This window comes from Microbacterium sp. PRF11, from assembly GCF_031844085.1.
In the GTDB taxonomy this organism is placed as follows: Bacteria; Actinomycetota; Actinomycetes; order Actinomycetales; family Microbacteriaceae; genus Microbacterium.
Genome location: NZ_JAUZUP010000003.1, coordinates 1 through 57,671, shown reverse-complemented (window position 1 = coordinate 57,671; position 57,671 = coordinate 1). Strand labels below are relative to the sequence as shown.

The 57,671-nt window shown below is 72.4% G+C and carries 42 protein-coding genes (1 of these 42 running past the window's edge); 11 read left to right on the top strand and 31 right to left on the bottom strand.

Features of this window, described 5'->3' with window-relative positions:
- The 8 genes from Q9R20_RS09030 to Q9R20_RS08995 all read right to left on the bottom strand — a co-directional run.
- Window positions 1-231, bottom strand: partial view of an alpha/beta hydrolase gene (locus Q9R20_RS09030; protein ID WP_311249035.1) — the start only. The gene continues 906 nt to the left of window position 1, outside the view; only the first 231 of its 1,137 coding nucleotides appear in the window; its start codon is at window positions 229-231; the stop codon falls past the left edge of the window.
- A complete protein-coding gene (locus tag Q9R20_RS09025; protein ID WP_311249034.1) occupies window positions 228-1,154 on the bottom strand; it encodes a hypothetical protein in 927 nt (308 codons plus the stop codon). The genes Q9R20_RS09030 and Q9R20_RS09025 overlap by 4 nt, the downstream gene beginning before the upstream one ends.
- Entirely contained in the window at window positions 1,148-1,609 is a 462-nt protein-coding gene (locus Q9R20_RS09020) for a hypothetical protein (protein ID WP_311249033.1), read from the bottom strand. The genes Q9R20_RS09025 and Q9R20_RS09020 overlap by 7 nt, the downstream gene beginning before the upstream one ends.
- Window positions 1,610-1,631: 22 nt before the next feature.
- Complete coding sequence (locus Q9R20_RS09015; RefSeq protein ID WP_311249032.1) at window positions 1,632-2,159, bottom strand: hypothetical protein; 528 nt, start codon at window positions 2,157-2,159, stop codon at window positions 1,632-1,634.
- A 319-nt stretch (window positions 2,160-2,478) separates the two neighbouring features.
- Complete coding sequence (locus tag Q9R20_RS09010) at window positions 2,479-4,131, bottom strand: alpha-amylase family protein (RefSeq protein WP_311249031.1); 1,653 nt, start codon at window positions 4,129-4,131, stop codon at window positions 2,479-2,481.
- A gap of 326 nt (window positions 4,132-4,457) precedes the next feature.
- The gene (locus Q9R20_RS09005; RefSeq protein WP_311249446.1) at window positions 4,458-5,429 is read right to left on the bottom strand and encodes a LacI family DNA-binding transcriptional regulator; all 972 of its coding nucleotides are present in this window, start codon (window positions 5,427-5,429) and stop codon (window positions 4,458-4,460) included.
- Between the two features lie 156 nt (window positions 5,430-5,585).
- Window positions 5,586-6,473, bottom strand: a complete 888-nt coding sequence (locus tag Q9R20_RS09000; protein WP_311249030.1) for a hypothetical protein — start codon at window positions 6,471-6,473, stop codon at window positions 5,586-5,588.
- A 50-nt stretch (window positions 6,474-6,523) separates the two neighbouring features.
- On the bottom strand, window positions 6,524-7,894 hold the full coding sequence (locus tag Q9R20_RS08995) for an FGGY family carbohydrate kinase (protein ID WP_311249029.1): 1,371 nt from the start codon (window positions 7,892-7,894) through the stop codon (window positions 6,524-6,526).
- 102 nt (window positions 7,895-7,996) lie between these two features.
- Between Q9R20_RS08995 and Q9R20_RS08990 the strand changes: the two genes are divergently transcribed.
- Window positions 7,997-9,193: an HAD-IA family hydrolase gene (locus tag Q9R20_RS08990; RefSeq protein ID WP_311249028.1), complete on the top strand. Its 1,197-nt coding sequence runs from the start codon at window positions 7,997-7,999 to the stop codon at window positions 9,191-9,193.
- Between the two features lie 361 nt (window positions 9,194-9,554).
- Here Q9R20_RS08990 and Q9R20_RS08985 read toward each other — a convergent pair whose 3' ends face one another.
- On the bottom strand, window positions 9,555-13,778 hold the full coding sequence (locus tag Q9R20_RS08985; protein WP_311249027.1) for a LamG-like jellyroll fold domain-containing protein: 4,224 nt from the start codon (window positions 13,776-13,778) through the stop codon (window positions 9,555-9,557).
- Between the two features lie 355 nt (window positions 13,779-14,133).
- Here Q9R20_RS08985 and Q9R20_RS08980 point away from each other — a divergent pair, with 355 nt between their 5' ends.
- Both Q9R20_RS08980 and Q9R20_RS08975 read left to right on the top strand, forming a co-directional pair.
- Complete coding sequence (locus tag Q9R20_RS08980) at window positions 14,134-18,006, top strand: family 43 glycosylhydrolase (RefSeq protein WP_311249026.1); 3,873 nt, start codon at window positions 14,134-14,136, stop codon at window positions 18,004-18,006.
- A 25-nt stretch (window positions 18,007-18,031) separates the two neighbouring features.
- Complete coding sequence (locus tag Q9R20_RS08975; RefSeq protein WP_311249025.1) at window positions 18,032-21,613, top strand: family 43 glycosylhydrolase; 3,582 nt, start codon at window positions 18,032-18,034, stop codon at window positions 21,611-21,613.
- A 208-nt stretch (window positions 21,614-21,821) separates the two neighbouring features.
- Here the strand turns inward: Q9R20_RS08975 and Q9R20_RS08970 are convergent, their stop codons facing one another.
- The 10 genes from Q9R20_RS08970 to Q9R20_RS08925 all read right to left on the bottom strand — a co-directional run bounded on the left by Q9R20_RS08970 (window position 21,822) and on the right by Q9R20_RS08925 (window position 34,422).
- Entirely contained in the window at window positions 21,822-24,620 is a 2,799-nt protein-coding gene (locus Q9R20_RS08970) for an FAD-binding and (Fe-S)-binding domain-containing protein (protein WP_311249024.1), read from the bottom strand.
- Window positions 24,617-25,615 carry a PfkB family carbohydrate kinase gene (locus Q9R20_RS08965; RefSeq protein ID WP_311249023.1) on the bottom strand — a complete coding sequence of 333 codons (999 nt, stop codon included), beginning with the start codon at window positions 25,613-25,615 and terminating at the stop codon, window positions 24,617-24,619. Before Q9R20_RS08965 ends, Q9R20_RS08970 begins: the two co-directional genes overlap by 4 nt.
- On the bottom strand, window positions 25,612-26,469 hold the full coding sequence (locus Q9R20_RS08960) for a class II fructose-bisphosphate aldolase (RefSeq protein WP_311249022.1): 858 nt from the start codon (window positions 26,467-26,469) through the stop codon (window positions 25,612-25,614). The genes Q9R20_RS08965 and Q9R20_RS08960 overlap by 4 nt, the downstream gene beginning before the upstream one ends.
- Window positions 26,470-26,773: 304 nt before the next feature.
- Window positions 26,774-27,760, bottom strand: coding sequence for an ABC transporter substrate-binding protein (locus tag Q9R20_RS08955; RefSeq protein WP_311249021.1), 987 nt, complete (start codon window positions 27,758-27,760; stop codon window positions 26,774-26,776).
- A 44-nt stretch (window positions 27,761-27,804) separates the two neighbouring features.
- Window positions 27,805-28,887, bottom strand: a complete 1,083-nt coding sequence (locus Q9R20_RS08950; protein ID WP_311249020.1) for an ABC transporter permease — start codon at window positions 28,885-28,887, stop codon at window positions 27,805-27,807.
- A complete protein-coding gene (locus tag Q9R20_RS08945) occupies window positions 28,884-29,663 on the bottom strand; it encodes an ATP-binding cassette domain-containing protein (protein ID WP_311249019.1) in 780 nt (259 codons plus the stop codon). The genes Q9R20_RS08950 and Q9R20_RS08945 overlap by 4 nt, the downstream gene beginning before the upstream one ends.
- A 2-nt stretch (window positions 29,664-29,665) precedes the next feature.
- Complete coding sequence (locus Q9R20_RS08940) at window positions 29,666-31,057, bottom strand: FGGY family carbohydrate kinase (protein WP_311249018.1); 1,392 nt, start codon at window positions 31,055-31,057, stop codon at window positions 29,666-29,668.
- Window positions 31,054-32,091, bottom strand: a complete 1,038-nt coding sequence (locus Q9R20_RS08935; protein ID WP_311249017.1) for a hypothetical protein — start codon at window positions 32,089-32,091, stop codon at window positions 31,054-31,056. Before Q9R20_RS08935 ends, Q9R20_RS08940 begins: the two co-directional genes overlap by 4 nt.
- A complete protein-coding gene (locus tag Q9R20_RS08930) occupies window positions 32,088-33,338 on the bottom strand; it encodes a LacI family DNA-binding transcriptional regulator (RefSeq protein ID WP_311249016.1) in 1,251 nt (416 codons plus the stop codon). The genes Q9R20_RS08935 and Q9R20_RS08930 overlap by 4 nt, the downstream gene beginning before the upstream one ends.
- Window positions 33,339-33,423: 85 nt before the next feature.
- A complete protein-coding gene (locus Q9R20_RS08925; RefSeq protein ID WP_311249015.1) occupies window positions 33,424-34,422 on the bottom strand; it encodes an aldose 1-epimerase family protein in 999 nt (332 codons plus the stop codon).
- Between the two features lie 127 nt (window positions 34,423-34,549).
- Between Q9R20_RS08925 and Q9R20_RS08920 the strand changes: the two genes are divergently transcribed.
- The 7 genes from Q9R20_RS08920 (at window position 34,550) to Q9R20_RS08890 (ending at window position 42,650) form a co-directional block, all read left to right on the top strand.
- The gene (locus tag Q9R20_RS08920; protein ID WP_311249014.1) at window positions 34,550-35,389 is read left to right on the top strand and encodes an aldolase; all 840 of its coding nucleotides are present in this window, start codon (window positions 34,550-34,552) and stop codon (window positions 35,387-35,389) included.
- Window positions 35,386-36,540 (top strand): Gfo/Idh/MocA family oxidoreductase, encoded by a 1,155-nt coding sequence (locus Q9R20_RS08915; RefSeq protein WP_311249013.1) that lies wholly within the window; start codon window positions 35,386-35,388, stop codon window positions 36,538-36,540. Before Q9R20_RS08920 ends, Q9R20_RS08915 begins: the two co-directional genes overlap by 4 nt.
- A 190-nt stretch (window positions 36,541-36,730) precedes the next feature.
- Complete coding sequence (locus Q9R20_RS08910; protein WP_311249012.1) at window positions 36,731-37,726, top strand: LacI family DNA-binding transcriptional regulator; 996 nt, start codon at window positions 36,731-36,733, stop codon at window positions 37,724-37,726.
- A 190-nt stretch (window positions 37,727-37,916) separates the two neighbouring features.
- The gene (locus tag Q9R20_RS08905; protein WP_311249011.1) at window positions 37,917-38,819 is read left to right on the top strand and encodes an SDR family oxidoreductase; all 903 of its coding nucleotides are present in this window, start codon (window positions 37,917-37,919) and stop codon (window positions 38,817-38,819) included.
- 323 nt (window positions 38,820-39,142) lie between these two features.
- Window positions 39,143-40,537: an alpha/beta fold hydrolase gene (locus Q9R20_RS08900; RefSeq protein WP_311249010.1), complete on the top strand. Its 1,395-nt coding sequence runs from the start codon at window positions 39,143-39,145 to the stop codon at window positions 40,535-40,537.
- On the top strand, window positions 40,534-42,087 hold the full coding sequence (locus tag Q9R20_RS08895; RefSeq protein WP_311249009.1) for a GMC family oxidoreductase: 1,554 nt from the start codon (window positions 40,534-40,536) through the stop codon (window positions 42,085-42,087). Before Q9R20_RS08900 ends, Q9R20_RS08895 begins: the two co-directional genes overlap by 4 nt.
- A 218-nt stretch (window positions 42,088-42,305) precedes the next feature.
- Window positions 42,306-42,650, top strand: coding sequence for a LysR family transcriptional regulator (locus Q9R20_RS08890; RefSeq protein ID WP_311249008.1), 345 nt, complete (start codon window positions 42,306-42,308; stop codon window positions 42,648-42,650).
- Between the two features lie 97 nt (window positions 42,651-42,747).
- On the opposite strand, the gene Q9R20_RS08885 is transcribed toward Q9R20_RS08890, so the two are convergent.
- From Q9R20_RS08885 to Q9R20_RS08830, 12 genes are all read right to left on the bottom strand, one after another.
- Entirely contained in the window at window positions 42,748-44,388 is a 1,641-nt protein-coding gene (locus tag Q9R20_RS08885) for an ABC-F family ATP-binding cassette domain-containing protein (RefSeq protein WP_311249007.1), read from the bottom strand.
- Window positions 44,385-44,843: a hypothetical protein gene (locus tag Q9R20_RS08880; RefSeq protein WP_311249006.1), complete on the bottom strand. Its 459-nt coding sequence runs from the start codon at window positions 44,841-44,843 to the stop codon at window positions 44,385-44,387. Before Q9R20_RS08880 ends, Q9R20_RS08885 begins: the two co-directional genes overlap by 4 nt.
- Window positions 44,844-45,103: 260 nt before the next feature.
- On the bottom strand, window positions 45,104-46,033 hold the full coding sequence (gene xerD / locus Q9R20_RS08875) for a site-specific tyrosine recombinase XerD (RefSeq protein ID WP_311249005.1): 930 nt from the start codon (window positions 46,031-46,033) through the stop codon (window positions 45,104-45,106).
- 1 nt (window position 46,034) lies between these two features.
- Window positions 46,035-46,616, bottom strand: coding sequence for an NUDIX hydrolase (locus Q9R20_RS08870; protein WP_311249004.1), 582 nt, complete (start codon window positions 46,614-46,616; stop codon window positions 46,035-46,037).
- A gap of 1 nt (window position 46,617) precedes the next feature.
- Window positions 46,618-48,315, bottom strand: a complete 1,698-nt coding sequence (locus tag Q9R20_RS08865) for a CTP synthase (protein WP_311249445.1) — start codon at window positions 48,313-48,315, stop codon at window positions 46,618-46,620.
- 72 nt (window positions 48,316-48,387) lie between these two features.
- Window positions 48,388-51,282 carry a hypothetical protein gene (locus Q9R20_RS08860; protein WP_311249003.1) on the bottom strand — a complete coding sequence of 965 codons (2,895 nt, stop codon included), beginning with the start codon at window positions 51,280-51,282 and terminating at the stop codon, window positions 48,388-48,390.
- A complete protein-coding gene (gene recN / locus Q9R20_RS08855) occupies window positions 51,279-52,973 on the bottom strand; it encodes a DNA repair protein RecN (RefSeq protein WP_311249002.1) in 1,695 nt (564 codons plus the stop codon). Before recN ends, Q9R20_RS08860 begins: the two co-directional genes overlap by 4 nt.
- Window positions 52,970-53,890 carry an NAD kinase gene (locus Q9R20_RS08850; RefSeq protein WP_311249001.1) on the bottom strand — a complete coding sequence of 307 codons (921 nt, stop codon included), beginning with the start codon at window positions 53,888-53,890 and terminating at the stop codon, window positions 52,970-52,972. Before Q9R20_RS08850 ends, recN begins: the two co-directional genes overlap by 4 nt.
- Entirely contained in the window at window positions 53,887-54,687 is an 801-nt protein-coding gene (locus tag Q9R20_RS08845) for a TlyA family RNA methyltransferase (protein ID WP_311249000.1), read from the bottom strand. The genes Q9R20_RS08850 and Q9R20_RS08845 overlap by 4 nt, the downstream gene beginning before the upstream one ends.
- A complete protein-coding gene (locus Q9R20_RS08840) occupies window positions 54,684-54,848 on the bottom strand; it encodes a hypothetical protein (protein WP_311248999.1) in 165 nt (54 codons plus the stop codon). Before Q9R20_RS08840 ends, Q9R20_RS08845 begins: the two co-directional genes overlap by 4 nt.
- Window positions 54,849-54,867: 19 nt before the next feature.
- Window positions 54,868-55,905: an HAD-IIA family hydrolase gene (locus Q9R20_RS08835; RefSeq protein WP_311248998.1), complete on the bottom strand. Its 1,038-nt coding sequence runs from the start codon at window positions 55,903-55,905 to the stop codon at window positions 54,868-54,870.
- Window positions 55,902-56,654: a hypothetical protein gene (locus tag Q9R20_RS08830; protein WP_311248997.1), complete on the bottom strand. Its 753-nt coding sequence runs from the start codon at window positions 56,652-56,654 to the stop codon at window positions 55,902-55,904. The genes Q9R20_RS08835 and Q9R20_RS08830 overlap by 4 nt, the downstream gene beginning before the upstream one ends.
- Between Q9R20_RS08830 and Q9R20_RS08825 the strand changes: the two genes are divergently transcribed.
- On the top strand, window positions 56,607-57,671 hold a 1,065-nt coding region (locus Q9R20_RS08825), incomplete at its 3' end, for a hypothetical protein (RefSeq protein WP_311248996.1). The genes Q9R20_RS08830 and Q9R20_RS08825 overlap by 48 nt on opposite strands.

The window sequence follows — 57,671 nt, the reverse complement described above, 5'->3', positions numbered from 1 at the left end:
GCCGACGGTCAGGTGCGCACCGTCGTCGAGCCACAGCCCATAGGTGCCGGGCTGGCGGGAGTCGGGGGTGGCCGGCACCATCACGGTCTCGCCGTCGATCGTCACCGGCACATAGGTCTTCGGCGCACGCGGCGCGATCAGCCGACGGGCGACGTACCCGCCGAGCGCGGCGTGGGCGAGTGCGACGGTGGCGACGGCGACGCCGGCCCCGACGATCACCGGACGGATCATGATCGGACTCCCGAGGGTCGGCGGGTGAGATGCGCGTCGACGTCGTCGAGCAGGGTTCGCTCATCGGCGGTCAGAGGCGTGGCGGTGGCGATCGCATCGTCTTCGACCGCCACCCGGAGAGCGTGCAGTCGCGTGTCGGTCGCCGCCTCGTCGCCGACGGGCACGACCCCGTCGACGCCACGCTCGGCCGAGAGCGCCCGCAGCCGCCCGAGCAGGGCGTCGCCGCGGCGGCGGATGCGCGTCGCGGCGGAGGCGGCACGGAAGATCCCGACCACGAAGGCGACGACCCCTAGGTAGAACAGCGGATCGAACAGGGCGCTGACGACGCCGCTCGGCGCGAAGAAGCGCGCGAGGGTGAGGTCGAGGATCTCGCTGAGGCAGCCGAGGACGATCCCGACGGCACCGGCGCGGAAGAACCCGCGGACACCGGGCAGCGACCCTCGCGCCGAGCGGTACAGCAGCACCCCCACGAAGGCGATCCCCGCCATGTGCACCACGCCGTACAGCCAGGCCCCCGTGGAGGTCACGGCCGCGTCCTCGACGAAGCGGAACGACGACGGCCCCCGGTCGGGCAGGGCGACGAAGAACACGGTGGTGAACAGGATGCCGAGCACGAGCGGCATCCGCCACCGCAGGGTGTGCACGCGCGCCGACATCGGCGCGGTTCCCGCCTGGATGCCGAGCCACAACGACACCATCGTGAGGAGGTTCTGCACGAGCTTGAGGATGTTCGTTCCGCCGAGCAGCCCGTCGAGGACGGGGAGGGGGACGATCGTCCCCTGCGTGAGCAGCGCGATCGCGCCCACCAGCGCGGCCAGCCACGCGATGCGCGCCCGCGGCTGGCGCCACGCGGCGCGGGCGCGCAGCACCACGACGAGCAGCAGGCCGACGAGCGCCGCGTCGATGAGGACGACGGTCACCACGACGACTCCGCGACCCGCGGTCCCGCGTAGAGGATTCCCGCGATGCGGTGGGCGACGTGCTCGGCGACGAGCTCGGTCTCGCACGCGGGCGTCGTGAGGGCGGGGTTGTCGAACGGCGGGATCGAGGAGCGCTCCACCGGCACGCCGCTGCAGTGCGCGTCGTCGAGCAGGTGGCCCAGCTCGTGCGAGGCCGCGAACTGCCGGTACAGCAGCGGGTCGGCGGCCCGCACGTGGATGCGACCCTCGCGACGGTCGGCGAAGTACGTGAGGAAGCCGGTGAGGGTGCCCCACCCGGCCGTGTCGCTCTCGGCGATGATCCGCAGCCGCATGTCGAGCGCGCCCTCGACGGCGCGCACGACGTCGTCGAACGTCATGTGGTCCGAAAGTCCCGCTCGCGCGACGGCGCGGTCGGTGCGCGCGCGCACGCGCGTCATCATCTCGTCGGATGCCGTCACGGCCGCCGCCCCCGTCGGCCGTTCATGGGGAGGAGGGTCTCCCCCGTAGGGAATGGGCGATCGCCCGGAGTGCATCGGGCGACATCTCCCCCAGGGCGCGGAATTGGATGCTGCTCGCGCCGGCCTCGCGCATCGCGTCGCGCAGCTCGAGCTGGGCGTCGGTGCGGTCGGTCACGAGTTCGTCGGTGTGGTCGATGAGATAGTCGGCGGGAACGTCGCCCCAGTGGGCGATGAGGCGCAGCACCTCCTCGTCGAGCACGACGGTGTTCGTCGTGGCGCCGAGCAGCGTTCGCGCCGATTCGGCGAGCAGCGGGTCGATGCCGTCGAGGTGGTCGAGCAGGTCGTCGACGTCGGTGTCGCGGCTGGCGATGACCCGGCGCACGCGCCCCGCGATCGGATCGACCGGCACGCGCATCTCGACGCGCGGGGCGCTCTCGGGGCTGGCCACCTCTTCGGGGGTGACCCCCAGGGCGGCGGCGAGCGCCTCGATGTCGTTGGTGTTGTACGGCAGGGAGAAGCCCGCGCGCGACTGGTAGTAGCTCTTGGTCATTCCGGCGCGCTGAAGCAGCTCGCCGACGGTGAGACCTTTCGCTCTCCGTAGGCGGTCCACATTCGCCACCACTCGACGGGAGTACCGCGAGGGCGGTCCGACAGCGCCGCGACCCACGCCCCGATCGTAGACGACAACCGCTTAGCCCGTATATACGACTAGGTGACGGGTGCTATTTACGGGTCACTGTGCTTTTATGGACGCAGACCGCGAGCGGGGCGTACGTGGGGGAAACCCTGCTCGCGCGGGTCGGGGCTCACAGCTCCCCGACCCCTGGTCGGGGGCGGCACCATTGGGGGGTGCCGCCTCTGACCGCTCCTCACGCGATACGCCGCTCCCCCGGACGGATGACGCGCCACCAGCGATATCCGTAGCCGTCGAGCGTCACCTCGAAGCCGTCCCCGTCGAGGCTCTCGGCGCCGCCGGTGTCGTCCAGAAGATTCACGACGCTCCAGCCCTCGGCATCCGCCCCCTCGATGCGCAGACGGAACGTGCGCCCGTCCGGAGCGAAGTTGTGCGCGGCGACGAACATCCCGAGCTCGCTCGTCAACGCGTGCGCGAACACGCAGTCGTGCGGCTGATCCAGGATGCCGAACTCCCCCCACCCGATCTCGGGAGACGCCCGGTAATGGCGCACGAGGTTCTGCACGAACCGCAGCATCGAGTCGGGATCCCGCCGCTGCTGCGCGACGTTGACGTGCTGCGGCGCGAAGCCGCCCGGCACGACGTCGGCGATGAGGTCGTCGGCCGGGGAGAAGCCCGCGTCGGGGGCGCCGGTCCACTGCATGGGCGTGCGCACGGCCGTGCGGCTGCCCTCGATCTGGGGGTTCTCCCCCATCCCGATCTCCTCGCCGTAATAGAGCACGGGCGCGCCCGGCAGCGAGAACATCAGGCTGTAGACCATGCGGATCCGTCGCGGATCGCCCTCCAGCATCGACGGCAGCCGGCGGGTGATGCCCCGGCCGTGGATGCGCTGCCCCGGCTCGGGCGCGAAGGCCGCGAACACCTCATCCCGCTCGTCGGCGCTCAGCTGGTCCAGGGTGAGCTCGTCGTGGTTGCGCACGAAGTTGCCCCACTGGTTCCCGCGGGCGATCGCGGGCCGCGACTCCAACGCCGCACGTAAGGGAGCGGCATCCTGTCGCGCCAGGGCGAGATAGAGCCGCTGGTTGGCGACGAAGTCGAACTGCATCGTCAGCTCGTCGCCGTCGGCGTCGCCGAAGAAGCGCATCTGCTCGTCGTAGGGCAGGTTGACCTCGCCGAGCATCATCGCGTGGCCGCGCCGGCGGGAGACATAACCGCGCAGCTCGCGCAGGAACTCGTGCTCGGGGCCGTCGTCCCCGTCGATGAGGAACGGCACGGCATCCACCCGGAACCCGTCGATGCCGAGCTCGAGCCAGAAGCCGATCGCTTTGGCGATCTCTTCGCGTACCTCGGGGTGGTCCGTGGCGAGGTCGGGCTGGTGACGGTAGAAGGAGTGCCGGTAGTACTGCCCCGCCGTCTCGTCGAAGAACCACACCCCGTCCTCGACGTCGGGGAACATGCTCTCGGGGGCGTCGGCGGGCACGTCGTCGCGCCACTGGTAGAAGTGTCGGTAGCGGCTGTCGGGGCTGCGGCGGGCGTCCTGGAACCAGGGATGCTGGTCGGAGGTGTGGTTCACGACGAGGTCGACGATGACGCGCATCCCGCGGTCGTGCGCGGTGCGCAGCACCTCCACCATGTCGCCGAGCGAGCCGTAGCGGGGATCGACGCCGTAGTAGTCCTCGATGTCGTAGCCGTTGTCGCGCTGCGGCGACGGATAGAACGGCGCGAGCCACAGGCACGTCACGCCCAGCTCGGCGAGGTGGTCGAGGCGCTGCGCGAGGCCGCGGAGATCGCCCACGCCGTCGCCGTCGGCATCCAGGTAGGTCTTGACGTCGAGGTTGTAGAAGACCGCGGTCTTCCACCACAGGTCGCTGGTGTCGGTGAGCCTCATGCCGTCACCCCCGTCCGGGCGTCGGCGCGGAGCGGTCGGTGCGGGGAGGTCGTCATCGGAGCCCTCTTCTCGGGAGCGGTGGCGTTCGTGACTGCCTTTCCTATCGCGCCCGCCTGACCGCGAGCGGGCGCTTGCCCCCGACCCGGTCGTTGTGCGTCGGCGCGTTCGCGCCGGTCGCCGAGCCCGACACACAGTCCGCGCCGACAGCCTCGAGCCCGTCATGGGGAGCGCCCGGTGGCCGCGAACTCCCGGGAGCGAAACCGAAGCCCTGAGCAACGGAACCCGCCCGCGCCGGCGGTTGCGAAGAGCTCGGTCGATCCACGGCGTCAGAGCGCGCAGGACTCCCGCTCGACGAGCGACACGTCGATGACGGTGACCTCGTCGAGGCCGAGACCGGCGTCGGGCTCGAGTCGCGCGAACACCCGCTCGGCGGCGAGCGCGCCGATACGGCGCGGGTCCTGGTCGATGACGGTCACCGACGGCGTGAGGGTGTCGGCCATCGGGAAGTCGCCGAAACCCACGAAGGGCATCGGTTCGTCCCGCAGCACGTGGGCGAGGGCCATCGACGAGCGCGCGTTGGCCGAGAACAGCGCCGTGGGCGGATCCGCGAGGGAGCGCAGACGGTCGAGGGCGGATGCCGCGGACTCGCGGCTCGACACCCCCGAGGCCACGATGTCGTCGTCGACGTCGATCCCCGCCTCGCGCAGCGCGCGGCGCCACCCCTCGACGCGCTTGGTCTCGGTGGACAGGTGCACCATGTCGCCGAGGTAGGCGATCCGGCGGTGCCCGTGCGAGATGAGGTGGGTCGTTGCGAGGTGGGCCCCCGCCTCGTCGTTCTCGGTGAAGGTGTCGGTGATCAGGTCGACCGGCGCGCGGTCGACGAAGACGATCGGGGTGTGCCCGCGCCAGCGTTCGAGCCACGAGTGGTCGGTTCCGACGGGGGCGATGACGAGACCGGTGAGCTGACGCCCGAGCAGCGACTCGAGGGCCGCGCGCTCGTCGGCGGGGTCTTCGCCGAGGCTGGTCACGAGGGTCGAGAGACCGTGCCGACGCGCGGTGTCCTCGACGGAGCGCGCGATGGCGGCGAAGAAGGGGTCGACGACATCAGGCACGGCCACGCCGATGACCGAGGCGCGGCCGGCCCGGAACGTGGTCGCGAGCGCGTTGGGCACGTAGTTCAGCTCGCGCATCGCCGCCTCGACGAGGGCGCGGGTGTCGGGGAGCACGTGCGGGTCGTCGTTGAACACGCGCGACACCGTCTTGGTGCTCACGCCCGCGCGCTGGGCGACGTCGCGCATCGTGGTCACGAGGCACCTCCGGAGTGTGTGCGGGTGGCGGGTCCGACAGGCCACCTTATCCGGCGGCGTCGGCGGACCGCCCGCCCGGGAGCAGGGCGCCCCTCCCCCGCGTGCACCCGCGGTGAGCGCGCCCCATCCCGGGCGGGCGTCGTCATGTCAGCGGCCGTCGACCGCGTCGGCGAGCTCGCGCAGGCGCGGCAGGGCGCGCCCCGAGAGCAGCTCCTCGCGGCGGTCGGCGTCGATCGAGAGGCTGTCCTTCCACAGCGAGCGACCGGCCATCGCTCCCGAGGCGCCGTTGGCCACGGCCGTCCGCACCTGCTCGATGAACGTCTCGTGGTCGACGCCGGCCGACAGCACGGCCCACGGCACGCCCTGCGCGGCCTCGGTCACGCGGGCGCTGGCCTCGGCCGAGCCCGGGTACTGCAGCTTGAGGATCTTCGCCCCGCACGCCACGGCCAGCGCCGCGCCGTCGACGACGAGGTCGGCGAAGGCCGCCCGGTAGTCCTCGTCACTCTCCCCCTCGAGCTGGTACGTCAGCAGCTCGACGATGAGCAGCAGCCCCTCGGCCTCGCAGGCCGCGACGAGGTCGCGGATCTCCCGCGCGACGCGGGAGTCCGCATCCTGCTTGTCGGGGCGCGTGTAGTAGAGCATCTTCGCCACGGTGCCGCCCATGTCGCGGACGGTGCGCGGGGTGACGCCGGGCACGAAGCGGGTGTACTTCAGGCCGTCGACGGTCTCGAAGCCGGACGCGTCGAGACCCACGACCAGGCCCGTCTCGCGGTCCAGCACGCCGTCGTCGACGATCTGCGGCAGGGCGACCTCGGGGTCGAGCAGGATCGCGGGGGCGTGGTTGGCGAGGTGGCGCACGAGGTCGGCCTTCACCTCGGCGAGCTCGTCGCGCGAGATGGCGTCGGAGCCGTTCGGGGCGTCCTTGATCGCGGCCTTCATGCCGTTGCGCTGGTCGGCGGCGACGATGAGCATGTGGCCGTCGGGGGTGCTGATCGACTGGAGCGCCCGGCGCTCGAGCGTGGTGAGTTCGTTCATGATCTCTCTTCTCTGGGGTTCTCGCGCGCGGGTGGGCGCGGGTGGTCTGTTCAGGAGGGGACGGATGCCGAGACGAGGCGCCGCGCCCTGTCGGCGGCTCCCCAGGCGACGTCCTGTTCGCGGGTGGACAGGGACGGGGTGGGGAGCACCTCGGCGCGGGCACGACGGACCGAGGCCATCCCCGCCCAGCCGCCGGTGAGGGTCGAGTGCGTGGCGGGTGCCACCTCGCGATCCATCGCGGCGATGAGCCGGGCCACCTCGTCGTTGCTGTGGCGCAGCGCCGCCGCGAAGATCTCGGCGGGCGAGGCCTCTGTGTGCAGGGTCAGGCGCAGCACGCCGTCGTCGTTGCGCGCACCGGCGATGTCGATGGCCCCCGCGGGCAGCTCGCCCTCGACGGGCAGAGCCATCACCGCGGCGTCGAGGGCGTCACGGCCGGCGCGGTCGCCGATCCCCGCGGCGTGCAGCACGCGGCGCAGCAGCAGCCCGGTCTTGACTCCCGCGACGAGCACGTGCTTGCCGGGGACGACGTGGCGCACCTCGTTGATCAGCGCGTCGGCCAGCCGCTGCCGAGCCGCGAAGCCGAGCGGCGCCTCGAGCACGCGCAGCAGCACCTCGGCCGTGCCGAGCGAGACGTGGTAGCCGTCGGCATCCAGGGTCCCGTTGGCCTGCGCGGCGACGAGGTGGTCGTGGCCGGCGACCGTGAGGGCGGCACCGGCCAGGCGCGGGCCGAAGGCCTCGGATGCCGTGCCCCAGGGCAGCCCGCCCCCGCGCAACGGCGGCAGCAGGTCGGCGGTGACGCCGAGCGCGTCGAGCATCGCGGGCCAGGCGGCGCCCGAGTCCTGGTCGATCAGCCCGGTGCGCGAAGCGAGGGAGAGCTCGAGGGCGACGTCGCCCCCGAGGGCGGCGACGACGAACTCGGGCAGGTCGAGCCACCGCAGCCCCGTGAGGTCGGTGCCCTGATCGCGGAGCCACGCGAGCTTCGCGACGCTCACCTGGGCGCCGAGCGGGAGTCCCGTGCGCCCGGCGAACTCCTCGCGCACGACGGCCGGGAATCCGGCGATCTGCTCGAGACCGCGAGGGTCGAACCACGCGAAGCCGGGGGCGACGGGTTCGCCGTCGGCGTTGAGCAGGATGCCGGTCTCGCCCATGCCGGCGATGGCGAGGGAGGTCAGCGGTTCCGCGGTGAACGGGCTGAGTTCGGCATCCACCAGGTCGACGAGCGTGCGGACCGCGCGGAGCAGGTCGGCCGCGACGATGTCGGTCGTGCCGCCCTCGCCGACGCGCCACGGCGTGGGCACCTGCGCCCCGGCGACCTCGGTGCCGTCGTCGTCGATGACGAGCATCTTGATCGCGGTGCTGCCGAGGTCGAGCCCGCCGTGGAGGCGCGACGGAGCCTCGGTCATGTCACCGGTGTCTCGCATGAGCGGCCGTCCTTTCCGGAACTTCTCGTGAGTCCCGGAAAATCAAGCATGACACCGGTGACTTGCTACGTCTATGGTGGGGGTATGCCGTCGTCGTGTCAAATGCCCGATCCGCTCGCCGTCGTCGTCGCCGGAACCGCCGGAAGCGGCAAGAGCACGCTCGGACGCGCGATCGCGGAGGCACTTCGAGCCCCCCTCGTCGACCTCGACAGCGTCACCACGCCCCTCCTCGACGCGCTGCCCTCCGACGCCCTCGGCGGGCACTGGCTGACCTCGCCGCACGCGTCCGCGATCCGCGCCGGTCGGTACGCCGCACTCCGCACCACCGCGGCCGACGCCCTGTCCACAGCGGGTCGCGTCGTGGTCGTCGCCCCCTTCACCGCGGAGCTCTCCGGCGGCGAGGAGTGGCGGGCGCTGGTCGCCGCTCTCGCCCCCGCCGAGCCGCACGTCGTGTTCGTCGACGGAGACCCCGCGGTGCTGGCATCCCGTCGCTCCGCTCGCGGAGCCGCGCGCGACGCCCACCGCCCCGACACGGCTCCGGTCGCCCCGCGGGTGGCGGCGACGACCGTCGACGCCGAGCTCTCGACCGCGCAGCAGCTCGCCCGGGTGCTGCCGGCGCTGGGGGTGCGCCGACCGGTCGACCCGGGGGCCGGGATCTTCGCGCGCGAGTTCGACGCCGTGCTGTTCGACCTCGACGGGACGCTCGTGGACTCGACGGCCTCCGTCGTGAAGTCATGGCGCCGGTTCGCCGAGCACTTCGACGTCTCCATGGAGGCGCTGCACGCCAACCACGGCCAGCCCGCCCGCACCCTGATCGGTCTGCTGCTGCCGGCCGAGCGCCACGCCGACGCGCTCGCGCACGTCACCGACCTCGAGGTGACGGATGCCGTGGGCCTCGCTCCCGTCCGTGGAGCGTCGGCCTTCTTCGCCTCGGTGCCCGCCGGGCGCCGCGCGATCGTGACCTCGGGCTCGGTGCCCATCGCCTCCGCCCGGCTCGCGGCCGCGGGACTGCCCGTACCCGAGGTGTTCGTCACCGTCGACGACGTCGCGCGCGGCAAGCCCGACCCGGAACCCTTCCTGCTCGCCGCCGAGCGTCTCAGGGTCGACCCCGGGCGCTGCCTCGTCGTCGAGGACGCCCCCGCCGGCATCGCCGCGGCCCGCGCCGCCGGGTGCGCCGTCCTGGCCCTCACCGGCACCACCGCCGAAGAGGAGCTGACCGCGGATCTCGTCGTGGACGGGCTGGATGCCGTGCGCCTCGAGGTCGCGGCATCCGGAGCGCTGCGGCTGCTGCCGGCCTGAGCGGCGGGGCCTGAGCGGCGGGGCCGGGGCGGAGGGGCCGGGGCGGAGGGGCCGGGGCGGAGCGGAGGAGAAACCGCGACGGGAGGACCGCGCCCCGCGACAACGCCCTCCCTCGGCCGAAACCCCTCCCGTCCCGCACCCCAGGGGACCGACCGGCGCACCCGACCGGAGACGCGCCCCGCCCGGCGGTCGCCCGGCACGGAGGAGAATCCGCGAGGGGAGGACCGCACCCCTTGACAGCATCCTCCCCCGGCGGAAACCCCTCCCGTCCCGCACCGCGTCGCATCGGAGCGACGCGCACGGCCGGTGACGCACCGCGGGCCCCCGTCCCGGAGGACGACGGCCCGCGGCGGCGAACCGATCAGCTCAGGCGGGAACGACGACGGCCGATCGCGAGAGCGGCTCCGGCGGCCACCATGAGCAGCGCCCCGATTCCGAGCCCCCACGGAAGGTCGGCACCGGTCGCGGCAAGGGAACCGGCGGCGACCACCTGGACGGGGATCGTCGCGAGCGGACCGCCGTCGGCGCGGACGATGGCCACCGTGTGGGCGCCGAGGGCGAAGTCCGCCGGCACGTTCACCCGGAAGGTCACCTGACCGCGCGCATCGGCCCGCGGGATGCCGGTGATCACGAGCGGCTGGCTGTTCAGGGTCGCCGCGAGCTGCTCACCGGGGGCGACGCCCGTGACCGTCACCGTGAACGACCCGCCGCGCTCGACGCGCGAGGCGCTCGCGGTCGCGGTGACACCGGCCGCGGAGGTCGCCGACGCCGTCGGGTTCGGCGCCGACGTGGGTTGGCCGGTCGGAGCCGTCGTCGGCTCGGGCGACGCCGTCGGCGACGCCGTCGGCTCCGGCGAGGTGGTCGGGGTGACCGTCGGCTCCGGCGAAGACGTCGGCGTCACCGTCGGCTCCGGCGACGACGTCGGGGAGGCCGTCGGCTCCGGAGACGTCGTCGGCGTGGCCGTGGGGGTCGGCGACGACGTCGGCGTCGCGGTCGGGGTCGGCGACGGGGTGACCTCGGTCTCGAGCGTGCCCTTCGTGAACAGGGTCGTCACCTCGGTGGCATCCAGTGCCCGGCCGTAGACGCGCACGTCGTCGAGGTCTCCCCCGAACAGGCGGTCCTGGGCGTACCGCGACTTCGCCAGCAGACCGCCGACGCCGTCCAGCGCCTCGAGGTCGGCGGCGTCGAAGATCGTCGCGACCTCGGCCACCTTCTGACCGTTCACGTAGGTCACCAGCGTCTTCTTACCCGTCAGCACGAGCGTCACCTGCGCCCACTGGCCCGGCTGCAGGCGCGCCGCACCCGACTTGTTCTCGGTGTACCCGGCCTTGATCGCCGCGGCCACGCCGCCGCAATCGGGGCTGGTGAACAGGTAGTTCGTGTTGGTCGACCCCAGCGACAGCGGCCACTCGCACGCGGCGGTGCCGTCCCATTTCACCCAGCTCGATACCGTCAGATCGCGCGTGCCGTCGGGGACGACGCTGCCGCCGATCTCGGCGAACGCCGCGGTCGAACCCGACGCCCCACCCGGGAAGGAGATGGCGGAGTCGCCCGCGACATCGCGCGCGCCGGTCGCCGCTGTCGCACCGGCGCCCCGGATGGTCGCGTCGTGTCCGCGACCCGAGACGTCGGTGATGCGCGAGCCGTCGATCGTGGCGCTCGCCCCGTCGAAGCTGTAGTGCAGCAGCAGGTCGGCCTCGGGCTTGGTCACCGTGATCGTCAGCAGGGCCTTGCGCCCGTCGGACGACGTGGCGGTGATCACTGCGTCTCCGGCCGAGACGGCCGTGACCTCACCCGACGCGTCAACCGAGGCGACGGCCGCGTTGCTCGAGGTCCACGAGACCTTCTGGTCGGCGTTCGCGGGAGCGACCGACGCCGTGAGCGCCGACGTGGAGCCCAGCGCCAGCACACGCGAGTCGTAGCCGATGGTGACCGAGGTGGATGCCACGGGCGTGCCGACCGCGGTGATCGTCGCCACCGCGGGGGTCGCGGAGCCGTCGTTCAGCGCGCCGCGCACCTCGACGGTGTCGCCGGGGGCCTTCAGCGCGGACAGGTCCTGCTCGTCCCACGTGACGCCGACGGCGATCGTCCCGGCCGGGCGGGTGGCATCCACGGTCGCGGGGAGCGAGACCGAGGTGGTGCCGGGAGCGGCCTCCACCGACACCGGGGCGACCGAGGTCACCAGGTCGTTCGGGTTGTAGGTCGCGATCAGGCGGTCGCGCTCCTCACGGGTGATGCCGAAGGCGACGCCGTGGCGCGGGGAGGGCGGGAGCGAGTACTGCGCGGGGACCTTCCAGTCGACCTCGCCGTCCTTCAGCGACTCCGTGTACAGCGGGATGTAGCCGCCGCCGCCGTACCAGTCGACGAGCACGTAGTTGCGGTCGCCGTTGACGTCGCCCGGGTTCGAGCGGAAGGCCGAGGGGCCCTCGGTCTCGGGCAGGCCGGCGTCGGCCGAGAGGCAGGTGTCGAACTTCGTCCACTCGCCCGACGACGACGGGGCGCGCAGGTCGGTGCCCTTCTCCGCCACGATGTCGGGGCGGCAGGCGGTCTCTTCGGTGCCCTTCGTGAAGCGGTAGTAGACGCCGTCGCGCTCCATGATCGTCGTGTCGATCAGGCCCGCGTTGGTCTTGCGCAGCCCCTCGATGTCACCGGACTTGATGTACGGCACGGCGGGCGTGAAGTTCACGAAGTCGCGCGTGGTCGCCATCAGGATCTGCGGGCCGTTGCCGTCTTCCTGCGTGTGCGCGTCGTCGAGGAACAGGCGCGACGACCAGTACACGACGTAGGCGTCGATGGTCGGGTCGTAGTGCGCCTCGGGGGCCCAGGTCATGCCCGCGCTGGGGGGCGAGACCTCGATGTGGCGCTGTTCGCCCCAGTTGACGAGGTCGGTCGACTCCCAGATCTCGAGGTATCGGCTGCCGGTGTCGGTCGGGAAGCCCTTGCGCGCCGCCGAGAGGTCGGTCGCGATGAGGAAGAAGCGGTCGCCCTCCTTCGAGCGCAGCACGAACGGGTCGCGCAGACCCATGTCGCCCTTCGTCGACTCGAGGACCGGGTTGGCGTTGTTCAGCGTGCGCCAGTTGAGCGCGTCATTGCCCTCCGAGACGGCGAAGCGGATCTTCTCGCCGTCGATGGTGTTGTCGCGGAAGTAGACGAACATGTACGCCTCGTCGTCTTCGCGCGTGTGCGAGGCCGCCTTGAGCACCGTGATCGGCAACTGCACCGTGCGGGTGGCCGCGCCGAGGGTCAGGGTGGCGGTCAGCGTGACCTGCTGGTCCTGGGCACCGCGTGTGACGCTGCCCTCGCGGACGACGTTCGGCTCGGTCCCGCGGTCGGCGTCCGAGACGACGGCCGGGTTCGACGACGACCAGGCGATCTTCACCTCACCCGCCTGCGCGGACGAGAACTGCTGGTCGATCTCGGCGCCCGAGGCGGGAAGGGTGATCGAGCCGCGGACGTCGCCCGAGAGGCCGGCCTGCGCGGGCAACGCGTCGGCGACCTGGCGGACCGCCTCGTCCTGCTCGTTCGCCGAGAGCGCGCGCACGGTCACCGTGATCGGAGCGCCGACGCGGGTCTGGCCGCCGAGCGAGAACGTCGGCGTCAGGGTCGCGGTGGCGTCTCCCGCGCTGGCGGAGGGGCGCGTGATCGTCCCATCGGCGGCCACGACTCCGGCGTTGCTCGTGGCCCAGGTGAGGGTGGAGCCGGCCGCGGTCGTGGTCGGCAGCTGCAGGTCGCGATCGACGCTGGAGGTGTCGCCGAGCGACACGGAATCGGATGCCAGCACGGCACGGTAGCCGTCGGCTCCGACGGCGCGCAGGTCGTCGGCGGAGAGCGCGCTGTTCCAGATCCGCACGTCGTCGATGGCGCCGGCGTAGAACGGGTCGTCCCAGAACGAGCGGCCGAGGTATCCGCCGACGCCGTTCTGTCCGAGCGCGGCGTCGATCGTCTGCGCGATGCCGGTCTGGTCGGCGTTGCCGCCGTCGAGCTGACCGTTGACGTAGTAGGTCACGCGCTGACCGGGCTGGAACACGAGGGCGATGTTGGCCCACTGCCCCACCGGCAGTGCCGCCCCGCCGTCGCCGACGCGACGCTCACCCGCACCGTCGGAGACAGCGCCGTACGTGCCGTTGCAGCTGGTGGATGCCAACAGGTTCTTCGTCGTGGAACGACCCAGGCCGAACGCGAGCTGGCACTGGCCGTTGCCCGCGCCCTCCCACTTGGTCCACATGCTGACCGTGACCGCGGTGTCACCGGCGGTCACGACGTTGTTCGGCAGCGAGACGTAGGACGCGACCGCATCGGCGTCGTTGCGTCCGCCGGAGAGACGGATGGCCTTGTCGCCCGCGGCGCCGGTGACGCCGGGGACGACGGTGATCCCGCCGTTGCCGACGACGCCGTCGGTGCGGGTCGCGCGCGAACCGGAGTCGGGGATGGCGGCGCCGGCACCGAGGGTGCCGCTGAGGGTGTCGAAGGTGTAGTGGAGGCCGGGGTCGGGCACCGCGGCGGCGACGGCCGACGGGGTTGTAACCAGGGCCGACACGGCGACCGCGGTGACGGCGGTGGCGGCGAGCAGACGGGGGACGCGCATGGGGGCGGAACGCTCCGTTCGGGTGTGGGGGCGGGCGGGCGGTGCTGGCGGCCACGTCACCGGAAGCGACTCCGGCACAGCTTCGTCCCGGATCCGTCGGCGCTGTGTTAGCGCTCACACTGGAAGGGACGGTATTACCGGTTCGAGGTGGCGTCAAGCAACGATCAGGTCACGACGTGAAGGTTCACATTCGGGTTGCGCTGGACCTTTCGGTCACCCTAAGGTCGGTCACGACCCGAGGCCGTCGAATCCGTTCGACGCATCGGACCGCCACGAAGGGGTGCGGTCCCGGTCGCCACCCCGTACGGCGACCCGGACGAGCCGTCTTCGCCCGTCCGCCCGAAAGGCCCCCCGCATGCGTTCACGCCGACCCGCGGCCCTCGCCCTCGCCGCCGCCCTCGTCGGTGGCGGTCTCGTCACCGGGATCGCCCCCGCCCACGCCGCCGCTCCCGCCGCCGCCCTGCTGTACGACTTCGACGGCCTGTCCACCGGAGCGCTCTCCGCCGGAACGACCGTCGCCGACACCGCCGGGGCGCACCCGGGCACCGTACGCGGCGCGGGCGCGAGCATCGTGGCCGGCCCGCGCGGCGGCTCCGACCACGCGCTGGCGCTTCCCGGCGGCGCGGCCAACTCCGGCGCGGCGTTCGTCGAGATCGCGCCCGGCCTCACCGACACCGGCACCGGCGACGTGACGATCTCGGCGTGGATCAAGTGGGCAGGCAACCAGGAGTGCTCGTGGGCGTACAGCCTCGGCAGCTCCACCGAGCGCTACCTCTTCGCCACCCCTCGATGTGGCGGGAACCTCATCGGTGCCGTGAAGGCCAACGGCGAGCAGCGGGCCACGAACAACGGCCCCGCCTCCTCGACGCGATGGAGCCACGTGGCCGTCGCCCTGCAGTCGGGTCAGCGCGTGACGACCTACGTCGACGGCGTCGCGGTCGCCTCCACCGCGACGAACGCGACCGGCGCCGCGACCGTCGGCACCGCGGCCTTCTCCGGCCTGATCGGCAAGTCGCTCTACGCACCCGACCCCCTCTTCGCCGGGGCGATCGACGACGTGCGCGTGGACCGGGCCGCCCTCACCGCCGAGCAGATCGCCGCCGTCGCCGCCCCGGCCGCCGCGGTCATCGCGAGACAGGACGCCGACGCCGTCGACCTCGGCGACACCTCCGCCGTCACCGCCGACCTCTCCCTGCCGCGCACCGCGGCCGGGGGGTCGACGCTCACCTGGTCCTCCAGCGCCCCCGACGTGGTCTCCGCCGACGGCACCGTCGTGCGCCCCGCACCGGGATCGTCCGACGCCGTCGTGACCCTCACCCCGACGGCATCGTTCGCCGGATCCACCGCCGCCGGCGACCCCGTCCAGGTCACGGTGAAAGCCGACTCGGCCGCGGAACTCGCGGACCGCCTGACCTCGACCCTCGTGGTGCCGCCGGTCGTGGCATCCGGGACCGCCCTTCCGAGCGTCCCCGGCGTCGAGCTGCGCTGGAGCGGCGACGCGGTCGCCGACGGCGCGCTCGTCAACACCGGCGACGCCGCCCGCACGACCTCCGTCACGGCGGCGGCATCGTGGGGCGACATCTCGTTCTCCAAGACCTTCACCGTGTCCGTCCTCGACGCGGCCACCGCCCAGAGCCTCGTGGCCTACACCCGCACGCCCACGAGCGACCGCGACGCCAACCAAGACACGGTCGCCCGCAGCATCCACTTCGCGGTCGGGTCGACGCCCGACCAGGCGCAGCCGCTGCAGAACAACTACGGCGTCGTCTTCGCCCAGGGCGACCACCTCGGCGTCGACAACGTCGACCAGCGCGGCGTGGCCTCGCCCTCGCCGTTCTACTTCGCCGACGGACGCCTCGGATTCATCACCACTCGCGTGACGATGGCGGGGGCTCCGGATGCCACGGCCCGATCGGGGGCGACGGTCTTCCGCGCCGCGGACGACCGGGGCGCGCAGTTCGAGGAGCTCGGCACCATCGACCTCGGCACGACCGCCGGCGTCGTGGCCCCGCGCGCGGTCTGGGACTCGGGCCAGAAGCGCTACCTCGTGTCGTGGACCGACGACAACGGCGCCGCACACCACACGACCGTGGCCGACCTCGCGCGCACCGAGCTGGTCACCGACACCTTCAACCCCGAGAACGACGGTCGCCGCTCGCGCATCGTGGTCGACGGCAACCGCGGTGCGGTCGCCGACGGGGCCCCCGCGACGGTGGCCTCCCCCTCCCTCAGCTCGTTCGGTGGACGCGTCGCCAACGCCGAGCCCGGAGGTTCCCTCCCCGTGAGCGGGTCGCTCGCCGCCGCGTTGTCGCAGCGCTACAACCGGGTCGTCAACACCACCGCCACCGTGGCCCCCGCCACCGTCGAGGCGGGCGAGACCGACGCGCTCGGCGACACCCGAGTCGACCTGTCGTACACCGACGGCTCGACCGCGACCCTGCCCGTGGACTGGGATGCCGACGACCTCGCGGCCGTCGCGGGGGCGAAGAGCGGCACCTTCACCGTGTCGGGCACCGTGCGCCAGAAGGATTACAGCGTCCCCTTCGCCGCGAACCGGGCAGACCCGACCATCTACCGCTACGAGCGCGACGGCAAGACGCAGTACCTGTTCATCGCCACCGACGACACGAACAACAACAACATCGCCTCGGCACACCTGCCGATCCGCGTGTCGGACACCTTCGACGGTCTCTCCGACGCCGCCGGCGGCGCTCAGCGCGAGGTCGATCTGCTGAACCGCTTCACCAAGCGCGACACCACGACCGACGGCCGCACGATCGCGGGATGCTACTGGGCCCCGGAGATCCACGAGATCGGCGGCAAGCTGTCGATCCTGTTCTCGCCCTGCTTCAACTCGGGCAACCCGCAGTCCAACGACGGCGCCGACTGGCAGACCGTGCAGTCGCACATCATGCAGCTGCGCGACGGCGGCGATCCCGCGAACCCGGCCGACTGGTCGAAGCCGGCCGCCGTGCTGAAGGCCGACGGCAGCGCGCTCGGCCGCGACGGCTACCGCAACATCAGCCTCGACATGACCTACTTCGAGGCGAACGGCCAGGCCTACTACACGTGGTCGCAGCGCTACACCTCGCCCGGCTTCGGCGACCCGCTCACCTGGATCGCCAGGGTCGACCCGAAGGACCCCACCCGCATCGTCGGTGAGGCCAAGCCCGTCATCTCGCCCGCCCTGTCGTGGGAGCTGCGGCTCGCCGAGGGATCGTTCGCCCTGGAGCGCGACGGCAGGATCTACCTCATCTACTCGAGCGACGGCGTGAGCCCCCGCTACGTGGTGGGCGGGGTCTGGGCCGACCTCGACAGCGATCTCATGGACATCGACAGTTGGCACAAGTACACCACCCCGCTGATGAAGAGCGTTCCGATGCCCGCCGGCGTCACGGACTACCTGACCTACCAGCAGGGTCCCGGTCACGGCGCGGTGACGACGGACGACGACGGCAACGAGCTGTACGTCTACCACACGTGGGGTGACGGTGTGGGCGGCAACGGCCGCGACACCCGCATCGGGCGCATCCACTGGGCGGCGGGAGACCGTCCCGTCCTCGACATGAGCAAGGACGAGCAGGTGCTGCCCGCCCTGCGCACGGTCACCATGACCGTGTCGGTGACCCCGGCCGGCGGCGTCACCCCGACGCCGACACCGACGCCGACCGCGACACCGGAGCCGACCTCGACGCCGGAGCCGACCTCGACGCCGGAGCCGACGGCGACCGCTCAGCCGACCTCGACGCCCGAGCCCACGGTCGCCCCGACCGGACAGCCCACCGCGCAGCCCACCGCCTCGGCCCAGCCGACGCCGGGCGCGACCGGCTCCCCCGCCACGACCGCCACCGCCACCGCCAGCGCCACCCGCGTCGCCCAGGGCGGCTCCTACACCGTCACCGTCACCGGACTCACCCCCGGCGAACAGATCTCGGCAATCCTGCGCAGCACCCCGCTCACCATCACCGGCATCCCCGCCGCCGACGCCGCCGGAAAGGTGACCTTCCGGGTCACCGTCCCCGCCGACTTCGCCACCGGAGCCCACACCCTCACCATCACCCGCGCCGACGGCACCACCCTCACCCCCCTCACCCTCGAGGTGGTGTCCCCGAACGGCCTCGCGACCACCGGGGCCGGAATCCCCTTCGCGGCGGTCTTCCTCGGATTCGGCGCCCTGGTCGCCGGTGCGGCCGTCCTCCTCCACCGCCGCCGCCGCGCCGGCGTCTGACGCCCCGCCGACAAGGAACGAACCGATGACCCGCACCCGTGCCCTCGTCGCCCTCGGCGTCGTCGGGGTCCTCGCCGCCACCGCGGCCGGGACCCCGGCGGTCGCCGCACCCGCCCGCATGACGGCCGTGGCTCCCGAGATTCCTCAGCCCGTGGCATCCTTCGACTTCGACACGGCCCCCGTCGACGGCGCCTTCTCCTCCGGCGACGCCCGCGCCGCCGTGCGCGGCACGGCCGACCTCGTCGCCGGGCGCGAGGGCCGAGGCACCGCGGCGCGTCTGTCGTCGGCGTTCTGGCTCGATGTGCGCACCGCCGACGGCGGCGGCCTGCTCGCGGGCGACGACGAGGTCACGATCTCCTACGACAGCCGTCCCGCAGCTCAGGGCAACGTCGGGTGGACGGTGTTCGCCGCCGCCGACGCGGGAGCCCCGACCTTTGGGAACGAGCGGTATCTCGGCATCCTGGATCGCACGACCGGTCTCACCGTCGAGCGCTACCGGAACGCCGGCGGACGCGACACCTCGGGCAACCTCACCACCGGCGGCACGACCGACTGGAAGCACGTCGACCTCGTGCTGTCGGGGGACACCGCCCGCCTGTACGTCGACCAGAAGCTCGTCAGCGCCGCGCTCGACGGTCCCACGCTCGAGGAGATCCTCGGCGCGAACGGCGGAGTGCTGCAGGTCGGTAAGGCCAACTGGGGCGGGGGCGAGTACTTCTCCGGCCTGATCGACGACCTCAAGATCTACGATCGCGCGCTCACCCCCGACCAGCTCGGCGTCGCCGGTGCCGCCTCCGACGATCGCGCCGCCCTCGGCATCCCCTCCGTCGTGCTCGGCGACCTGCCCACGCAGGTGCGCGGGCAGGCGGTTTCGTGGTCGGCCACCGGTCCCGGTGCCGCACGCATCTCCGCGGACGGCGCGGTCGACACCCGCGGCCTCGGCGCCGACGGGGTCGCGGTGCGCCTCTCGGCCCAGGTGGCCGGCGACGCGGAGCCCCTCACGTGGGACGTCGTCCTCCAGGCTCCCGGCGGCGAGATTGCGACCTACGTCAAGACCGTCACCACCGTCGGCGGGGTGAAGGACGACCCGCTCGCCTACGACGACGACCGCCGCGCCGACTCGCTGTACGTCGCCTCGCGGGCCGCGGGCGAACAGCAGTGGCAACCGCTCAACCGCGGTCAGGCCATCCTCTCGGTGCTCTGGGACGACACGCAGGCCGCGAAGCCGTGGGCGCAGATGGGCTCGCCGAGTCTCTTCCGCGATGCCGACGGGCACCTGGGCGTCGTCGCCTCGCAGAACGACTCCACGAGCCGCATCTACGTCTGGCGGTCCACCGACGACCGCACCTTCACCGACCAGCAGGTGATCGACCTCGGCTCGGGCATCGTCTCGGCGCCCCGGATCATCGCCCTCCCCGGCGGTGGCTACCAGGCGCTGTGGACCGACCTGTCCAGCGGCGAGGGACGCGCGGCCGCGCTCTCCGCGCTCGACTCCTCGGCGACGGTCAGCACCCCGACCCGCGCCGACGCCCGCACCCCCGACCTCGCCGGAGACGGCCTGCCCGCCTGGGCGAGCGACGCGACCGCCACCGCGGTGACCCCCGCCCAGTTCGGCGCGTTCGTCGACACCTACGTCGATCTGCAGAACACGGGAGTGGATGCCATCGCCGCCGACGTCGCGGCGGGCGCCGACGCCGCAGCGGTGCGCGGGGCCCTCCCCCGCACCGCGACGCTGCGCTACAACGACGGCAGCGCGAAGGACCTCCCCGTCCGGTGGGACTCCCAGCAGGCGGCCGCGGCCGCCGCGGCCGGTCCGGGGATGTACGAGATCCAGGGCGTCGTGCAGCAGCACGCGCAGCAGATGGTCTCGGACGCGCGGGCCGATCCGCACGTGTTCTACAACGAGGACGACGGGTACTACTACCTGACCGGATCGCACTACGGCGAGCCGAGCGATGGGCGCATCGACGAGGCGAGCAGCTACCGCAAGATCGGTCTGAAGCGCGCGACGACCCTCGACGGTCTCGCCTCGGCCCCCGAGCAGATCGCCATCGACCCCGATGACGGCACCGTCGGACGCGAAGGTCAGTACCCGAACACGTTCTTCGGGTGGGGTGGGTTCATCTGGGCCCAGGAGTTCCACAAGATCAACGGCCGCTGGTGGATCGTCGCGGGCATGAACCGCGGCTTCGCCCAGACCGGCGGCTGGTGCGACAACACCGTGCTCATCCCGTACACCGGGGACGCGGCATCCATCGCCGCCGGCGGCTTCTTCGACGAGAAGAACTGGGGCGAGCCGGTGGTCCTGGACGGGGCGGCCTTCGACGTGTCGTACTTCGAGCGGGAGGAGAACGGCGTCTCCCAGGGGTACTGGATCATGCCGAACGGGGGTCGTCTGCTCGTGGGCAAGGCGCGCGGGGGCGACGGCGTCGTGCCGCTGCTGGACGGACCGCTGTCGACCATCTACGAGACCAGCCAGGTCTGGGAGCGCGGCAAGCAGGCGCCGACGCCGACAGACACGAACGAAGGCCAGGACCAGGCCGTCGTCGAGGCGCCGTTCATGATCTCGCACGACGGGCGGGTCTACATCACCTACTCCGGCGGCACCGTCGACAAGTACTACGACCTGGGTCTGCTGACGGCCGACGCCGATGCCGATCTGACCGACCCCGCGAGTTGGACGCAGACCGCGTTCCCGGTGCTCGACACGAACGACACCTATCGGGGCCGGCTCGGCGCCGACGAGAAGACGGCCACGACGCAGACCGCGGGAACCGGCCACAACTCCTTCATCGAGGATGCGGACGGCAACCTCCTGCTCGCGTACCACGCGCGCCCCTACCCCGACCCGCACACCCTCACCGACCCGAACGGCGCCGGCGGTCTGTTCGACCCCGACCGGAACACCTGGTTCCAGTCGGTGAACGTGCGTGCCGACGGGCGACTCGACCTGACGCTGACGAAGGAGCAGGAGGTCGCGCCGCAGTTCCGCACCGTGACCGCGCGCCTCACGATCGCCGGCGGTTCGGACCCGACGCCTACGCCGACGGCGACCGCGGAGCCCAGCGCGACGCCCGAGCCGACCGCGACGCCCGAGCCGACCGCGACCGCTCAGCCGACCGCGACGCCCGAGCCGACGGTCGCCCCGACCGGACAGCCCACCGCGCAGCCCACCGCTTCGGCCCAGCCGACGCCGGGTGCGTCCGTCTCCCCCGCCACGACCGCGACCGCGACCGCCAGCGCGACCCGCGTCGCCCAGGGCGGCTCGTACACCGTCACCGTCACCGGACTCACCCCCGGCGAACGGATCTCGGCGATCCTGCGCAGCACCCCGCTCACCATCACCGGCATCCCCGCAGCCGACGCCGCCGGAAAGGTGACCTTCCGGGTCACCGTCCCCGCCGACTTCGCCACCGGAGCCCACACCCTCACCATCACCCGCGCCGACGGCACCACCCTCACCCCCCTCACCCTCGAGGTGGTCGCGGCGAGCGCCCTGGCCACGACGGGAGGCGCGGTCTCGTTCGCCGCGCTCCTCGCCGGGGCGGGCGCGGTGCTGGCCGGAGCCGTGGTGCTGGTGATGCGTCGCCGCCGCGAGCGCGCCTGACCCCGAGCGGAGGACATCCCGGCGGCGGAGGACCACTCGGCCGGGGTGGTCCTCCGCTCGCGGTTTCTCCTCCGCCGCGGCACCGCTCCGCGCCGCCGTCACGCGCCGCACGATGACGCGACAAACGCTCCCCCGAGTCAGACACGCCCGGCCAGAGCGTTTCTCCCGCGCCGGAGCGTTTATCCGCACCCCGCCCCGACGCCGAGCGCTACCGCGTCGCCCGCTCCAACAGCTCCAGCACATGCACGTACGACTCCCCCGTCGCCTTCGTCATGCCCAGCTCGCACGTGCGGTTGCACGACGCGTGCGCGTCGGCTCCCCACGCGGCGACCTCGGCCGCCTCGGGCGCGGTCGCCGCCTCGGTCAGCTCCGGGTGCAGCATGCCCCGATCCCCCGCGTACGCGCAGCACCCCCATGCATCCGGCACCCGCACCTCGGACGCCACGGCCGCACCGATCGCGCGCAGCGCCGGGTCGATGCCCAACTGCGTCGACGAGCAGGTGGGATGCAGCGCCAGCAGCTCGGCCACCGGCGTCGGCGCGAGACGGGGAAGGAGAGCGGATGCCGTGTAGGCCACGGCATCCAGCACCTCCACGCCCTCATCGCGAAGCGTCGCGGCGAACCCCTCGGTGCAGCTCGACGCATCGCACACCACCGGCAGGGCGCCCTCCCGGGAGGCGGAGCGTACGGCCGCGCGCACGCGCGCCGACATCGTCGCGTGGCCCCTCGCGTAGCCCTTCGACGACCACGGGGTTCCGCAGCAGAGCGCGTCGATCCCCTCCGGCACGAGGGCGGAGACTCCCGCGCGTTCCAGCAGGCGGGTGAACGCCGCGGTCGCACCGATGCCGTCGGCCGGGCCGAACATGCTGCCGACGCAGGCCGGGAGGAACACCGCGGAGGGCTCGACACCCGGGGCGCCGACCACCGACCCCAGCGATCGGCGCGACGATCCCCCCGCCGGCAGCTCCGCCGAGTACCGGGGCACCGTATCGGTGCCGAGCACCGCGCGGGCGGCATCCGTCACCGTCCGCACCACCGGCGTCGGGACCTTGGAGGCCACGGACAACGCCGCCGACCCGGCCCGCGTCACCGCGCCCCACCCGGTCGCCGCCGCCGACCACCCGGCGGCCAGCACCGGGTTGGCGTCGTCGCGACGGAAGCGCTTCATGAGCGTGCCGGTGTTGATGAGCACGGGACACGCGGTCTGGCACATGCCGTCGACCGCGCAGGTCTGCACGCCGTCGTAGTCGTAGTCCTTCTCGAGCTCCGCCACGAGCGCCCCGTCGCCGCGCTCTCGAGCCGCGGTCGACGCGCGCCGCACGACGATCCGCTGACGCGGGGTGAGCGTGAGCGAGCGACTCGGGCACACCGGCTCGCAGTACCCGCACTCCACGCACCGGTCGACCTCGGGCTCGATCGACACGGGCGTCTTGAGATTCCGCATGTGCGCGGTCGGGTCGTCGTCGATGATCACGCCCGGATTCAGGATGCCGCTCGGGTCGAGAAGCCGCTTCAGCTCGACCATCACCGCGTACAGCTCGTCGCCGTACTGGCGGCGCACGTACGGGGCCATGGCTCTGCCCGTGCCGTGCTCCGCCTTCAGGTTGCCGCCGGCGTCGAGCACGAGGTCGACCATCGCGTCGGTGAAGCCCTCGAACCGGCCGAGCGCTCTCGCACCCTCGAAGCGGTCGGTGAGCATGAAGTGGATGTTGCCGTCCTTGGCGTGACCGAAGATCACGCTGTCGTCGTACCCGAAGCGCTCGAACAGCTCCTGCAGCCCTTCGCAGGTGTCGGCGAGACGCTCGACCGGCACGACCACGTCTTCGAGCAGCGCGGTGGTGCCGCTCGGGCGGGCCCCCGCGACCGAGGCGTAGAGGCCCTTGCGGAAGGTCCACGCGGCAGCGCGCTGGGCCGGATCGCTCGAGAAGACCGCGAGATCGAGCAGCGGCTGCTCCCCCAGCACGCGAGCTCCGGCAGCGGCGAGGTCGCGCAGCGCGTCGGTGTCGTCGGCGTGGTACTCCACGAGTAGGGCCGCCTGGGTCGTCGCCTCGAAACCGTGGATGGCGGCGGGGGTACCCGCCAGGCGCTGCCCGACGCGGAGGGATGTGGCATCCATCAGCTCCAGCGTCGCCGCCCCCGTCGCCACCAGCGCCGGCAGCGACCGGGTCGCCGCGTCGAGCGTGGGGAAGACCGCGAGCGTCGTCGCGATGGCGGGGCGGATCGGCACGGTGCGGAAGGTCGCCTCGGCGACGAACGCGAGGGTTCCCTCCGACCCCACGACGAGGTGGGCGAGCAGGGCCGCGGGCGTGTCGAAATCGATGAAGGCGTTGAGCGCGTAGCCCATCGTGTTCTTCATCGCGAACTGCCGCTCGATGAGCGCGACGCTCGCCTCGTTCGCGACGACGCGTTCGCGCAGCCGCATCAGTCCCTCGACGAGCGCGGGCTCGCGGTCGCGCAGCAGCGCGTCGGCATCAGGCGCTCCCGTGTCCACGACGGTCCCGGATGCCAGCACCAGCACGAGCCCCTCGAGGGTGCGGTACGAGTTCTCCACCGTCCCGCAGGCCATCCCGCTGGAGTTGTTGGCGACGACCCCGCCGATCGTGCACGCAGCCTCGCTCGCGGGGTCGGGACCGAGGCGGTGACCGTGCCGCACCAGCCGCGCATTGACCTGGCGCACCGTGGCCCCGGGCTGCGACCGCACGCGGCGACCTCCGTCGAGCACGTCGATGCGTCCGAACCCCTGCCGTACGTCGACGAGCAGTCCGGCGCCCGACGACTGCCCCGACAGGCTCGTGCCGCCGGACCGGAAGGTCACGGGCGTTCGGGATGCCGTGGCCCCGCGCAGGATCGCGCCGACCTCGGCCGCGTCCGCGGCGACGACGACGGCGTCGGGTGTGAGCAGATAGTGCGAGGCGTCGTTGGCGTAGGCGACGCGGTCGATCGCCCGCGTGCGGATGCGCGAGACGTCGGCGACGGCCGCGGCGATCTCGGGGGCGACCGGGGTCATGCCTCGCCCTCCGGAGTGAGGGCCCGCTCGAGGTCGGGGTCGGTCTCGACGAGGGCCCGGATGCCGTGCGGCGGCCCGGCGACCAGGGTCGAGGCGTGCGCGACGGCGTGCGCGCCCCACTCGGCGGCCGAGGCGGCGGCGAGGGCGAGGGGGTCGGCGCCGGCCGCGGCGGCGGCGGGTTCGCGCGTGAGGCCGAGGAGGAAACCCGCGAGAGCGGCGTCGCCCGCCCCCGCGGTGTTGGCAACGTACGGGGCGTCGGCGCGCGCGAAGACCGCGCGATCCACCGTCACGGCGACGAGCCCGTCGGACCCCAGACTCGCCAGCACCGTCCCGACGCCGCGTCCGACGATCTCGCGGGCGGCGGTGACGACCTCGCCGAGCGTGCCGAGGGGACGCCCCACCGCCGCGGACAGCTCCTCGGCGTTCGGGGTGAGCAGGTCGATCCCGGTCGGATCGGCGAGCAGCGCGTCGAGCGCCGCCCCGCTCGTGTCCACCGCGAGGCGCGCACCGTGTTCGCGCGCCACCGCGCGGACGGCCGCGAGGTCGACGAGGGCTCCGGCACCGGCGAGTTCGGGGAGACTTCCCGAGATGACGAGCCACGGAGCCGTCCGAGCGGCGAGCTCGTCGCGCAGTGCCGCGATCGTGGCATCCCATGCCTCCGGCGACAGGGGCGGGGTGGGGGCGTTGACCTTGGTGGTGGCGCCCTGGGCGTCGATGATCGAGGTGTTCACGCGCGTCGCCCCGCGCACCTCGACGATGCGCAACAGCGGGGCGGTGAGTCCGCAGCGGGCGAAGCGCACGTCGTCGGCACCGAGCACGACGACCGCAGCGGTGTCGGCGCCGCCCGCCGCGAGAGCGGCCGAGACGTTCACTCCCTTGCCGCTGACCTCGCGCGTGTAGCTGTCGGCGCGGGTGAAGGCGCCGCGGCGCAGGGCGCCGACGCGGTAGGTCGCATCGATCGCCCCGGCGGCGGTGAGCGTGACGAAGCCGCTCATGCGCCCACCCCCGTACCACCGACGCCGGTCACGACGCGGCCGGTGATGACGTCGAGCAAGCGGTGCACCTCCGCAGCGACGGCCTCGCGGCCCGGAGCGAGCCAGCGGCGCGGGTCGATGGCATCCGGGTCCCGCTCCAGCTCATCGCGGACGGCCGCGGTCAGCACCGTGTTGAGGTGCGTGCCGATGTTGATCTTGCGCATGCCGGCGCGCACGGCTCCGTCGATGCCGGCGTCGGCCACCCCGCTCGACCCGTGCAGCACCAGGGGTACGGGGAGTTCCGCGGCGAGCCGGGCGATCAGGTCCTCGTCGAGGGTCGCGCTGCGCTCGCGCATGGCGTGCTCGCTCCCGACGGCCACGGCCAGGGCGTCCACCCCGGTGGCCGCGACGAAGCGCGAGGCCTCGGCGACGTCGGTGCGCACGCCCGGGGCGTGCGCACCCTTACCGCCGATCTCGCCGAGCTCCGCCTCGATCCACGCCCCCTCGGCGTGCACGCGAGCGGCGACGGCGGCGGTGCGCTCGATGTTCTCGGCATCCGTCAGATGGGCGGCGTCGAACATCACGGAACGGATGCCGACGGCGAGCGCCTCGTCGACGAGGGACTCGTCGGTGGCGTGATCGAGGTGCACGACGACGTTGACCCAAGCCGCCTCCGCCAGCCGCAGGGCCGCGGTGGCGGCCGGGGCGACCCCGCCGTGGAACGCGATCGCGTTCTGCGACAGCTGGAGGATCACGCCCGTCTCGGCGGCCTCGGCGCCGGCGACGATCGCCTCGGCTACCTCGAGGGTGATGAAGTTGAAGGCTCCGACCGCGCGATGGGCGGCGAGCAGGTCGGGCATGTCGGCCAGCGGCACGGCGGTCTCTCTTCTGCGGGGGTGGGTGCTGCGCGAGCACGCTGGCGGCGGCGTGAGCCCGGCGGCTGAGCCTGTCGAAGCCTGCGGGCGGGAGGTGCCGGGTGGTTCCGGTCCCTTCGACGGGCTCAGGGACCTCGCGTTGCGCGAGCCCGGTGGCCGAGCGTGTTCGAGCACGGCGCGGGGAGGAGGGGGGTGGATGCCGGGACCCGACATCCTGTGTTCCTCTCGCGTGAGGGGTCATTCGGTGTCGCCCGCGAGCGTCCCAGGCGACAGTTGATGACCCCTCACGCGAGAGGGGGGTGGGTCAGCAGGAGGACTTGTAGACCGCGTCCTTGCCGTCGCCGTTGATGTTGTCCTTCGTGAGGATGGTGAAGCCGGTCTGGATCTTCTCCTCGGTGGCCTCGCCCTTGAGGGCGGCGATGGCCTGCTTCACTCCGTCAGAGCCGATGGTGGCGGGCTCCTGCGCGACGAGGGCCTGGACGGTGCCGGCTTCGAGGGCCTTGACCTGGGCGGGGCCGGCGTCGAAACCGACGATGGTGACCTGGCCCTGCTTGCCGGCCTGCTGCACGCCGGTGGCGGAGCCCTCCGCGGCGAACAGGTTCGCGGCGAAGATGCCCACGATGTCGGGGTCCTTCTGCAGCGCCGCCGTCACGATCTCGGCCGCGGTCGACGGCTCGTTGTGCGAGTACTGCACACCGACCGACTCGAACTTCGAGTCCTCGGCGACCGCATCCTCGAAGCCCTTCGCACGGGCGTCGGTGGTCGAGATGCCCGGGTCCACCGAGACCACGAGCACCTTGCCGCCGTTCGGGTTGGCATCCTGGATCGCCTTGAACGCGGCAGCCCCGCCGCCCTCGTTGTCGCTGGAGATCTGCGAGACAGCGCCGGACGGGTCCTCCAGTGTCGTGTCGACGAGGACGACCTTGATGCCGGCGGCCTCGGCGGCGGCGATGGGTGCCTGCATGGCCGACACGTCGGTCGGGGCGATGAGCAGCGCATCGGGCTTGGAGGCGACGACGGCGTCGACGATCGGCTTCTGCAACGTCGGGTCGAACTTCTCCGGACCCTGGGTCGTGACGGTGGCGCCTTCCTTGGCGGCTTCATCCTGGATGCCGCACTGCATGGAGATGTAGAACTCATCTCCGGCGACGCCCTGGACGAACGCGATCTTGTATCCGCCGTCGCCGCCCGAGGCGGAGCCCGACGAGGAGCCGCCGGAGCACCCGGCGAGGACGAGGGTGGCTGCGGCGCCGAGGGTGGCGAACGCGAGAACCTTGTTATTCCACTGCATTGTGATTGCCTGTTCTCTCTTGGTGGGATGTCGGATGCCGGGGCTCAGCCGCGGCGTCCTCCGCTGACGAACTTCCGCCAGAGGCTCTGGGTGTTGCCGCGGGTCGCGGCGGTGCGGCGCACCTGGTCGACGTAGACGGCGGTGATCAGCACCGCGCCGACGGCGACCTGCTGCCAGAAGGGCTGCACGCCGGTGATGACGAAGCCGTTCTGCAGCACGGCCGGGATGAAGAGGCCGACCACGGTGCCGAAGATCGTTCCGACGCCGCCGAACAGCGAGGTCCCGCCGATGACGACGGCCGCGATGACGTTGAGGTTGGTCTGCGACTGCCCGGCGATCGCGGTCGTGGAGAACTGCGACAGGGCCAGGATGCCGGCAAGCCCGGCGAGCGCTCCCGACAGCGTGTAGACCGAGATCAGGTGGCGGTCGACCTTGACGCCCACGCGACGGGCGGCGAGCTCGCTCGAGCCGACGGCATAGGTGTAGAGACCGAACCTCGTGAAGTGCAGCACCACGGCGCCGATGACGACGACCACGAGCGCGATGACGCTGATGATCGGGAGCGAGCCGAAGACGTTCCCGTAGCCGATCGAGACCGTGAGCACGGTGGGCACGTCGCGGATGTCGACGCCGCCGGTGAGGATCTGCGCGAGACCCAGCGCCATACCGAGCGAGCCGAGGGTCACGATGAGCGGCGGGATCTTCGCCTTCGCGATGAGGAAGCCGTTCAGCAGACCCCAGCACACGCCGCTGAGGATCGAGACCAGGATGCCGATCGTCGCGACGCCCCAGCCCTCCCCGCCGAGAGCGCGCATGACGAGCGCCGAGACGACGCCTGAGAACACCAGGACCGAGCCGATCGAGAGGTCGATGCCCGAGGTGATGATGATGTACGTCATTCCGACGCCCAACACCGCGAGGATCGAGGCGTTCTGGATGATGAGGCGGAAGTTCGACCACTGCGCGAACGAGTCCGGCGCGAGCGCGCTGAACACGAGCACGATGGCGATGAGGATCAGCAGGATCTGAAAGGCCTGCGCCTTCAGCAGCCCTCTGAAGAAGTTGGGCTTGCTGTCGTCGAACGTGCCGATCGCGACGGTCTCGGTAGGAGGCGTCCTGGTGCTCACTTCTGGTCGTCCTTCGTGACGGCGCCGGTCATGAGCCCGACGAGTTCTTCCATGGAGGTGTTCTTCGCATCGACGTTGGCGACGCGGGTACCGAGGCGCAGCACCTGGATGCGGTCGCAGACCTCCATCACGTGCGGCATGGAGTGCGAGATCAGCACCACCGCGATGCCCTTGTCGCGCACGCGGCGAATCGTCTCGAGGACGTTCTTGGTCTGGCGCACGCCCAGAGCCGCGGTCGGTTCGTCGAGGAAGACGAGGCGACCGGCCCAGTGCACGGCGCGGGCGATCGCGATCGCCTGGCGCTGACCGCCCGACATCTCCCCCACCGGGGACGACAGCGAGCGCACGGTGGCACCGAGCTCGTCGAAGGCTGCCCGCGAGGCGACGGCCATCTCCTTGGTCTTCATGAACCCGAGCGCGCCCGCGAGGCCGGGGCGGCGGATCTCACGGCCGAGGTACATGTTCTGCACCGGGTCGAGGTGCGGGGCGAGGGCGAGGTCTTGATAGACCGTCTCGATGCCGAGCGACGACGCGACCTGCGGGTTGCTCATCTCGATCGGCTTCCCGTCGAAGAGGATCTCGCCTTCGTCGACGGCGAGGTTGCCCGACAGGGCCTTCACCAGGGTCGACTTGCCGGCGCCGTTGTCGCCGATCAGGGCGGTGACCTCGCCCGGGTAGACCTCGAAATCGGCGTTGTTCAACGCCCGGACGTGGCCGAACTGACGCGACAGGCCCCGGGCCTGCAGCACCGGGACGGCGGTGGTGACTGACGACATCGTCAGCTCCTTTCAGTGGTGAGGAGAGAGGAGGAGAGGAACGTCTCGGCGACGCCCTCGAAGGAATCGGACGACACCGCGAACGCCGCGAACAGGGCCGCGCCGTACGCGGTGCCCTCGTCGTGGGTCGACACGGTGACCTCGGGCAGCAGCGCCGAGCGCGAGCGGACGACGGATGCCATGGTCGACCACCCTCCGGTCAGCACCGTCGAGGTGGGCGGGGCGACCTCCCGGTCCATCACCGCCATGCACTCGGCGAGCATGTCGTTCCCGTGGCGCAGCGACGCGGCGAACAGCTCGGCCGGGCTGAGCCCGTCGCTCTGCGCGACGATCTTCAGCACGCCGTCGTCGTTGCGTGCACCCGTGACCTCGAGGCCCCCGTCGGCGAGCGTCCCGTCGACGGGCAGCGCGAGGGCGGCATCGTCGAGGAGGGCCCGGCCCGTGGCATCCGTGATCCCGAGAAGCTGGAGCACGCGGCGCATGAGCAGTCCCGACTTGGTCCCGGCCAGCAGCACGTACTTGCCCGGGATGACGTGGCGCACGCAGTTGATGCCCGCGTGGGCGAGCCGCTCACGCGCCGAGAAGGGCAGCGTGTCGTCGAGCACCCGCACGAGGGCCTCGGCGGTTCCCATCGAGTCGTAGAGCTGGCCGGTGTGCGTAGCGCCGACGGCCACGGCGGACACCAGGTGGTCGTGTCCGGCCACGGTGAGCGCCGCCCCGCGGAAGCCCGCCGGCATCTCGGGGTCGGTGAGCGGTCCAACCGCTTCACCCGCGCTCACGCGGCGCCCGAGGATCGACTCGTCGACGCCGAGCACGTCGAGGGCGGCCCGCCAGGGGGTGCTGTCGTCCTGATCGATGAGTCCGGTGCGCGACACGAGCGAGTACTCCGCGACGCGCGGGCCCCCGAGGGCGTGCACGACGAACTCGGGCACGTTGAGGAACGTCGTCGCGGCGAGCGCGACCCCGGTGTCCCGCAGGTGGAGCAGCTTCGCGATGGATGCCAGCGGCCCCACCGGCAACCCGGTGCGGCCGGGGAACTCGGCGCGGAACTCCTCGGGCGTCGCCATGATCTGCGCCGCGCCCCGCGGGTCGAACCAGGCCATGATCGGCGCGAGCGCGATGCCCTCGGCATCGAGCAGTACTCCCGCCTCCGCCATGCCCGAGACCCCGATCGCGACGATGCGGTACCCCGCGTCGAGGCGGGTGTCTGCCTCGGCGGCGAGCTCGCGCACGACGGCGACGGCCCGTTCGGCGGGCATCTCTGCCCGGCCGTGGTCGAGGTTGTTCCAGGGCGAGGGGCGACTCACGACGAGCACCTGGCGGCCCTCGGGGGTCGCGACGAGCAGCTTCGTGCTGGTCGAGCCCATGTCGACGCCGACGACGTAGTCGCTCATCGCACGTCCCCTCCGCGGAGGGTGCCGGGCCAGCCCGCACCGGGCGCGGCGACGAGCACCTCGGCCTCGCCGGTCAGGCGCCAGGCGCCGAACGCGTGAGGCACGGCGAAGACCTGTCCGCGCTCGATGTCGAGCGTGCCGGCATCCGACACCAGCGCACCGGAGCCCTCCCGCACCAGCACCACCGCGAAACCGGCGTCGCGAGCGGCCGTCTCCCCCGCCGCGTCGTGCAGGCGGAAGTAGGGGTCGGCGACGGCCGGCAGCAGCGAGCGGAAATCCGCTCCCGCCGGGGTCGTGCCCGCCGTGCTGATCAGGGCGCCGAGGGCCTCGGCATCCAGCTTCTCGGTCGAGACCGCGGGCATCACGGCGTCGAAGCCGAGGTCGAGGTGGGACTCCTCGCGCGTGGAGGTGGTGACCGACCACTCGAGCAGGATCGAGAAGTCGGTGGGCTCCTGCACCTCGGCGACGAAGATGCCCCCGTCGATCGCGTGCACGGTACCGGCGGGAACGAGAACGCCCATGCCGGGGCTGACGACCACGCGGTTCATGCGCGACAGCATCCATTCGCTGTCCTGCGCGTCGCGACGGCGGTCGAGCTCGTCGCGGTCGACGTCCTGGTTCCAGCCGACGTACACGGCGCAGTCGTCCTCGGTTTCGAGCACGTACCAGGCCTCGGTCTTGCCGTACGGGCAGTCGAGGTGGGAGGTGGCGAACTCGCGACCCGGGTGCACGTGCACGGGGAGGCGCTGACGCGCGTCGAGGAGCTTGACCAGGATGCCGAGATCCGCGGCATCCCGTCCGCCGCGCGCTCCCACCCACCCGGCGCGGTCACCGGCGACGAGGTCGCGCAGGAACGACCCGTCCTCGGCCACGGCCAGACCGACGGTGTCGGAGCCGAAGCGCGAGACGGTCGAGCCGAGCCACTCCTCGGGCTGCCGGTCGGTCTCGGGCACGATCCCCCGCAGCGCCGCGATGCGATCGCCGCCGAGGTAGAAGTGCTGCACGGGGTTGGGGGGCAGCAGGACGGGCTTCATGGGCGGGCTCCGATCGAGGCTCCGGCCGGGCCGGCAGCGGCGCCGGTCGGCTCGGGGTGGGTGAGCGAGAGGGCGGTGGCGACGAGCGACGGGTCGGGCTCGGCGAGCACGGGGAGGTCGGTGCTCGGGGGCGCGACGGATGCGGAGCCGTGCACCGGATGCGGACCGGTCCCGGCGTCTCGTCCGAAGTTCTCGAGCTCGTCCGCATCCGCGGAGGCGGCGGGCACCTCCCCCGAACCGCGCGGCACGAGACGCGTCGGCACGACGATGCGCTCAGGACCCGCGTCGGGGCGCACGGCCCGCTCGCGCAGCAGGCGGAAGGCGGCGGTGGCGAGCAGACGCGGGTCGTGGTCGACGTAGGTGATGCCCGGCTCGAGCAGGTCAGCGAGGGTGAAGTCGCCGAACGAGATCAGGGCGGGCATCCGCAGCCCCTTGGCGCGGATGGCCCGGACGGTGCCGATCGCGGCGAGGCTCGTCGCGCACAGCAGGGCCGTGGGGGCGTCGTCGCGCTCGAGCAGCCGCGAGGCCTCGGCGGCCTCGCCGCGTCCGAAGCGCTCGTGCGTGACGACGAGACGCGGGTCGAAGGCGAGCCCCGCGGCCTCGAGCGCCGAGCGGTATCCGGCGAGGCGATCGCTGACCGTCGGGTAGGGCACGTCCTCGCCCATGAAGGCCACCCGGTGGTGGCCCTGCGCGATGAGGGCGGCCGTGGCCTCGGCGGCGGCGCCGAAGTCGTCGATGACGACCGCGTCGATCCCCGACCGCACGCGGTCGACACTCACGACGGGGAAGCGGGTGCGCAGCCCCGCCAGGGTCGCGGCGGCGACCGCGACGGGGGCGACGATGAGCCCCGCGAGGCGGTGTCCCGTCAGCCGGTCGAGCTGGGTGCGCTCGCGCGCCGCGTCGTAGCCGGTGCTCGCGAAGATCACGCTGAGCCCCTCGGCGACGGCGAGTTCCTCGACGACGCTGACGAAAGCGGCGAAGAAGGGGTCGCTGATCGCGTCGATGAGGATGCCGACGGTGTCGGCCTCGCGGCGCTTGAGCGCGCGGGCGCTGCGATCGGGCACGAACCCCAGGTCGCGCACCGCCGCCTGCACGCGCTCGCGGGTGTCGGGGAGCACACCGGACTCGTCGTTGATGACCCGCGACACCGTCTTGGGGCTCACGCCCGCGGCGTGGGCGACGTCGATGAGACGCGCCCGGGGCCGCGGTGCGGCCGCCTCGGCGGTCTCTCGTTCGTCGTGCGTCATCGCATCTCCGACATCGTTGTCATTCGGGAGGAAGGCTCGGGAAAAGCCTCGATGCAGATGAGCATGAGGCCGCGGGACAACGTTGTCAAGTCACGGGTTCGTCACGCATGACATCGATGTCGAGACCGAGCTCCCAGGACGCGCCCGGCGCGAGCGGCCGCAGCAGTCCGCGCGCCCGTGCGTCCTCCCGCCCGAGGATGGTCGCCGCCGTGGCCGGCTCCACCCCGAGCACCATCCCGTCGTCCTGCGCCACCCGCCACTGGAACATCGCCGGCAGCTCCCGGGTGTCGAACGAGATCCGGATGCCGAGCCCCGACGCTGCCCTCACCTCGGCGCTCACGCGACCGACGTCGGGCAGGTCGTGGTGGAACACCTGCTCCGGGTACGCGGCGACGGGGGCGGGGAACTCCGCCCAGGTGGACAGGCCGGCCTCGGCGGCGGCGTCGCGGGCGTGGACCCGCGCGGCCGGCGAGCGCAGCACCGAGCCCGCATCCACGAGCGGCCACCCGAGATTGACGTGGTAGAGCACCATCGGCTCGACCTCGCGCGAACCGCGGTTCACGATCTCGTCGCGCAGCTCGATGCGCGATCCGCCCAGCGGTACCCGCACGCGTCTCCGCAGCTCGAGGTGCGCACCGAGCACGCTCGCCTCGACGACCACCCCCTCGACGACCACGGCGTCCGCGGTCACCTCCGCGCGGGTGACGGATGCCGCGAGCCAGCTGTACCGGCCGTGCTGCGGATGCTCCCCCTCGGCGTCGACCGAGGGCGGGCCGAACGACAGCAGTCCGCACGTGGTCACGAGACCTCCACCGAAGGACGCCCCGAAACCGGAGGCTCCGGGCCGGGGCCACCCGGTCGGCGACACCCACGCCAGGGGGACGCCCCGATGGCGGAGCTGCCCGAGGTCGAGACCTCGATCGGGCAGCAGTTCGAGATCGGTCTCGCCCGCGACGATGCGCAGGCGCCGGGTGCCGGCATCCGGCCCGTCGGTGCGGAGGGACTGCTCCACCGCTGCGATCTGGGCGACCGCCCCCGCGCGCCGGCGCGCCTCGTCGATCGATCGCCCGTACAGCTCGCCCATGAGCCCCGCCTTCCTCGCCGTGACGGGGCCACGCTAGCAGTGATTGACAACGTTGTCTTGCTCCCCTCATACTGACCGTCGAGCGCAGAGCCGCGCCCCGACCCGACGTTTCGGAGACCCACACCCCATGTCGAAACCCCGCCTCAACCGCCTCTTCAACGCACGGTCCGGCCGCGCGCTCGACGTCGCCGTCGACCACGGCGCCTTCCACGAGCCGTCGTTCCTCACCGGCATCGAGGACATGGCGAAGACCGTCGCCACGCTCGTCGACGCCGGTCCCGACGCCGTGCAGCTCGCCCTCGGGCAGGCGCCGCTGCTGCAGTCCGTCCCCGGCAAGCAGAAGCCCGGTCTGGTGCTGCGCACCGACATCGCCAACGTCTACAACGATCCGCTCGAGTCGCCCCTGCACAGCATCCACGTCCCCGACGCGATCGAGGTCGCCGTGCGTCTCGACGCGGTGGCCGTGTGCGTGAACCTCCTCGACCTCCCCGGCGAACCGCAGGTGCGCGAGCAGTGCATCCGCTCGATCCTCGCGCTGCGCACGGACGCCGAGAGGTACGGGATGCCGCTCATGATCGAGCCGCTGGTCATGCAGACCAAGCCCGGCACCGGCGGCTACGGCGTCGACGGCGACACCACCAAGGTCGTCACGCTCGTGCGCCAGGCCCGAGAACTCGGCGCCGACCTCATCAAGGCCGACCCCACCGACGACATCACCGAGTACCACCGTGTGATCCAGGCCGCCGGCGACACCCCCGTGCTCGTGCGCGGCGGCGGACGGGTCGACGACCGCACGCTCCTCGAGCGCACGCAGGCGGTCCTCGAGCAGGGCGCCCGCGGCATCGTCTACGGCCGCAACGTCATCCAGCACCGCGACCCGGCCGGCATCACCGCCGCCCTCATGGCCGTCGTCCATGAGGGAGCCTCCGTCGACGAGGCGCTCACCCTGATCGGGGGCGCCGAATGACCGGGAAGAAGATCGGCGTCGGCATCATCGGCGGCGGCCTCATGGGGCGCGAGATCGCCGCGGCCCTGCGCCGCTGGCCCGCCCTCATCGACCACCCGGCCGAGCCGGAGCTGGTCGCCGTGTGCGACATCAATCCCGCAGCGCTGGAGTTCTTCGAGCGCATCGACACCGTGCAGCTGACCACGACCGACCACCACGAGCTCCTCGCCGACCCGCGGGTCGACGTCGTGTACATCGCCGTTCGGCACGACCTGCATGAGCGCCTCTACGTCGACACCGTCCGCGCCGGCAAGGCGCTGCTGGCCGAGAAGCCGTTCGGCATCGACCGCGCCGCCGCCGACGCGGTGGTCGCCGCGATCGAGGAGACACCCGGATCGTTCGTGCGCGTCTCGAGCGAGATGCCGTTCTTCCCCGGAGCGCAGTGGGCCGTCGACTACGTGCGCTCGGGTGCGCTGGGCCGGATCGTCGAGGCGACATGCACGTTCCTGCACGCCAGCGACATCGACGTGAACAAGCCCCTCAACTGGAAACGGCAGAAGCAGTTCTGCGGCGAGGCCGGAGTGCTCAACGACCTCGGCATGCACACCTGGCACGTGCCGCTGCGCCTCGGCTGGACGCCCGAGAAGGTCGTCGGCATCCTCCAGGACATCGTCACCGAGCGCCCCGGCCCCGACGGCACGCCCCAGCCCTGCGACACCTGGGACAACGCCGTCATCCACTCGTGGGCACGCCACGAGGGGGCGCCGTTCCCCCTCACGACCGAGACCAAGCGCATCGCCCCGGGCCAGAAGAACACGTGGGAGTTCGAGGCGATCGGCATGTCGGGCGGGGTGCGCTTCAGTACGAAGAACCCTAAGCAGGTCGAGGTCTTCGCCTTCGTCGACGTCCCGGGTGTCGGTCGCGAGCAGAGTTGGCAGAGCATCGACGCAGGCAGCCAGTCGGTCTGGCCGACGGTGACGGGCCCCAACTTCGAGTCGGGATTCTCGGATGCCATCCTCCAGATGTGGGCGGCCTACCTGGCCGAGTACCTGGGCGAGCTCGGCGACGGCTTCGGCTGTGTCCGGCCCGACGAGGCCGCGCTGACGCACCGCCTGTTCGCCGCCGCGATCGTCTCGCACGAGACGGGCGCCCTGGTCATCCCGGAGGCGTAATCGTCCCGCGGCGAGCGCCGACCGTTCGCGGCGGGTTCGGTGCATGGGGGCGGCCCACGTGCGCCCCGATGCACCGAACGCGCCCCGATCCGCGCCGCGATGAGGAGCCGGGAGCCGGATCTGCTCGGTATCCCGCTCCCCTCAATATGCTCGGAGGATGCCGCACCCGACGGCACCGGCGAGGAGACGCATGCGCAAGACCGGCCGACCGACCATGGTCGACGTCGCCGCCGACGCCGGCGTGAGCCTGAAGACCGTCTCGCGCGTCATCAACGGCGAGCCCAACGTCGATGCCGCCATGATCGAGCGCGTGAACACCTCCGTCTCGCGGCTGGGGTACCACCGCAACGCGCTCGCGGCGAGCCTGCGCTCGGGCAACCGCGACACGATCGGGTTCATCGCCGCCGACCTGTCCAACACGTTCTACATGGCGGTGGCGGCGGCGGTGTCGACCGTGGCCGCACGCGAGCGCATGCACATCGTCATGGCATCCAGCGAGGAGGACGCCGGGACCGAGCGCGCCCTCGCCCTCGACCTCTGCCAGCGCCAGGTCGGCGGCCTCATCGTCGTGCCGACCGCGGCCGACCACTCCTACCTCGCACGGGAGGTGGAGCTCGGCACGCCCGTGGTGTTCCTCGACCGCCCCGGCAGCGGCATCCCGGCCGACGCGATCCTGCTCGACAACCGCGGCGGCGCTCGCGAAGCGGTGGCGGAACTGCTCGCCGCCGGGCACCGCCGCATCGCCGTGCTGATGGACGCCCGCACCATCTACACGATGAGCGAGCGCTGGGCGGGGGTCGTCGACGCGTTCACGGCGGCCGGCCTCGAACCCGACCCCGCGCTCGTGGTCGAGGGACTGCACACCCCCGCCGGCGCGCGGGAGGCGATGGAGCGCCTCCTCGACTCCGCCGACCCTCCCACCGCCGTGTTCTGCGCCAACAACCGCGCGACCATCGGCGCGCTCGAGGCGATCCTCCCCCGCGGGGCCGACGTCGCCATCGCCGGCTTCGACGACTTCGAACTGTCGCGCCTGCTCCCCCGACGCATCCGCATCGTCGACTACGACGTCGCCGCTCTCGGCACGCGCGCGGCCGAGACCCTCCTGGCCCGCGCCGCCCGGCCCGCCACGGGTTCGCACACCGATCTGGTGCCCACGCGGCTGGTCGACCGCGGCGGCGTCGCCTGACCCCGCCGGCGCCCTTCGTCGAGACGGCGGCGCCCCGGCATCCGCGCCCCCGCGCCCCGCATGGCGGCCGCGAGCCCGGCATCCGCCCGCTCCGCCACCATGCCGTGCCCCGCGTCACGACCGTGGGCCTCGGCATCCCGTTGCCGTCAAGGCCCCGCCCGGGCCTTGCCCCGGTGCCTAGCGTCGGTTCATGACCTCCGATCGCGACCAGTTCACCTTCGACAACCCCGTCACCCGTTACGCCCGTGTCGAGCCGCCCCTGCAGCACCAGCCCGAACCCGGCGTGCAGGCCGAGATGACCCCGGTCCCCGACCTGGGTGAGAAGACCTACCGCGGTCTCGGTCGCCTCGAGGGACGCAAGGCGCTCATCACCGGCGGAGACTCCGGCATCGGCGGGGCGGTCGCGATCGCCTTCGCGCGCGAAGGCGCCGACGTCGCGATCGTGCACCTGCCCGACGAGCAGCGCGACGCCGACCACATCCTCGAGCAGATCCGGGATGCCGGTCGCACCGGCGTCTCGATCGCGACCGACATCACCGACCCCGGCGCGTGCCGAGAGCTCGTCGCCCACGCCGCCGAGGCGCTCGGCGGCCTCGACATCGTCGTGAACAACGCCGGAAAGCAGGTGATGGTCGAGAAGGTCGACGACCTGTCCGACGAGCAGTTCGAGCAGACCTTCCGCACGAACGTGTTCGCCCCGTTCTGGATCACGAAGGCGGCGCTCGCCCACCTCCCCGAGGGCGGCACGATCATCAACACCGCCTCGCTGGAGGCCTACGTCCCCGCGCCCGACCGCCTCGACTACGCCGCGACGAAGGCAGCGATCAACAACCTGTCGAAGGGCCTGGCCCAGCAGCTCGCGTCGCGCGGCATTCGCGTGAATGTCGTCGCGCCGGGGCCCACGTGGTCGGCGCTGCAGGTGAGCCAGGGCGTCTCCGACGACCAGATGGAGCACTTCGACGACGAGAGCACCTACCAGCGCGCCGGGCAGCCGGCCGAGATCGCGCCCGCCTTCGTCTTCCTCGCCTCGGCCGAGTCGAGCTACGTCTCGGGCGAGACGCTGAACGTCAACGGCGGCATGGTCACCCCGTAATCCCACCGCCCGATCGCCCCGGCCCGCCGTGCGCGGTCGGGGCGATCGGCGTGCGCGGTGCCTTGGCCCTCGGCCAGCGCGCGGTCGGGGCGATCGGCGCCGCGCCCCACCCGCCGAACTCCTGACCCACGCCGCCCCGCCCCCCGCCGCCGCCGCACATTCCGCGGAACGGCGCGCCCCGCGCCGCCCGCGGCCCGCGTTTCTCCGGAGTTCGACGACCCAACGCCGCGCCCGACACCCCGCTTTCTCGCAACGTGCTTGCGCAAATCGTGTCGATCCGCAAGCGACCCGTTCCGGCACCCCGAGTAGGCGAGCGTGAAGACATGCCCACCGACTCCCCCGCCGCCTCCGGCGAGGCGCCCCTCACCCTGTACCTGCTGCACGCGTTGGGCGCCAGCGCTGCCTCCTTCGACCGCCTCACCGAGCGGCTGGCCGGACGAGTCGAGGTGCGCGGCATCGATCTCCCCGGCTTCGGTTCGGCCGCGAGCGCCCCCGACTCGACTCTGGACCAGACCGTCGAGCACGTCATCCGTCACCTGACCGCCCATGATCGCGGACCGTGGATGCTCGGCGGGCACAGTATGGGCGGTAAGATCGCCGCTCTCGTGGCCGCCCGCGTGCTCCGTGGCGACGCCCCCCTGTCGGGGCTGCGCGGGATGGTGCTCATGGCACCGTCGCCACCGCGTCCCGAGCCGATGGACGAGGAGCGCCGCGAGCTCATGCTGTCGTGGGTCGCCGACGGTGCGATCGGCGAGCGCGACGCGCAGACCTTCCTCGACCAGAACACTGCCGAACCCCTCGACGCGGGCGCCCAGTCCATGGCCCTCGCCGACCTCCGCCGCACCTCGCCCACGGCGTGGCGCGCATGGCTCGAGACCGGCAGCCGCATCGACGCCACCGCCGAGGTCGCAACCCTCGACCTCCCCGTGCTCGTCCTGGCGGGAGAGGATGACGCCGACCTCGGTGCCGCGGCTCAGCCCGGACTCCTCGCGTCGGTGTATCCCCGTGCGCGTTTCGTGCCGCTCGCCGATACCGGCCACCTGATCCCACTCGAGCGCGACACCGAGGCCGCCGAGGCGATCTCCCGCTTCGTCGATGACGAGGTGCGGGTCGGGCCCGTCGTGCCCGACGACTGGGCGAAGCTCATCGCCGGCGACCGCGTCGACGACCGGGTTCGCGGCATCCTGAACCGGCGCGCGATCCCCGACGACCGGGGCTACGCCCCCGAGGTGCTGGACCTCGCCCAGCTGACGCTCCTGCGCGAGATCGCCGATCTGGTGGTGCCGCAGGACGGCTCGGCGATCGACCTCGCCGGCCGCGTCGACGCGCAGCTCGCCCGCGGGGAGGGCGACGGGTGGCGCAACGCCGATCTTCCGCCCGACCCCGAGGCGTATCGCGCCGGCCTCGACACGCTCGCCGCCGTCTGGCCGACCGACCCCGCCGATCGCGAGGCGGTCCTGCGCGCCGCGATCGAGGGGACCACGGATGCCGACGGCCCCCTCGATCCCGCCCGGCTGAAGCTGTGGCTGGAGGACGTGCGCAACGATCTCGTGCGGCAGTGGCTGGCGCACCCGGCGAGCATGGCGCGCGTCGGATACGACGGGTTCGCCACCGGCGGCAGCCCGATCCGCGGGTACGTGGAGCTGCGCCTGGGGCGCCGCGAAGACTGGGAGCCCGCCGGTGTCGGCGGCTCGATCACGACGGGAGACGCGGCATGAACCTCGAGCAGATGCGTACGTACGGCACCGACGACACGGTCGACGTGGTCGTCGTGGGGACGGGTGCGGGCGGGGCTCCGCTGACCGCCGAGTTGGCCCGCAAGGGTCTCAGCGTGGTCGCCCTGGAGGCGGGGCGTCACTTCTCGCTCGACGACCTCACCCCCGACGAGACCGAGGCCGTCGAGATCAACTGGATGTCGGAGCGCCTGAGCGGCGGCGACGACCCCACCGCTTTCGGCCCGAACAACAGCGGTCGCGGTGTCGGCGGCTCGATGCTGCACTGGGGTGCCTTCACCCCGCGCCCCGACCGACGCGACCTGGCCCTGCGCACCGAGTCGGGCGTGGGCCGCGACTGGCCCGTCGACCCCGACGAGCTGCTGTCGTACGTCGAGCGCGTCGAGGGCGACATCGGCGTCTCGGGGCCGACCCCCTACCCGTGGGACCCGTCGCGCACCTACGCCTACGCCCCGGCGAAGCGCAACGCCCCGGCGAATCTCGTCGCGAAGGGCTGCGACGCGCTCGGCGTCCGGTGGGCCGACGCCCCCGCCGCCGTGCTCACCCGCGCGCGACTGCAGGACCACCACGGCGAGCGTGGCGCGTGCATCAACTGCGGCGAGTGCCACCAGGGCTGTCGAGCGGATGCCAAGGCCTCCACCGCCAACACGTACCTTCCCGCGGCGGTCGCCGCCGGCGCCGAGATCCGCAGCGAGGCGATGGTGCACGGGATCGAGCTCGACGCCCGCGGCCGCGTCGCCGCGGTGGTGTACCGACAGGGCGGCGTGGACGTGCGCCAGCGCTGCCGGGCGCTCGTGCTGGCCGGCGGCGGCGTCGAGACGCCGCGTCTGCTCCTGCACACCGGTCTCGCGAACGACAACGGCCAGGTGGGCCGAAACTTCCTCGCGCACGGCGCCACCCAGGTCTGGGGACGCTTCGACGAGCCGGTGCGCGGACACCGCGGCTATCCCTCGTCGCTCATCAGCGAGGACATGATGCGTCCCGACGACGCCGATTTCGCCGGCGGCTACCTCGTGCAGAGCCTCGGGGTCATGCCGCTGACGTTCTCGACCACGCTCGTGCGCGGCGGCGGGCTGTGGGGCCCCGAGCTGCTGCAGCGTCTCGAGCAGTCGCGGTTCATGGCGGGTATCGGCATCAACGCCGACTGCCTCCCCTCCGAGGACAACCGCCTCACCCTCGCCGACGAGACCGACGAGTTCGGCATCCCCCGTGCGCGCGTGACCTTCACGGCGGGAGAGAACGAGAAGGCGATCGACCGGCACGCGACGGCGTTCATGCTGCGCGTCATGGAGGCGGCGGGGGCGCGCGAGACGATGGTCCTCGCGCGCACCGCGCACACGATCGGCACGGCGCGCATGTCGGACGACCCGTCCGACGGGGTGGTCGACGCCGACGGCCGCTCGCACGAGATCCCCAACCTCTGGATCTGCGACAACTCGGTCTTCCCGTCCGCGATCGCGGCCAACCCCGCGCTGACGATCATGGCCCTGTCCTTGCGCACGGCCGACCGCTTCCTGGCATCCACTGCCGCCTGAGGACGCGCCGGTCCCGTGCCGCGCTCGCGCCGCGGGACCGGGCCCCGGCGTCGCGGGACGGCCCCGCCTCACCGACATCACACGATGCGCACGAGAGCGCACGATCCGTACGCCACCCATCGTGCGCTCTCGACCCGATCGTGTGTTCTCGCGCCCGCGCCACCGCCCGGGCCCCGTCGCCGTCGAGCGTGGCCGTCCGGCACGGGAGAATGGATGCCATGAAGCTCGAGCACCTCGTCCGGTTCGCCGCCCTCGCCGAGGAGCTGCACTTCCCGCGCGCGGCCGAGAAGCTGCGCATCCCCCTCGCATCGCTGTACACGACCCTCGACAAGCTCGAGGAGGAGGTCGGCCAGCCGCTGGTGCAGCGCACCGCGCCGACGCGGCTCCTGCCGGCCGGCGAGCTCCTGCTCGAGGAGGCGCGCCGCCGCATCGCCGACGCGCCACCGCCCGCGCCGAAGCAGAAGGCTCCCGGCGGAGGCAAGGCCAAGGCCAACAAGGGCAAGGGCCGCGCCCCGATCGTGAAGGGCCAGCCCAAGCCCTACAAGAAGCGCCAGGGCCGCTGAGCCCCCGATCGATGAACGCTCGCTGCACGGAGAAACGCCCTCGGAGGGCGTTTCCGGGGCAGCGGGCGTTCATCGGTGGCCCACGACGGCACGAGCCCTATTGCTCGGTGACGACCCCGGCCTCGACGCGCCAGCGCCGGTCGGTCTGCACGGCGGCGAGCATGCGCCGGTCGTGCGTGACGAGCAGCAGGGTGCCGGTGTAGGACTCCAGCGCCTGCTCCAGCTGCTCGATCGCGGGCAGGTCGAGGTGGTTGGTCGGCTCGTCGAGCACGAGCACGTTGACGCCGCGCGCCTGCAGCAGGGCCAGACCCGCTCGCGTGCGCTCCCCCGGTGAGAGGCCGTCGACCGGCCGGGTGACGTGGTCGGCCTTGAGGCCGAACTTGGCGAGCAGCGTGCGCACCTCCCCCGAGTTCAGCTCCGGCACGAAGCCCTCGAACGTCTCGGCCAACGGCCGCTCGCCCACCAACAGCGATCGCGCTTGATCGATCTCGCCGATCTCGACGCTCGCGCCCAGGCTCGCCGTCCCCTCATCCGGCGTCTGGCGGCCCAGGATGCCACGCAGCAGCGTCGATTTGCCGGCACCGTTCGGGCCGGTGATGCCGATCCGATCCCCGGCGTTCACCTGGAGCGAGACGGGTCCGAGCGTGAAACCGCCCTGCCGGAAGACCGCCCCCGAGAGGGTGGAGACGACGGAACTGGACCGCGGCGCCGACCCGATGGTGAACTCGAGCTGCCATTCCTTGCGGGGCTCCTCGACCTCCTCGAGCCGCGCGATCCGGCTCTCCATCTGCCGCACCTTCTGCGCCTGCTTCTCGCTCGACTCGGTCGCGGCCTTGCGCCGGATCTTGTCGTTGTCGGGCGCCTTCTTCATCGCGTTGCGCACACCCTGGCTCGACCACTCCCGCTGCGTCCGCGCGCGAGCGACGAGATCGGCCTTCGTGTCGGCGTATTCCTCGTATTTCTCCCGCGCCTGGCGCCGCAGGGTCGCGCGCTCCTCGAGATACGCGTCGTAGCCGCCGCCGTACACGCGGTGCGCGTTCTGCGCGAGGTCGAGTTCGAGCACGCGGGTGACCGAGCGGGCGAGGAACTCCCGGTCGTGGCTGACCAGCACCACGCCGCCTCGGAGCCCCCGCACGAACGCCTCGAGGCGCTCGAGGCCGTCGAGGTCGAGGTCGTTGGTCGGTTCGTCGAGCAGCGCGATGTCGAAGCGCGACAGCAGCAGGGCGGCCAGCCCCACGCGCGCCGCCTGGCCTCCGGAAAGACCGGTCATGAGGGCGTCAGGACCGACGTCGAGGCCGAGGTCGGCGAGCACGACCGGCATCCGCTCGTCGAGGTCGGCCGCTCCGCTCGCAAGCCACCGTTCCAGGGCCGAGGCGTAGGCGTCGTCGGCGCCGACGGCGCCGGGATCTCCGAGGGCCGCGGCCGTGGCATCCATCTCCTGCGTCGCGTCGGCGCAGCCGGTGCGGCGGGCGATGTACTGCGCCACGGTCTCGCCGGGCAGGCGCTCGTGCTCCTGCGGGAGCCACCCGACGAACGCGTCGGCCGGGGCGAGGCTGATCGTCCCGGCCTGCGGCTCGTCCGCTCCGGCGAGAAGGCGCAGCAGCGTCGACTTGCCCGCACCGTTCGCCCCCACCACGCCGATCACGTCACCCGGCGCGACGGTGAGGTCGACGCCGTCGAAGAGCGTGCGGTGTCCGTAGCCCCCGGCGAGGCCCTGCGCGACGAGGGTGGCGGTCATCCCCCTAGTTTCTCAAAGCGATCGGTGTGCGACGGACGCAGGTCAGCCCGCGCACCCGGTGACGAGAGCCGGTTGCGCCGGCGTCGCACGGCGGCCTCGACCATCATCACGAGAACCCCGACGGCAGCGACGGGAACGGTGAAGCCCGTGCCGACGGCGAGCCAGATGGGCGTGGGGAGTGGCGGGAGTGCGCTCAACCCGCCGTGAACCATCCAGGCGACGACGCTGCCCGTCCAGACGATCGCGACGAGGAGAGCGACGACGAAGCCGCTTCCGCGGGAGAATCGCGTCCGGTGAGCGAGCGCCAGGCCCGCGAGAACACAGAATCCGAGGGCCGCGAAGAAGAGCACAGCTGCGATCATCGCGGTGACGTTCTCCTCACCCCTCACGCTGGTCCCCCACAGGCTCATGAACAGGATGAAGCCCCACATCCAGCTCAAGACCGCCCACGGCACGAGCGCAAACAGAGCCGCCGCCCCGGACACTGCCCGCCCCCACCGATGTTCGTGCTGTGCGACCATCGTCGATCCCTCGTCTCATTCGTCATGCGTGCGTCAGAGCCGTGCATGAGCCGCCGACGCGCCCACCCGATGTTTGCGCAGGAACCGACGGGCGGCAAACCCGTCCGCCGGATGACGACGGTCGTCGGGGGCTTCGTGCGCTCACGCGGCATCGCACGTGCTGCGGCCCGGGCCGACTCCGCCCTGTGCCTTCGTCACCGCGCCCGCGGATGCGCCCCGGCGTAGACGTCGCGCAACGCGTCGACCGACACGTGCGTGTAGATCTGCGTGGTGGCGACCGAGGCGTGCCCGAGCAGCTCCTGCACGACCCGGACGTCGGCGCCGCCCTGCAGCAGGTGGGTCGCGAACGAGTGCCGCAGGGTGTGCGGCGAAACGTGGGCGGTGAGCCCGGCGTTCTCGGCCGCGGCCTGGATGATCAGCCAGGCGCTCTGGCGCGAGAGCGGCGCTCCCCGCACCCCGAGGAACAGCTTCGGGGTGGCGCGTCCCTTCGCCGCGAGCGCCGGACGCACGCGCGTCAGGTACGCCTCGATCGCCGACCGCGCGTAGGAGCCGACCGGGACGACGCGTTCCTTGTCGCCCTTGCCGCGCACCCGCAGCATGTCGCCGTGGGCGAGATCGTCGACGTCGAGCTGCACGATCTCCGATACCCGCGCTCCGGTCGCGTACAGCAGCTCGAGCAGGGCGCGATCTCGCACCGCGGCCGGTTCCGCCGCGGAGGCGTCCGCCGATCCGGGCGCGGGGCCGGCGGCATCCAGCAGCTCGGTGATCTGCGCGATCGTGAGGGCCTTCGGCAGGCGTTGCGGGGCCTTCGGCGGACGCAACCGCGAGCTGGGGTCGGTGTCGACGCGCCCCTCGCGCACGAGGAAGCGGTGCAGCCCCCGCACCGACGACTGCAGCCGTGCGAGCGACGACGACGCCGGCGGGGGCTCGGCCGAGGCCCGCTCGGCGGCGAAGTCGGCGATCAGCGCCGGGGTGACGGCATCCACCCCGCCGACCCCGCGCGCGCCAAGCCACTGCGTGTACAGCGCAAGGTCGCGACGGTAGGCCGCGACGGTGTGATCGGACAGCCCGCGTTCGAGCGCGACGTGCCGCAGATAGGTCTCGACCGCGCGCTCGAGCTCCACGTCAGCGGGCGGAGGCCTCGCGGCGCAGCACCTCGGCGGCGGCCAGGGCGCCGGTGGCCAGGATGCCGTTGCGCAGGCGCCCCGCGAGCACGGCGTCGATCACGTCGGCGAGTGCCACGCGCTCGACGCGCATGTCGGACTCCTCGTGCTCACGCTCGTAGTCGGTCTCGACGGAGCGCAGGCCGCGGGCGAGGAAGAGGTGCACGACCTCGTCGTTGCCGCCGGGGGTGGTGTGCATCGAGACGAGGTGCTGCCACCGGTCGGCCTCGAGGTCGACCTCCTCGGTCAGTTCGCGCTTCGCCGTCTCGAGCGGCGGCTCGCCCTCGACGTCGAGCAGACCCGCCGGGATCTCCCAATCGCGTTCCTTGATGGGGTGGCGGTACTGCTGGATCAGCACGACGTTCTCGTCGTCGTCGATGGCCACGACGGCCGCGGCCCCCGGGTGCTCGACGTACTGACGCGTCATCTCGCCGTCGCCGTAGCGCACCGTGTCGGACCGCACATCCCACACCGCCCCCTCGTAGACGAGCTCGCTGGAGACGACCTCGAGGTCGACGCGCTCGTCGCGCAGCTGGTCGGACACGTCAGTCCTCCTCGACGTCGAACAGCTCGCTCGAGCGGTGGCGCTCGAGAGCGGCACCGACGAGCCCGCGGAACAGCGGGTGCGGCTCGGTCGGACGCGAGCGCAGCTCGGGGTGGGCCTGGGTGGCGATGTAGTACGGGTGCACGTCGCGCGGCAGCTCGACGAACTCGACGAGGTCGAGGTCGGGGTTCAGTCCCGAGAACACGAGACCGGCGTCGCTCAGCTGCTGACGGTAGGCGTTGTTCACCTCGTAGCGGTGGCGGTGGCGCTCGGAGATGCTGTTCGCGCCGTACACCTCGGCGGCCAGGGAGCCCTCGGCGAGCGCCGCGGGGTACAGGCCCAGGCGCATCGTGCCGCCCAGGTCGCCGCTCTCGAGGATGTCGACCTGCTCGGCCATGGTCGCCACGACCGGGTGCGCGGTGTCGGGATCGAACTCGCTCGACGACGCCCCCTCGAGGCCCGCGACCGTGCGCGCGTATTCGATGACCATGCACTGCAGGCCGAGGCAGATGCCCAGCGTGGGGATGCCCTGCTCGCGGGCGAAGCGGAGGGCGCCGAGCTTGCCCTCGATGCCGCGGATGCCGAAGCCACCGGGCACGATGATGCCGTCGACCGCGCCGAGCGCCTTGGCCGCACCCTCGGGCGTCTCGCACAGGTCGGAGGGGATCCACGTGATCTTCACATGCGTCTCCTGCCCGAAACCGCCGGCCTTGATCGCCTCGGTGACGGAGAGGTAGGCGTCGGGCAGGTCGATGTACTTGCCGACCAGCCCGATGGTGACCTCGTGCTTGGGGTTGTGCACCGCCTGCAGCACGCGGTTCCAGCGCGACCAGTCGACGTCGGCGGCCTTGGCGATGTCGAGCGCGTCGACGATGTAGGCGTCGAGACCCTGATCGTGCATCATCGTGGGGATGTCGTAGATGCTCGGCACGTCGATCGCGTTGACGACCGCATCTTCGTCGACGTCGCACATGAGCGCGATCTTGCGCTTGTTGGACTCGGTGACGGGCCGGTCGCTGCGCAGCACCAGGGCGTCGGGCTGGATGCCGATCGAGCGCAGCGTGGCCACGGAGTGCTGGGTGGGCTTGGTCTTCTGCTCGCCCGAGGCGCCCATGAACGGCACGAGCGAGACGTGCACGAAGAAGACGTTCTTGCGGCCGAGCTCGTGGCGGATCTGGCGGGCGGACTCGATGAAGGGCTGGGACTCGATGTCGCCGACGGTACCGCCGATCTCGGTGATGATGACGTCGGGCTGCGGCTGCTCGCTGGCCTGCAGGCGCATGCGGCGCTTGATCTCGTCGGTGATGTGCGGGATGACCTGCACGGTGTCGCCGAGGTACTCGCCACGACGCTCGCGCGCGATCACCTGCGAGTAGATCTGCCCGGTGGTGACGTTGGCCGCCTGGCTCAGCTCGATGTCGAGGAAGCGCTCGTAGTGACCGATGTCGAGGTCGGTCTCGGCGCCGTCGTCGGTGACGAAGACCTCACCGTGCTGGAACGGGTTCATCGTGCCCGGATCGACGTTGAGGTACGGGTCGAGCTTCTGCATGACCACGCGCAGTCCGCGAGCCGTGAGGAGGTTGCCGAGGCTGGCCGCCGTCAGGCCCTTCCCCAGGGAGGAGACCACTCCTCCGGTGACGAAGATGTGCTTCGTCGTGAAGGTCGTGTCGTCTGAGTGTCCCGCGTCCGAAGTCTGCATCACGGGCTTCGATCCTATCAGTCGCGTTCGGGGGTTCGTCCGGAAGTCTGGCAGCACCGTCCGACATCGGCGTCACGCCCGTGTGTCGATCGCGCGTCGTCGCTTCTTCCGGCCGGGCCGCGCCGTGCTCGGCGGTGGGGACGACGCCGTCGGCGGACGTCCCTTGCCGGGTTTCGGCCGCCGCGTGGCGACGAAGGCGATGATGACGACCACGATCGACAGCCCCAGCGGGACGAGCACGACGGGCACGATCGGATCCTCGTCCGTCGCCTCGCCGGAGGCCCAGCCGACGAGGAACACCTGAGCGACGGTGAGGCTCAGGGGGAGCCAGCGCGCGATGTCGCGTCGGAGGCCGACCCGGCTGCCCGCGGGTGCCCCGATGAGCCCGAGCACGATCGCCAGCACGGCGAGCAGAGGACCGATCACCCAGGGCAGTGCGGTCCATAGGCGGTGCCCGATGCCCGGCGGCGGGGACGCGGCGAACGTATCCGCCGCGAAACGCAGCTCCAGCCCGGCGAACTGCGAGGACGACGGCCAGAGACTGTTCCGCTCGAATTCCTCGTCGCTCCTCTCGTCGAAGGCGATGACGGTGTCCGCCCCGCGCTGCAGGCTCTCGCCGAGGGGGACGGGCGGCGCCGAGGGGCGATACGGCGACTGGTCGAGCCACCCCGATCCGTCGACGAGACGATCGGCGAGCTCGTCCGAGAGGGTCAGCGCCACGCGCAGCCGTTCCGTATCGACGTCGACGAGCTCCCACGACGACGACCACCACGGCATCAGGGCCGTCCACGTGAGCTGGTCGACGGGCCCGTCAGCCGCGACCACGGGCCGCTCCAGCGCGTACCGCACCTCCACGTCGTGCTCGCCCGCCCAGTCGTCGGGAAGGCGCGTCTGCACCACCGCATGGTCCAGGCGGCGGCTCTGCACGAAGGGGACGTCCTCGCCGTCGATGGCGATCGCCTCGACGCGCAGCCCCTGATCGTGACCGTCGACGACATCGCGCCACGCGCGGGTCACCTGCGGCACCGCGCGCAGATTGCCGATCACCGTGGCCCGCAGCCGCTCGACGACCTCCAGTCGTGCTGCGCCGTCGTCGCCGCGTGTGAGCGCGGCCTCGATGTCGGCGTCGGTGACGCCCACGCCGTAGTCCCCCGACACACCCTCGAGGACGTCGTCCTGGTCGGGGGCATGGCTCGTCGCCGCAGGGGTCAGGAACGCCAGCGCCACCGCCCCGGCCACCACGGCGAGGGCCAGGGCGCGTACGCTGAGCCTGCCCGGGCCGAAGAACGCGGGGTCGGCGCCGGCTCGTCGGCCGATGCCTTCCCGGGCGAGCAGGCGGCGGACCAACCGGCCGGCCGCGCGGGGCCGTTCGAAGAGAAGGACGTACGGCAGGTCGGCCGAACGCAGAGGGGTGCGCTCCGCCGCGAGCGTCGTTCGCAGGTGCAGGCGCTGGCCGAGCAGGTGCTCACGGGCGAGGGCACCAGCGCGGGTGAGCGGGCGAGCGCTCAGGGCGATGGCGAAGACGGCGATCGCGAGCACCACGGCCAGGGCCGCGGCGACGGGAGGCCACCACTCGAGCGTGAGCGCGCGCTGATGCGACAGCTGCCGAGCAAGCCCCAGCTGCAGAGCGGTCAGGGCGACGGCGCCGCCGAGGAAGGCGTCTCGGACGAACCCGCTCGGCACCCGGCGCAGACCGTCGTCGAACTGCTTCCTCCACGCGGGAGAGAAGCGGAAGGCGCGCCACGAAGGTATGAGGTCGCCCCACCGGCCCGCTCGGTACCCGGCGCGGGCGAGGCGCCGGGTCAGGCGCGGATCGGTCGGCGAACGCCGCCACTCCTCGAGCGCTTCGGCGATCGCGGCGGTGCGTCGGGCGCCCCAGAGGCGCGCGTCGAGGGCGAGCGAGCTCCCTCGGCGCGGCGATGACTCGGGGACGAACCAGGCCCGGCCGCGCGCGTCTCCCCAGGCCACGGTGCGCGCCGCGAGGGCGAACAGCACGCCCGCCGCGAGCAGCAGCAGCGGGACGAACGGCCCGTACGCCTGCACGAAGAACAGCGGTGACGGTCCCGGCATCGCGAAGGTCCCGGGTGCGAAACGCATGGTGAACCAGAAAGACCCGTGCGGCGGGATGTTCTGGTCGTTGTCCACCTCGTAGACGAGCGGTTCGGATGCCGCGTCCTCGGGCTCCATGGTCACCGACCCGCTCACCAGCAACCACGCGATCCCCGAGGTGGGCTGCCGGGCGAAAGCGTCGGCGAGGTCGCGCGGGACGTTGACGCGCAGCGCACTTCCCGACACCCCGTGCGGCCACTCCGGCCCGAACACGTCCCACTGCAGCACCTGGTACGGAAGATCCGACGACAGGTCGCGGTCGTCGTAGGCGACATCGGTGAGCACGTAGGTCAGCTCGACCGGGTGCGAGCCGGTGAAGCGTCCTCCCGCGTCGATCGTGTACGTCGTCCGGGTGGGCCCCGTCGTCACGCGCGGGTCGATCGGGCGCCCGTCGAGGCGGGCGCCGACGAGCCTCGGGGCGAGGTCGTGCCCCTCGTACTGCGTCGCGACGACGCGTTCGATCGCGTCCTCGTCGACATCGTCGGGAAACACCGCCGTGAAGCTCTCGCGCACGGTCACGACCAACTCGCCCTCGTTGCCGCGGGCGAGGGTGTAATCGGCCGAGAAGTCCTTCGCGATCCAGGTGCTCGTGGCATCGCCGGCCGACGAGGTGATGTCGTCGAACGTGAGGGGCGCGTTGATGACCGGACCCACCAGCAGCAGGATGCCGATCGCGGTCACCGCCGCCCAGAAGATCTGGATGCCGCGGCGCAGTCGCGTGCCGCCGTGCGAGCGCAGCCACGACTCGAGGCGTTCGAGCAGGCGCGACAGCGCGGCCCACAACGGGGTGTGCCGTGGCGGGGGGAGATGTGTCGCCTCCGGCGGCGCCGTGAGCGCGTCGTCGGGGGCGTCGGTCATCGGCTGCGCCCGGTCTCCAGCAGTTCGCGGGCGTGGGTGAGCGCGGCCTCGGAGTCGCTGAGCCCCGACAGCAGGCGGGCCATCTCGGCTTCGCGTTCGGCTCCGTCGAGCCGTCGGACACTGGATGCCGTCACCGCACCGTCGTTGCCTTTCACCACGGTGAGGTGGTTCCCGGCGAACGCGGCGACTTGGGCGAGGTGGGTGACCGCGATGACCTGCGACGATTCGGCGAGACGCGCCAAGCGGCGTCCGACCTCGATCGCCGCTGCCCCGCCGATACCGGCATCCACCTCGTCGAACACGAAGGTGGGCACCGGGTCGACCCCGGCGATGACGACCTCGATCGCGAGCATGACGCGGCTGAGCTCGCCCCCGGATGCTCCACGCGAGACCGGCCGCGGGTCGGCGCCGGGGTGCGGGGCGAGCAGGATCGACACCTCGTCGCGTCCGTGGCCGGCGGGGGCGGCTGGGGCCACCTCGACCGTCAGAGCCGCGTCCGGCAGCGCGAGCGCGTGCAGCTCTTCGGTCACGGCCGCGCCGAGGCGTGCGGCCGCTTCCCGCCGCGCGGCGGTGAGCGCGTCGGCAGCCGCGTCGAGCGCGGCGGCCGCCTCGTCGCGACGCACGCCGAGGCGTTCGATGCGGTCGCCGTCGTCGTCGAGCTCGACCAGACGAGCCGAGCCCGTCTCGAGCAGCGCGATCGCGGCATCCACCGATCCATGCGTGCGGGCCAGACCCGCCAGCACGCCGCGGCGTTCGTCGACGGCCGCGAGCTCGTGCGGGCCGGACTCGTCGAGGTCGGCGAGGTAGCCCGACAACGCGACCGAGGCGTCGGTCGCCCGATAGCCGAGGTCGGCCACGGTCTCGGCGATGGCGGCGAGGGCGTCGTCGCTGCCCGCGATGCGCTCCAGTGCGCGCCGGGCTTCGGCGAGCAGCGTCACGACGTCGGGAGAGCCGTCGTCGTTCGACAGCGCCGCGTGGGCGGTGACGGCCGCGACGCGCAGCTCCTCGGCGTTCGCGAGGCGCTCGGCCCGACGGGCGAGCTCCTCGTCCTCTCCGGGGAGGGGCGCCGCAGCTTCGATCTCGGCGATCGCGGCACGCAGCTGTGCGGCCTCGCGCGCTCGATCGTCGCGGTCGGTCGTGAGCGTGGTCAGCTCGGCGTCGAGCGCGCGCCACTCGTCCCATGCGGCACGGTAGCGACTGCGCGCGCTCGCCACGGCTTCGCCGCCGAAACGGTCGAGCGCCTCGCGCTGGGCCGATGCCGACCGCAGCCGCAGCTGGTCGGACTGACCGTGAACGACCACGAGGTCGTCGGCGAGGTCGGCGAGCACACCGGCCGGAGCGGTACGGCCGCCCACGGTCGCCCGGCCGCGTCCTTCGCTCGAGACGGTGCGGCCGAGGTAGAGCTCGGCGGCGCCGTCGCCCACGGGTTCGACGTCTCCCCCGGCCTCGCGCACGCGCTCGACGACGGGACCGTCCTCGGGCACGATCCAGACGCCCTCGACGGCGGCCTGGGCCGCCCCTGAGCGCACGGCTCCCGAATCGGCGCGCTGACCGAGCAGCAGTCCCAGCCCGGTGACGACCATGGTCTTGCCTGCGCCGGTCTCGCCGGTGATGGCGGTGAAGCCCCGACCGATCGGCAGTGTCGCGTCCGCGATCACGCCGAGGTCTTTCAGGCGCATCTCCTCGATCACGCCGCGCCTCCCGCCGAGCCGCGCCACCCGGTCACCGGCAGTCTGAACTTGCGCACGAGCCGGTCGGTGAAAGCGGCCGGGTGCAGACGCGCGAGGCGCACCGGCCGCGACGACCGACGCACCATCACGCGGGCGCCCAGGGGCAGCTCGTGCGAGCGTCGGCCGTCGCACCACAGGATGCCGCTCCCGCTCGTGCGCTCGAGCACCTCGACGGCCACCATGGCGTCGGGGCCCACGACCAGTGGACGGGCGAACAGGGCGTGCGCCGACAGCGGCACCACGGCGATCGCCTCGACGGTGGGCCAGATGACGGGGCCTCCCGCCGAGAAGTTGTAGGCCGTCGACCCGGTGGGAGAGGCGACGACGACCCCGTCGCAGCCGAACGACGACAGCGGGCGCCCGTCGACCTCCATCACGACTTCGAGCATGCGCTCGCGGCTGGCCTTCTCGACCGTCGCCTCGTTGAGGGCCCACGTCTCGTAGATGACGGAGTCGTCGGCATCCAGGACGCGGACGGCCAGGGCCAGGCGCTCCTCCACCGTGTAGTCGCGCTCGATGACACGGCGGACGGCGTCGTCCATGTCGTCGCGCTCGATCTCGGCGAGGAAGCCGACGTGTCCCATGTTGATGCCGAGGATGGGGACGGTCCCGCCGCGCACCATCTCGGCGGCGCGCAGGATGGTGCCGTCGCCGCCGAGCACGATGGCGAGCTCGACGTCGTCGATCGCGACGTCGTCGCCGAGCGTCGCGACGCCCTCGAGGGTGAGACGCTCCGCGAGCTCGGGGCGGTCCTCGGCCGAGACCACGGGGGTCGCCCCGGCCGCCCGCACCGCGGTGATGATGCGCTCGGCGGCGTGGACGGTGTCGTCGCGGCGCGCGTGGACGACGAGGAGGATTCGGCGATCGCTGGGTGTCATCGGCTTCCGGTCAGTCGGGTCACGGTGCTCTCCCATTCTGAGGGCTCGGTGCCGTGGGCGGCCGAGAACCACGCGACGTACTCCTGGTTGCCGTGCGTTCCCACGATCGGCGATGCGATGAGACCGGCGGTACGCAGTCCTGCATCCCAGGCGGACCACAGCACGCCGTGCACGGCATCGGAGCGCAGCGCGGGGTCGGTCACCAGCCCGCCCTTCACGGCGGTGCGACCGACCTCGAACTGCGGCTTGATCAGCAGCAGCACGTCGGCGTCGGGCGCGGCGGTGGCGGCGACCGCCGGGAGCACATGCTCCAGCGAGATGAACGAGAGGTCCCCGGTGACCACGTCGGGGCGCGCATCGACGCCCGTGGCGGCGGCGAGCGTGTCGGCGGTCATGAACCGCACGTTATACCCCTCGACCGACACGACGTCGGCGTCGGATGCCACGACGGTGGACAACTGCCCATGGCCGACGTCGACGGCCATCACCGGACGCGCCCCGCGCTCGCGCAGGACCTGCGTGAAGCCGCCGGTCGAGGCCCCGAGGTCGAGAGCGACCCGGGATGCGACCTCGACGGGGAAGGCGTCGAGGGCGGCGAGGAGCTTGTGCGCGGCGCGACTGACGTAGTGATCATCGCCGGCGACGTCGATGACGGTGTCGTCCGAGACGGGGGCGGAGGCCTTGACGACGGGGCGACCGTCGACGCTCACGAGACCGCCGGCGATGAGCTGGGCGGCGTGCGAACGCGAGCGCGCGAGCCCCCGGGCGGCGAGCTCGGCGTCGAGGCGCGGGCTCACGGGCTCGACGACGCGTCGGTCGGCGCGGACTCGAGACGCCGCGCCAGCTCGTCGTGCACGGCGGCGTAGGCCTGCGCCCGCGTCTCGAGCGGTTGCTCCTCGATGAGGCGCAGGCGGTCGATCAGTTCGGGGGCGGCATCCGGGGCGGCGCTGTCCGACATGGATGCCATGCTACCGACGTCAGCGCACCCGGAACGGGTCGGCGTAGAGCTGCTCGGGAACGCGGAAGCCGAAGATGGCGCGCCCGGAGTTCCAGATGGCCGCCGCCCCAGCACGCAGCAGGTCGATCTGCCGCGAGCCGGCCGCGACGATGCGCAGGTCGACCCCGTCGATCTCGACCACGGCGTCGCCGACGCGCGTGCGGTCGCCCTTGACGATCGTCGCCGGGTAGGGCTCGAACAGCTGCCGCAGGTCCTCGACGATGTAGTCGGGGCGCTGCGACGGCGGTGCGGCCAGCACCTGTTTCGGCCGATCGATGCCGGTGAGCACGAGGAGCGAGGGCATCTCCGCGGTGCGTGCACCCTGGATGTCGGTGTCGAGCCGGTCGCCGATGAACAGGGGCGACTGCGCGCCGGTGCGCGCGACCGCGACATCGAAGATCGGCCGTTCGGGCTTGCCGGCGATCGTCGCCAGACGCCCCACGGCCGTGTGCACGGCCGACACGAGCGTGCCGTTTCCCGGCGCGATCCCGCGCGCCTGCGGGATGGTCCAGTCGCTGTTCGTCGCCACCCACGGGATGCCGCCGTCCTCGATCGGCGTGGCCAGCGCGTACGCCGCCTCGGCGAGGTGCTTCCACCCGACCTCCGGCGCGAAACCCTGCACGACCGCGGCCGGGTGGTCGTCTGCGCTGCGCGTGACGACGAAGCCCGCCTTCTCGACCTCGACGACGAGCCCCTCCCCGCCGACGACGAGCAGGGTCGACCCGGCGGGCACGAGCTGCGTCATCAGACGCATCGCGGCCTGCGGGCTAGTGGTCACGTCGTCGGGCGCGACGCGCAGACCGAGCGACGTGAGATGCTCGGCGACCGACGCATCGGTGCGCGAGGCGTTGTTGGTGATGTAGCCCAGTCGCCGTCCTTCGCTCTGCGCGCGATTGAGGCTGTCCACCGCGTGCGGCAGCGCTCCCGGCCCGGCGTAGACGACGCCGTCGAGATCGGCGAGGACGACGTCGACCCCGTCGAGCGGCGTCGCCTCCGGCGCACGCCGCCCGAAGATCATCGCTGCTCCTCCGCGTCCGCGTCACCCGCGACGGTGGCGATCGTGTCGTCGCCGGCGGCGGGCTCCCCTGCGCCGACCGACTCGTCGTCCTCAGCCGCGGGTGCCGAGGCGACGGGCGCCTCGTCGTCGGGATCGGCGACGGGGATGACCCCGGATGCCACGTCGACACCGCCCTCGTCGTCGATCAGGTCGATCTCCTCGACGACGATGACCTCGCGGTCGGCGACCCCCGATGCCGCGTCGAGCGCGTCGGAGGCGATCTCGGCGCGGCGCTGCCATTCGGCGGCCTCGTCGTCGCGCCCCAGCTCCTCGAGGACCGCAGCGCGAGCCGAGAACAACGCGGGGCTCCACTCGAACGCACGGTCGGGGTCGGCCTCGGGGATCTCAAGTTCCTGCAGGGCGCGCTCGGTCTGACCGAGATCCAGACGTGCGCCCGACATGGCGATCGCGAGCTGCACGCGCACGGGCGTCGACAGGGTCGATCGGTCGACCGCGCGGCCCTCTTCGAGGGCGCGGTCGGGGCGGCCCACGCCGCGCTCGCTGTCGACGATCAGCGGGAGCTGCTCGTCCGAGCCGGTGATGCGACGGTGGGTGCGCAGCTCGCGCAGAGCGAGAGCGAAGTCGCCCACGGCGTAGGCGGTGATCGCCACCGTCTCACGGACGACGCCCACGCGGCCGGCGCTCCGAGAGGCGGCCAGCGCGTGCTGGTGCGCGAGCTCGGGGTCGTCGTCGATCAGCCGCGCGGCCATCGCGAGGTGGCGGGCGACGTTGTCGGCGTTGTCCTTGCTGAGGGTTTTCAGCTCGTTGCGCGCCGCACCCGGGAGGTCGAAGGCGGTGACGTCCTCGGGGATCTCCGGTCCACGTTCGCGACGGTCCTGCGGAGGCCGGGTCGCGCGGGCGCCCTCACGGTCGAAGCGCTTGGGAGCACCGGCACCCGGGCGGCGATCGCCCGACGGTCGACGATCTCCGAACCCGCGCGACTGGCCGTCTCGGCGGTCGGGACGCGAGTCGGAGCCCCGGTAGGCGGGACGCCCCTCGCCCTGGCCGCGATAGGGGCGGCTCTCTCCGCCACGCTGTGCGGGACGGTCCCCGTCTCGACGAAAAGGACGAGCGTCCCCGTCACGGCGCGGACGACCGGCGCCCTCGCCGTCGCGACGGAACGGGCGGTCGCTCTCGCGGCGGACCGGACGGTCACCGTCACGACGTGCAGGACGCTCGCCCTCCCGACGGAACGGACGACTGTCGCCGTCACGCCGAACAGGCCGATCACCGTCATGACGGAACGGACGATCTCCCTCGCGGCGGACCGGACGATCACCGTCACGACGCTCCGGACGGTCGCCTTCGCGGCGGAACGGACGATCCCCGCCCTCACGACGGAACGGACGTTCGCCCTCACGACGGAACGGACGGTCGCCCTCGCGGCGCACCGGACGATCCCCGCCCTCACGACGGAACGGACGGTCTCCCTCGCGGCGCTCCGGACGCTCACCGTCGCGCCGGAACGGACGGCTGTCGCCTTCACGACGAGCGGGACGGTCGCCCTCGCGACGGAACGGGCGGTCGCCCTCCCGGCGGGGTCGCCCGCCACCCTCGCCGTCACGACGGAAGGGACGGTCCCCGCGGCCGGCGGAGCCTCCACCCCGGGACGGGCGTCCTTGTCCGAACGCGCGCTCCCCCGAGCGCCCTTCGCTGCTGCTCGAGTCGTTCGCGTCGTTCGACATGACTTTCCTCCCGGGAAAAAACTACCCGTAAAATGCGAAATG

What these genes read in the sequence shown, in the direction of transcription:
- Q9R20_RS08915 (WP_311249013.1), top strand. Translation starts at nt 35,386, where the DNA reads ATGACCGGGAAGAAGATCGGCGTCGGCATCATCGGCGGCGGCCTCATG.
- Q9R20_RS08835 (WP_311248998.1), bottom strand. Translation starts at nt 55,905, where the DNA reads ATGATCTTCGGGCGGCGTGCGCCGGAGGCGACGCCGCTCGACGGGGTC.
- Q9R20_RS08930 (WP_311249016.1), bottom strand. Translation starts at nt 33,338, where the DNA reads ATGACGCACGACGAACGAGAGACCGCCGAGGCGGCCGCACCGCGGCCC.
- Q9R20_RS08925 (WP_311249015.1), bottom strand. Translation starts at nt 34,422, where the DNA reads ATGGGCGAGCTGTACGGGCGATCGATCGACGAGGCGCGCCGGCGCGCG.
- Q9R20_RS08995 (WP_311249029.1), bottom strand. Translation starts at nt 7,894, where the DNA reads ATGCGAGACACCGGTGACATGACCGAGGCTCCGTCGCGCCTCCACGGC.
- Q9R20_RS08900 (WP_311249010.1), top strand. Translation starts at nt 39,143, where the DNA reads ATGCCCACCGACTCCCCCGCCGCCTCCGGCGAGGCGCCCCTCACCCTG.
- Q9R20_RS08935 (WP_311249017.1), bottom strand. Translation starts at nt 32,091, where the DNA reads ATGAAGCCCGTCCTGCTGCCCCCCAACCCCGTGCAGCACTTCTACCTC.
- Q9R20_RS08895 (WP_311249009.1), top strand. Translation starts at nt 40,534, where the DNA reads ATGAACCTCGAGCAGATGCGTACGTACGGCACCGACGACACGGTCGAC.
- Q9R20_RS08975 (WP_311249025.1), top strand. Translation starts at nt 18,032, where the DNA reads ATGACCCGCACCCGTGCCCTCGTCGCCCTCGGCGTCGTCGGGGTCCTC.
- Q9R20_RS08955 (WP_311249021.1), bottom strand. Translation starts at nt 27,760, where the DNA reads ATGCAGTGGAATAACAAGGTTCTCGCGTTCGCCACCCTCGGCGCCGCA.
- Q9R20_RS08945 (WP_311249019.1), bottom strand. Translation starts at nt 29,663, where the DNA reads ATGTCGTCAGTCACCACCGCCGTCCCGGTGCTGCAGGCCCGGGGCCTG.
- Q9R20_RS08860 (WP_311249003.1), bottom strand. Translation starts at nt 51,282, where the DNA reads ATGACCGACGCCCCCGACGACGCGCTCACGGCGCCGCCGGAGGCGACA.
- Q9R20_RS08865 (WP_311249445.1), bottom strand. Translation starts at nt 48,315, where the DNA reads ATGCAGACTTCGGACGCGGGACACTCAGACGACACGACCTTCACGACG.
- Q9R20_RS08840 (WP_311248999.1), bottom strand. Translation starts at nt 54,848, where the DNA reads ATGTCGGACAGCGCCGCCCCGGATGCCGCCCCCGAACTGATCGACCGC.
- Q9R20_RS09005 (WP_311249446.1), bottom strand. Translation starts at nt 5,429, where the DNA reads ATGCGCGACGTCGCCCAGCGCGCGGGCGTGAGCACCAAGACGGTGTCG.
- Q9R20_RS08830 (WP_311248997.1), bottom strand. Translation starts at nt 56,654, where the DNA reads ATGGCCGCGCGGCTGATCGACGACGACCCCGAGCTCGCGCACCAGCAC.
- Q9R20_RS08910 (WP_311249012.1), top strand. Translation starts at nt 36,731, where the DNA reads ATGCGCAAGACCGGCCGACCGACCATGGTCGACGTCGCCGCCGACGCC.
- Q9R20_RS09010 (WP_311249031.1), bottom strand. Translation starts at nt 4,131, where the DNA reads ATGAGGCTCACCGACACCAGCGACCTGTGGTGGAAGACCGCGGTCTTC.
- Q9R20_RS08885 (WP_311249007.1), bottom strand. Translation starts at nt 44,388, where the DNA reads ATGACCGCCACCCTCGTCGCGCAGGGCCTCGCCGGGGGCTACGGACAC.
- Q9R20_RS08980 (WP_311249026.1), top strand. Translation starts at nt 14,134, where the DNA reads ATGCGTTCACGCCGACCCGCGGCCCTCGCCCTCGCCGCCGCCCTCGTC.
- Q9R20_RS08890 (WP_311249008.1), top strand. Translation starts at nt 42,306, where the DNA reads ATGAAGCTCGAGCACCTCGTCCGGTTCGCCGCCCTCGCCGAGGAGCTG.
- Q9R20_RS08990 (WP_311249028.1), top strand. Translation starts at nt 7,997, where the DNA reads ATGCCCGATCCGCTCGCCGTCGTCGTCGCCGGAACCGCCGGAAGCGGC.
- Q9R20_RS08920 (WP_311249014.1), top strand. Translation starts at nt 34,550, where the DNA reads ATGTCGAAACCCCGCCTCAACCGCCTCTTCAACGCACGGTCCGGCCGC.
- Q9R20_RS08940 (WP_311249018.1), bottom strand. Translation starts at nt 31,057, where the DNA reads ATGAGCGACTACGTCGTCGGCGTCGACATGGGCTCGACCAGCACGAAG.
- Q9R20_RS08850 (WP_311249001.1), bottom strand. Translation starts at nt 53,890, where the DNA reads ATGACACCCAGCGATCGCCGAATCCTCCTCGTCGTCCACGCGCGCCGC.
- Q9R20_RS09015 (WP_311249032.1), bottom strand. Translation starts at nt 2,159, where the DNA reads ATGACCAAGAGCTACTACCAGTCGCGCGCGGGCTTCTCCCTGCCGTAC.
- Q9R20_RS08965 (WP_311249023.1), bottom strand. Translation starts at nt 25,615, where the DNA reads ATGAGCGGCTTCGTCACGCTCACCGCCGCCGGGGCGATCGATGCGACC.
- Q9R20_RS09000 (WP_311249030.1), bottom strand. Translation starts at nt 6,473, where the DNA reads ATGAACGAACTCACCACGCTCGAGCGCCGGGCGCTCCAGTCGATCAGC.
- Q9R20_RS08985 (WP_311249027.1), bottom strand. Translation starts at nt 13,778, where the DNA reads ATGCGCGTCCCCCGTCTGCTCGCCGCCACCGCCGTCACCGCGGTCGCC.
- Q9R20_RS08905 (WP_311249011.1), top strand. Translation starts at nt 37,917, where the DNA reads ATGACCTCCGATCGCGACCAGTTCACCTTCGACAACCCCGTCACCCGT.
- Q9R20_RS08970 (WP_311249024.1), bottom strand. Translation starts at nt 24,620, where the DNA reads ATGACCCCGGTCGCCCCCGAGATCGCCGCGGCCGTCGCCGACGTCTCG.